The following is a 57,671-nucleotide window of genomic DNA, read 5'->3' as shown; positions in this document are numbered from 1 at the left end:
CGCCGGTGCGGGTGGAGCCGTTCGGCGTGGCCTGGCATGGCTTCATCCTGAGCCGCACGGAACTGAACCTGGAACGTGTGGCGCACTGGACCCGCGTGCGCGGCAGCGGCTTCCTGCGCTATGAGCTGGGCGGCCGCGAGCCGGTATCGCCCGCGGTGGCGCGCGCACTGCTCGGGGCGGATGAAGACGCCGACTGGATCGAGTACGAGGACAAGTCGGAAGGCATGCTGCGGGCGGCGCTCGTGGTCGATGGACGCCTGGAAGCCTGCCTGTTCGCGGCGCGCCGGCCCGATCTGCCGGCGCGTGCCTGGCTTGGCGGATTGTTCGCACAGGCCGAGCTGAGTGCACGCGAACGCGCGACCCTGCTGGCCGGCCGCGCGCCGACGCTGGGGCCGGATCCGGGACCCACCGTCTGCTCCTGCTTCGGCGTCGGCCGCAATACGATCTGCGCGGCGATCGAGAAACAGGACCTGAAGACGCCGGCCGAGGTAACCGCCTGCCTGCGGGCAGGCGGCAACTGCGGGTCGTGCCTGCCCGAGATCAGGTCGCTGTTGCAAGAAGCGCGAGCAGCAGTCGCGTAACCGGATCACGACGCCCCGTCACGGCACTCCGGATGCAAACCGCGCGAGCGCACCACCGGCGCCTCGTTGCCGAACAGCGGCAGCTCGATATACGGCCGCTCGGTGGCCGACACCGCCAGCACATAGGCCTGGCGCTCGAGCCGGTGCTGCAGCACGACCTGCGCCACGTAGGCCGGGGCCAGCACGCGCTGGGCCTTGCGCTTGCCCAGGTCGAGATAGCCGAAGCCCATCGTGGCCGACTGCACGGCGTCGCTTGGCAGCCGATCCTTGGACTTGCCCAGCACGCTGGCCAGGCGCTCGGCCAGCTGGCGCGCCGCCAGTTCGGCCTCGATGACGGGCGCGGTGTCGAGCACCTCGGCATCGCTGTGGCGGATGTTCAGCGCGAGCGCGTCGACCGTGCCGTCGCCGGCCAGGCGCAGCGCCACCGAGGCGGCGCCCAGCACCGGGATCTCGCCCACCGCATGGCGCCAGGCGCCGGTGGCGCGCACCAGCAGCGTGTCCGACAGCTTCTGCTCGCGATCGCTGCCGCGCGCCTTGGTCTGCCACAGGCGCTCGAAGGCCAGGCTGCCGCGCTCACCAACCCAGGCGCCGATGTCGATGCGCTGCGCCGCTTGCTCCAGCTGGCGCACCAGCACCGGCGTTTCTTCCAGCCGCGGCCAGGGCGCCTGGAACGGCGCCAGGCCGGACACGTACTGCAGCGCACCCGAGGCGTGGTAGACCACGGCGCGCGCGCCATCGGGCAGGTGCACCACGCTGCGTTCGCCGCGGTCGGCCAGGTTGGCGCGATCGTGGCGACAGATGTCGGCTTCGTGCAGCGCGGTCAGGAAGCGGTTCATATTGGCGCGCGCATCGTCGCGGGTGAGCGGGGTGAGCGCGATCACGTCGGCGCGGCCCGGGACCGCATGCGCGCCGGTCTTCATCAGGGTATCGATCAGGGTTTGCTGGTTCATGGTTCAGCCCTCCGTCCACTTCCACAAGAGACATGCCTGCTGCGCCGGCGCCAGGTCGGGACTCACGCTGCCGTGGCCCCACAGGTGGTCGCGATTCAGGGCGGACAGGTCCCAGCGGATGGCGCCGCCATTCCAGGTGGCGGCGTCGCCCACGCAAACGGTAACCGGGTGGTTGTCGACCCACCAGTCGGACACGCCGTCGTGCCAGGCGCTGGAGACGGTGTCGCCGTCGACCAGGTTGTCGGCCACGTCCTCGCCGCATTCGTCGGTGGTGATGCCGTCATACATATCGCCCCAGGCGCCGCAATAGATGTGCAGGCGCGCGAAGATGTTCCACAGGCCGGTGACGGCGGCCAGGTTGACCGTGTGGCAGGAATAGGCCATCACCCATTCGCTGTTCCAGTCCTCGCCCAGCTGCCACTGATCGGACCAGGTGCGCCATTCGCTGTGCGCGGTGTCGTACAGCATGCGCGCCCGGCCATCGGCCTCGGAATTGCCGTGCGTCTCGATCCAGAACAGGTCGACATCGTCGACCCAGTTGCGGTCGCTGCCGCCCTGGTCGACGTCGCGGATGTCGGTCTCCCAGACGTCGGTATTGGCCCAGTAGAAGGCGCGCGTGTGGCCGGCCGAGCGCAGCTTGCTGTCGAACCCATTGCTTCTGTTAAAGGTGTACGTCAGGTCTCCCGCCGTGCTCACGCCGGCGGCGCGTGCATGGTTGAAATACCGGATTGCTTCGACTCCGAACCTCGCCATGAGATTCTCCTTTCGTATCGGAAAGCCATGCGCCGCACCCTGATGGGCATGGCGGAGTGGCTCGGGATACAGTAATCGGAGCAGGCGCGGCGGCTCTGCCGAAGATCAGGCTTCGCGAGTGTTGCGTATCCGGGTGGATAGAAGCGCGGTGGGGGCTTGCGTGGCGTCGTGTCGTGGGATGCGAGGGAGAGTGCGCCTGCCGGCGGGATGCCGGCAGGCAGTGGCGCTTAGGCTCTTAGCGCAGGGTGCGGGCGAAGAACTCGTCGGTGCGGCTGTTGGCCAGCGTCGCATCGTCATGGTCGTAGTGGCTGCCGCCCGGGCGGGCGAAGGCGTGGTCGCGGCCCGGATAGACGTGGACCTCGGCATCGGCCTTGCCTTCCAGCGCGGCCTTGATCTGCTCCTGCGCTTCCGGTCCGATGTATTCGTCGGCGCCGGCCAGGTGGTAGAGCAGGGGAGCGCCGATGTGCTTGGCCTCGTGCAGGTACTGGTCGGTGCCGCCGCCGTAATAGACGGCGAAGGCGTCGCCATCGGTGCGGGCCGCGGCCAGGTAGGTCATCAGGCCGCCCAGGCAATAGCCGGTAACGCCGACCTTGCCGGTGCTGCCTTCCATCGTGCGCGCGGCGCTGATGGTGGCGGCAATGTCCTGCACGCCGTGGTCGAAGTCATAGGCCTGGTACATCGAGAAGGCCTTGGCGACGTCGGCTTCATTTGCCTCCGACAGCTGGATGCCTGGGTCGGTGCGCCAGAACAGGTCGGGGGCGACGGCGATATAGCCCTTGGCGGCGTAGTTGTCCGCGATGCTGCGGATGCCGCCGTTCACGCCGAAGATTTCCTGGAGCACGACGATGACGGGGTAGGTACCCACGACATTGGGACGCGCGACGTAGCAGTCGAAGCTGCGGTCGGCGGTGGTGACGGTGAGGGTTTCAGCCATGATTTTCCTTTTGATTGGAGGTTGGGGCGCCAGCCGGTGACGGCAATGACCGGCCTGCGACGCATATCATAAAACGGATGGCGGAATTGGAACAAACGCCGGCCATTCCAGGCGCATCATGGACCGGCCGGGCGGTCGCGCCGGCTGTACTCCCGGGCCGGGACATGATGGATCGACATCGAAGGACGCGCAACCAGCAAAAAAGCCAGATCGTTTTATCGAATCTGGCTTTTCCTGCCCGCGAAGGCTAAGAACGAGGACAGTCAGTGCTGATGACCATAAAGATCCGTGTTTCAGGCATCATCGTTCGGGTTGCCTCGGTTGCTCGCCCGGATCGTCCGACGACACCGTGGCCGAGATTTGGGACGATCCCACCATTTGCGCCCCGTCAGCGGTAATGATCTCCGCACGCCGGTTTTCCTTGCGCCCAATCCTGCTGGCGTTGTTGGACGCCGGTTTCTCTTCGCCGTATGACCGGAGGGCGATACGGCTGGAGTCGATTCCACGGCGCACCAGGGCGACACGTACCGCTTCCGCCCGTTTCATGGCCAAGGCCTGGTTATATCGGGGGTTGCCGACATTGTCCGTATGCCCTTCGATCACGACCTCGCGTCCGGGATTGCTTTTCAATGTGGTGGCCAACTCGTTAATCGCCGGTACAGCGCTGGCCGGGAGCTGCGAAGCTCCAGTGGAAAAACCGATCAAGCCCTTTTGCGCGAGGTCCGGTATTGCGCTCGGTTTGCTGGGTCGTGCTGTAGCCGCAACCGACATTGTCTGGTTCAGCTCCGCCGCCGCAACCTTCACTGTCTCTTGTGCAGCACGCTCGTTGGCAAATTCTTGCGCAGTGGCTGCGCGCTGCTGTGCAAGATAGGCGAGATGCCTGGTGGCCGTCAGGTCGTGCTTGTCATTCCACGCTGTTTTTGCCTTTTGCAGTGAAGCCGTTGCGCGTTCCAGTTCGCTGGGAGCGTATTTGGCCACCTGGGGATCGGCTGACGCGTGGTCGACAGCCTGCCCGGCATTGTCGATAGCCGCACGTGCGGCAGCTACCTCGGACGCCGGCGGGGATGTCGCGCATCCCGTTGCGATGATACCGGCCACAACCGCGCCGGTGGCGGATCGGAGGATGTTGTTCATCTCTCACCTCTACTCATTCTGGTTTGCGCGGTTGATTGCCTCGCGCAAGGTCTGGTTAGTCTTGGTCAGTTCGGCAGCCGCGATCCTGGCCTGGGTCGATTCGCTCTTGACGCGCGCCAGATTGGCGTCGACCTGCGCTTGCTGGGCCAGGCGCATCGCGTCGTGCTTCTGATGGCCGGTGGCAGCGGCGTTGGCTCGCGTCAGCTTATCGGCCGCCACGCCGAAATCAGCAGGAGCGTTTTCCTCCGCACCCGCCATCTGCGCTTGATCGACCGCCTCCCGACTGGTGGCAAGCTGATGGTTCAACTCTGAACTGGAACACGCGGACAGGGCAAGAAGACAGCATCCCGCCAACACGCGTGAGGGACGGTAAAAAAGTCTAACGTGGATCATGACGCCTCCCGGGATATCTGGATTATTAGAATTTCATCTTAAATGAGCGATGTTTGTTCTTCAATCAGACCAAAGGACAATCATCCAGGGTTCTCAGGCATGAGCGTGCCGTACTTATCTTCGCAACCATACTGGAGAGGAAATTCGGGTCAGGTGTCTGCGTTTCGTGTCGAAACAGGTCAGTGAGTCGAAGCCATGCCGCAGGCAGATGAGACGGCGCTCGGCAAGAAACTGCGGGGTCGGGCATCATGGCGCATTATTCACTCACATCGAAGGAATTCTGCATGTCTGATCTCCTGCAAACCTTGCAGTGGCGTTATGCCACCAAAAAAATGGATCCTGCCAAAAAGGTCGCCAAAGAGAAGATCGACCGCATTCTCGAGGCAGTGCGCTTGACGGCCAGTTCCAGTGGCTTGCAGCAGTACGCGTTGTTCGTGGTGACGAACGATGCTCTGCGTGAACAGATCAGGGCGCATGCCTGGAACCAGGCCCAGGTGACGGAAGCCTCGCACCTGCTCGTGTTTGCCGCGTGGGATAACTATACGGCTGAGCGCATCAATGAGATGTTCGATCTGGTGAACGCCGAGCGTGGCTTCAGGAACGAAGGTTGGGAAGCCTACCGCCAGCACCTGCTGTCGACGTATCCGCAACGCGACGCCCAGACCAATTTCGAACACGCCGCGCGCCAGGCTTACATCGGCCTCGGTAGTGCGCTGATTGCCGCGGCCGAGGAAAAGGTGGACGCCACGCCGATGGAAGGGTTCGATCCTGCCAAGGTCGATGAGATCCTGAAGCTGCGCGAGCGGGGATTGCGTTCGGTGATCCTCTTGCCTGTTGGCTACCGTGCGGATGAAGGAGACTGGCTCGTCGACCTGAAGAAAGTGCGTCGCCCGTTTTCGCAGTTCGTCACCGAATTGGCGTAGGCAGCCTGACATCCTGGCGAATCCACTGGCGTTCGATGCGCAGCAAAGATCGGCCGCGGGGGCCAAGCCAGGCATGCAACAATAAAAAAGCCAGACCGCTGATACTTGGTCTGGCTTGAGCTGCGGACCAGATGCGATGCAATACGGCTCGGTCAAATCAAGGCCGGGTCTGACATCGCGACCAGGGTGCAGCCGCGTCCCTGCGCCTTGGCCCGGTACAGGGCGACGTCGGCACGTTGCAGCAGGGTGTCGATGCTGTCGCTGTCATGGATGGGCATGTCGACACCGGCACTGTACGACAGCGCGAATCCCAGCGCCGGCTGCGAGTGCTGCGCCAGCCACTCGCGCAGGCGTGCGTCGTACGCCATGATCGCAGCGCAGTCGGCGCCGTTGAGCAGTACGCAGAACTCTTCTCCGCCGTAACGGCAGCAGGTGTCGCCAGCACGGCTGACGGCGCGCAAGCCCGCCGCGAACAATTGCAGCGCGCGGTCGCCCAAGGCATGGCCGTGCAGATCGTTGATCTGCTTGAAATGGTCGAGGTCAAGAAGCAGCACGCCGATCGGCTGCCGGTAGCGTACGCTGTTGGCCAAGTCGGCGCTGGCCTGTTTCAGCCAGGCCCGGCGGTTCAGGACGCCGGTCAGACCGTCGATCGTGGCCAGCCTTTCGAGGTCGCGGGCAGCCTCGTCGCGGTGCGCCAGCAGGATGGCGGCCATCGACAGCACCAGCATCGAGTTCGATGACAGGGCGAATATCTGGTTGACCAGGTAAGGCCCGAAGAAGTTCGGAAACTCGTCGGTGTAGAACGCACCCAGCACGGCGCGGCAGGCCAGTACCGCCATCTGGACCGACAGGCAGATGACCAGCAGCCAGCGCCAGCGTCCGACCGCCAACTGCGGCGGCCGGCACAGTGTGACCACGACCGTGGCGATCTGCAGGGCCAGCAGGCCGTTGGCCCAGCCCACCCGGAACGCGTAGTCGGAAAAGCCGATGCCATAGCCGGCAGTCATCACGACAGCGATGGCGGCGGGCAGGCGCACGCCGGCATCGCGCCCGCACCAGAGCTGGAAGGCCATCGCATTGAACACCATGCCGCTCGACACGCAGGCCATCGCCAGCGTCGACAGCAGGTGGTCGGCCCAGCCTCCCCGTGGGAAAGCGCTCGAGGCGATCAGGCTCAACCAGCCGGCGGTCTGCAGGATGATCCCGGCCTGTGCGCAGCGCGCCGCACGGTTTACCCGGCCCATGAAGTAGGGCAGCGTCACCGACATGATCGCCAGATTGAGTGTCATGGCGATGAACAGGGAGGGGACGTCAATTTTCAGCAATGGCTCTACTCTCGAAAAAAGCCGTGAAGCGCAGCACCGCCGCTCTCTGCCCCAACTGGTCCTCGTGTCGGGGCGGGTAGGGCGCGGTGCGGGAACGGATGGGATGCCGGTGCGGCCGATCGTCACATGGCCAATGCCGCCAATGCGAGGTCTGGAAACAAAAACAGCGGAATTATATCCGCTGTTTTAAAGAAATTTTGTGGTCGGGGTGAGAGGATTCGAACCTCCGGCCTCTACGTCCCGAACGTAGCGCTCTACCGGGCTAAGCTACACCCCGACGGTTTGGGGTGTACGTACAATGCCCCGGGAAGGCATTACTATAAAATCGCTTAATGGTTCCTGTCAACAGCGAAACGGCTGAGCTGGAGCAGGCTATCTTTGAAGATATTGTCAGGCAAATCCGCGATCGCATTCGACGCGCGGCGGGCCGCTTCTTCGGCCTGTTTGCGGGTGTAATCCAGCGCCCCGCTCGACGTCACCGCCGCCAGCACGGCATCGAATTGCTGCTCATCACCCTGCTCGATGCAATTGCGCACCAGCTCGCGCTGCTCTGGCGTGCCATGTTCCATCAGCCAGATCAGCGGCAGGGTCGGCTTGCCTTCGCGCAGGTCGTCGCCCAGGTTCTTGCCGATCTCGGCGGCGTCGCCCGCGTAGTCGAGCACGTCGTCGATCAGCTGGAAGGCCGTGCCCAACGAGCGGCCATACTCGCCGGCCGCGGCGATCTGGTCGTCGTCGGCGCCGGCTACCAATGCACCCAGCTCGGCCGCCGCTTCGAACAGCTTGGCGGTCTTCGAGCGGATCACCAGCAGGTAGGCCGCTTCGGTCACGTCCGGGTCGTGCATGTTCAGCAATTGCAGCACTTCGCCTTCGGCGATCACATTGGTGGCGTCGGACAGGATCTGCATCACGCGCATATTGTCCAGGCCAACCATCATCTGGAACGAGCGCGAGTACAGGAAGTCGCCCACCAGCACCGAGGCGGCATTGCCGAACAGGGCGTTGGCGGTCTGGCGGCCGCGGCGCATCGAGGATTCGTCGACCACGTCGTCGTGCAGCAGGGTCGCGGTGTGGATGAACTCGACCACGGCGGCCAGTTCATGGTGGGCCGTGCCGCGGTAGCCGTAGGCATTGGCCAGCAGCAGCACCAGTACTGGACGGATGCGCTTGCCGCCCGCGCTGATGATGTACTCGGCGATCTGGTTCACCAGGGTGACGTCGGAATGCAGCCGCTGGCGGATCACCGTGTTGACGGCCTCCATGTCTGGGGCGATCGACTGGACGATGGAGTTCTGTTGGGCGTGTTGAGTGGCGGCTGACAAGGCTGACCTGCGAAGACGTGGGTTAACTATAAGAGTGCCGCGATTATACGGTATGCAAGGGGTATCCGTCCTGCCAGCAGGGTAGAGCCCTCCTTACGGAAGCCCCCCGAACGCCTGCGCGGCGTTGGCGGCTTGCCACGTACTGAAGAGATCGTCAGTCGCTTTTGACGCATCACGGCAATTTATGTATAATCCCCTGTTCCCCGGCTTACGAACAGTCCAGCGCACTTGCGCGGGGCTCTGTTGCTGGCGGATTCTTTTAACATTTGATGAGGTTTCAAATCATGTACGCGGTCATAAAAACCGGTGGCAAGCAATACAAAGTTGTCGCTGGTGAAAAACTTAAAGTAGAACAGATACCGGCAGACATTGGTTCCGAACTCACGATCGATCAGGTCCTCGCCCTCGGCGAAGGCGAAAGCATCAAGTTTGGTGCTCCTCTGGTCGAAGGTGCAACGGTGCTGGTGAAAGTGGTTTCGCAGGGTCGCCACGACAAAGTGCGTATCTTCAAGATGCGTCGTCGTAAGCACTACCAGAAGCGTCAAGGCCATCGCCAGAACTTCACCGAAATCCAGATCGTTTCGATCAACGGCTAATTGCCGTTCCGGTTCCCAGCATAGTCATCAAGGAGTAATTAAATGGCACACAAAAAAGGCGGCGGTACTACCCGCAACGGCCGTGACTCAGAAAGCAAACGCCTTGGCGTGAAAGTCTACGGCGGCCAGGCGATCAACGCCGGCGGCATCATCATTCGTCAACGCGGCACCCCAGTGCGCGCTGGCACCAACGTCGGCACCGGCAAGGATCACACCCTGTTCGCGCTGGTCGACGGTACCGTCAAGTTCGTCAAGCAAGGCGTGGGCTCGAAGCAGTTCGTGACCGTTGTTGCTAACGAAGCAGTCGCAGCGTAATTTACTACGCACTCGCGCCGCATCAGCGGCGCTTCTTTGCAAGGCGCAAGCCTTCCATCGAAAGGCTCTGCCCACGGTAGGGCCTTTTTAGTTTTTAAGCGGTCACAATCATGAAGTTTATTGACGAAGCAAGAATTGAAGTCATCGCTGGCGACGGCGGCAACGGGTGCGCCTCGTTCCGTCGCGAGAAGTTCCGCCCATTCGGCGGTCCGGACGGCGGCGACGGCGGCAAGGGCAGCTCGATCTACGTGGTTGCCGACCGCAATGTGAATACCCTGGTCGACTTCCGTTACTCGAAAGTCCACACCGGCAAGCATGGCGAACCGGGCCGCGGCTCCGATTGCTATGGCAAGGGCGCCGAAGACATCACCATCCGTATGCCGGTCGGCACGCTGATTGTCGATGACCTCAATGGCGAGATCGTCGCCGACCTGACCGAGCACGGCCAGTCCGAACTGCTGGCCAAGGGCGGCGAGGGCGGTTGGGGCAATATCCATTTCAAGACCTCGACCAACCGCGCACCGCGCCAAAAGACCGAGGGCAAGGAAGGCGAACGTCGTACCCTGCGCCTCGAACTGAAAGTGCTGGCCGACGTGGGCCTCTTGGGCATGCCGAATGCCGGCAAGTCCACCTTCATCACGGCCGTGTCGAACGCCAAGCCGAAGATCGCCGATTATCCGTTCACCACCCTGCACCCGAACCTGGGCGTGGTGCGCGTGTCGCACGAAAAGAGCTTCGTGATCGCCGATATTCCGGGCCTGATCGAAGGCGCGTCCGAAGGCGCCGGCCTGGGTCACCAGTTCCTGCGTCACCTGCAGCGTACCGGTTTGCTGCTGCACATCGTCGACCTGTCCTCGTTCGACGAGAAGGTCGATGCGGTCAAGGAAGCCAAGGCCCTGATCAAGGAACTCGAAAAGTACGACGAAGAGCTGCTCAACAAGCCGCGCTGGCTGGTGCTGAACAAGCTCGACGTGCTCGACGATGCCGAGCGCAAGAAGCGCGTCAAGGACATGATCAAGCGCCTGGCCTGGAAAGGCCCCGTGTTCGAGATCTCGGCCCTGAACCGCGAAGGCTGCCAGGACCTGATCAATGCGATCTACCTGCACCTCGAAGAAAAGCGTCATTCCGAGCAGCGCGCCGAAGAAACCTCGATGACCGAGGAAGCGCGTGGCATCTCGTCGATCGATCCGGACGATCCACGCTTCAAGATCATCGAAGACTGAACTTGAGCGCGAGCGCTACTCAGACCACCATCTGGTCGCGCGCCTGGCTGCGCGGCCAGCTGCTGCAATTGGTCGCCACCGCAAGCTCACTGGCCGCGCTCGCGGCCATGCTCGATCCCGACCGCATTGCGGCCGTGATGGGCCTGTTTCTCGTCGGCGTGAACGGCTACAGCCAGTTCTACGCCATCTACGTCGGCATCCGCCTCGCTACCGCGGGGTTGGCGCTGTTGGCGGCCAGGCAGGGCGACCTGCCCATCCTCGGCGACCTTACTGCCCTGTTCCTCCTGGCCCAGCCGGCCGGCCGCCTCGTCGCGGCGTTCGCGATCGGCTTGCCCACGGGGTTATTATTAGTCGTCTGCGCGGTTGAACTGCTGGCAGGACTTTCCCTGCTCGCGTTGCGACCGCGGGTAGCTAACAGTTAGCTGGAACTCGTTTAGATTCGTGTGGTCACACATTGCGGCGGTGAGTTCCACCGTGACTGCCTGTGGAGGGGAAGGCGCTGGCCTGCCAAGCAGGATGAAACCGGCCCCGACGAAGCAGGAATCTAACAGTGAAGCTAACGTAAGTTAGTTTTATGTAAGTTTAGAAGAACGGAAGATCCTGTCGCCATGAATAGCGTACTCCAGAACGCTTCGCGCATCATCGTCAAGGTCGGCTCCTCCCTCGTCACCGACGAGGGAAGGGGCCTCGACCATACCGCCATCGCCCGCTGGGCCTCCCAGATCGCTGCATTGCGCGCGCTCGGCAAGGACGTCGTCCTGGTCAGCTCGGGCGCCATCGCCGAGGGCATGCTGCGCCTGGGTTTCAGCAAGCGCCCGACCGACATCCATGAATTGCAGGCCTGCGCCGCCTGCGGCCAGATGGGCCTGGCCCAGATCTATGAGACCAGCTTCAGCGCCCACGGCGTCAAGACCGCGCAGGTGCTGCTGACCCACGCCGACCTGGCCGACCGCGAACGCTACCTCAATGCGCGCTCGACGCTGACCACCTTGCTGCGCCTGAACGTGGTCCCGATCATCAACGAGAACGACACCGTCGTCACCGACGAGATCAAGTTCGGCGACAACGACACGCTCGGCGCCCTGGTCGCCAACCTGATCGAGGCCGACGCGCTGGTCATCCTGACCGACCAGCCGGGGCTGTACTCGAGCGACCCGCGCAAGGATCCGAATGCGCAGCTGATCGGGCAGGCCCAGGCCGGCGACGTGGCCCTGGAGGCGATGGCCGGCGGCGCCGGCAGCAGCATCGGGCGCGGCGGCATGCTGACCAAGGTGCTGGCCGCCAAGCGCGCGGCGCGCTCCGGCGCCCATACCGTGATCGCCTGGGGCCGCGAGCCGGACGTGCTCACGCGCCTGGCCGGCGGCGAATCGATCGGCACCCAGTTGCTGGCCGCCACCGGCCGCCTGACGGCGCGCCGCCAGTGGATGGTCGACCACCTGCACACCACGGGAGAGGTCGTGATCGACGCCGGCGCGGCGCTCAAGCTGACCAAAGAGGGCAAGTCGCTGCTGCCGATCGGCGTGCTGGCCGTGAACGGCGAGTTCGGCCGCGGCCAGGTGATCACCTGCGTCGACGAAGCCGGCAAACCGTTGGCGCGTGGGCTGACCAACTATGCCAGCAGCGAGGTGCGGCGCATCATGCGCCATTCCTCGACCGAGATCGAGCGCATCCTGGGCTTTGTCGAAGGTCCGGAGCTGGTGCATCGCGATAATATGGTGCTTCTGTAATCAGTAAGCGCTTGCTTACTTCGGGTATGTGTTGCGCCGACGGGACGTAAGCGCTGTTTCACATTGCTTTCCGTCTGGAAAGCACAGTTGGCGGTCGCAAACCGCCTGCCTGCCTATACACTGCGCATAGCGGCCACTCGTGCCGCATTCCCTGTATTTCAGGCGTCGCCGGCGTCATCGTCGCGCGGTTCCCACGCATCCGAGGATCACCCCATGAAACTAAGCCGCAAACTCCCCCTGGGTTTTGCAGCCGTCACGCTGCTCGTCGCCTGCGCCGGCTTCTTTGGCATGAACCAGATGAACCGTTCCGTCGACACCTACCGTCAGGCCGTCGTCATGGAGGGGCAATCGACGCAGGTCGAGGCCATGCTGGCCCACTTCCGCAAGCAGCTGCAGGAGTGGAAGAACACACTCCTGCGCGGCAAGGACGACGGCGAACGCGACAAGTACTGGGCCGCGTTCCAGAAGAACGAAACCGAGGTGGCCGCCCAGGTCGCGGCGCTGCTGGCCAGCCTGCCCGAGGGCGAAGTGCGCGCGCTGGTGGCGCAGTTCGGCGCCGCGCACACGCAGATGGGCGCCGATTACCGGCGCGGCTACCAGGACTTCGTCGCGGCCGGCTTCGATCCCGCGGCCGGCGACGTGGCGGTCAAGGGCAAGGACCGGGCGCCGGCCGAACTGCTGGTGCAGGCGGAGGAAAAGATGTCCGCGCTCAGCGCCGCCAGCGTGCGCCAGGCCGACGCCGTCAGCGCCCGCGCGACCAAGCTCAGCTACAGCCTGATGCTCCTCGGCGCGCTGGCGGCGGTGGCGGCCGGCGTACTGGTATCGCGTTCGATCACCCGCCCGCTCGACGCGGCGGTGGAGGCGGCGCGCAGCGTGGCCGCCGGCGACCTGCGCACCGCGATCACGGTCAGGAGCGACGACGAGACCGGCCAGCTGCTGCTCGCCCTGAAGGAGATGTCGGCCAGCCTGCAGCGCATCGTGCTGCAGGTGCGCGGCGGCGCGGAGACCATCGCTGTGGCCTCGCATGAGATCGCGCAGGGCAATCTGGACCTCTCCGCGCGTACCGAGCGCCAGGCCGGCGCGCTCGAGGAAACGGCGTCGTCCATGGAAGAACTGACCTCGACCGTGCGCCAGAACGCCGACAATGCGCGCCAGGCCAGCCAGCTGGCGGTATCGGCTTGCGACGTGGCGGCCAAGGGCGGCAAGGTGGTCGAACAGGTGGTGGGCACGATGGCGTCGATCAGCACCTCGTCGCGCCGGATCACCGACATCATCGGCGTCATCGACGGCATCGCGTTCCAGACCAATATCCTGGCGCTTAACGCCGCGGTCGAAGCGGCGCGTGCGGGCGAGCAGGGCCGTGGCTTCGCGGTCGTCGCCGGCGAGGTGCGGACCCTGGCCCAGCGCTCGGCTGTCGCGGCGAAGGAGATCAAGGAATTGATTGCCGAATCGGCCGCCCGCGTCGACGACGGCAATCGCCTGGTCGGCGAGGCCGGGGCCACGATGGGCGAGATCGTCGCCAGCGTGCGTCAGGTGATGGACATCATCGGCGAGATCAGCGCCGCCAGCAGCGAACAGAGCCAGGGTATCGCCCAGGTCAACGAGGCGGTGACGGAGATGGACAGCGCGACCCAGCAGAACGCGGCCCTGGTCGAAGAAGCCGCCGCCGCCGCGCAGTCGCTGCGCGACCAGACCGTGGCCCTGACCGGGGTGGTGAGCGTGTTCAAGGTCGAAGAGCAGTCGCAGGCGGTACGGGCCGCAGCGCGGCACAAGGCGCTCGCCGCGGCCTGAGGCCAGCCGCAAGCTTGTCCGGATAGGCATATTTCGCGGAAGAACAGGCAGCGTGACGGCGTTGAATGCCTGCATAATGGAGAGTATTGACGACGGGATAAGGGGGCGGGAATGCAGGAAACAGCGAACGGCAGCCAATGGCTGCCGAAGGAATCGGCTCCATCAGGCAATCCCCATATGAGCGACCGGTTCGCCCAAGTCTACGAGCTGACCGCGCACCGGATCACCGCTCCGGTGGCCGTCCAGGCCTTGCGGCTGGCCGGGCCCATCGACGCGCACACGCGTATTCTCGATATCGCCGCCGGCGCCGGCGCCTTGAGCATCCCCGCCGCGTTCAGCGGCGCCACCGTCATGGCGGTCGACATCGCGCCAGGCATGGTGAACCTTCTCTCGGAGCGCCTCAAACCCTTCCCGAATGCGCAAGCGTCGGTGATGGATGGGCAGGCCCTGGCGATCGATGACGATCGCTTCGACCTTGCCTTCTCGATCTTTGGCGTCAGCCTGTTCAACGATTGGAGGACGGGACTGGCGGAGCAGGTCCGTGTGCTCCGTTCGGGCGGTAAAGCCTGTATCGCGACCTGGAAAACTCCTCCCGGAGGCGGTCCCTTCCTCGTCATGGCGCAAGCCATCCGTGCGGTATTCCCGCAAAGCGCGCCGCCTGCGCCGCCGGGTGGTTTTATCGCACTGGCGGATCCAGCGCGGATCGTCACCGAACTGGAGGAGGCTGGATTGGTCGATGTCCATGTCGTCGAGGTGCAAGCCGTGTGGCAGGGGGCGACCGGTCAAGCCTACCTTGACGAACTGCACGATCTGCACCGCTTCATGCCGCCGTACGCCGCGCTCGATGAGCAGGGCCGGCGCGAGGTCGATCAGGCCATTCTGCGGACGCTCGATGCGTACACCGTGGGCGAGCGGACGCATATGGTGTCGCCGGTCCTCATTGCGACCGGCACCAAGGCCTGATCTTCAGGGTAAGATGAGCCCGCGCCCGCGTGCCTGGATCGGCCATGCAAGCGGCGGCGCGCAACCGCTTTGATCTACATGACGCCACCTTCTCCTCTCGCCGTGGTCCAGGCCCAGCTCGACGCCTATAACGCCAAGGATCTCAATGCCCTGATGGCCACCTATGCGCCGGATGCGCAACAATTCGCCTTGCACGGCGACTTGCTGGCCCGCGGACACGACCAGATCCGTCCGCGCTACGAAATGCGCTTTGCCGAACCCGACCTGCACGCGCGCCTGCTGTCACGCACGGTGCTCGGGAACTTCGTCACCGACCTGGAAATCGTCACCCGCAACTTCCCCGAAGGGAAGGGCACGATCGAGATGCTGTGCGTGTACGAGGTGGTCGAGGGGCGCATCGTGCGCGCCTCGTTCGCTGCCGGCGAAACGCGGCTCTAAGCGGATCTAAGCAGACCTAAGTCGCCGCGTTGGCGGCGGCCACGGCCGGATCGAGCACGCCGGCCGGCGCCGGCGTCTTGTCCCTGAACTCGCACAGGTCGGCGATCAGGCAGTTCCAGCACTTGGGCTTGCGCGCCACGCAGGTGTAGCGGCCGTGCAGGATCAGCCAGTGGTGGGCGTCGTGCAAAAAGTCCTTGGGCACGAATTTCAACAGCTTCTGTTCGACGATGTCGACGTTCTTGCCCGGCGCAATCTTGGTCCGGTTCGACACGCGGAAGATGTGGGTGTCGACCGCCATGGTCGGCTCGCCGAAGGCGGTATTGAGCACCACATTGGCGGTCTTGCGGCCGACACCGGGCAATGCTTCCAGCGCTTCGCGCACGGGCGGCACTTCGCCGCCGTGCTGCTCGACCAGAATCTGGCAGGTCGCCATCACATTCTTTGCCTTGGTGTTGTACAGGCCGATGGTCGAGATATAGGTCTTGAGCTCGTCGATGCCGAGGTCGAGGATGGCCTGCGGCGTGTTCGCCACCGGGAACAGGCGGCGCATGGCCTTGTTGACGCCGACGTCGGTCGACTGGGCCGACAGCAGCACCGCGATCAGCAGTTCGAACGGCGTCGTGAATTCGAGTTCGGTGGTCGGTTTCGGATTGGCGGCGCGAAAGCGGGTGAAGATTTCCAGGCGTTTGGCGGGATTCATCTGGGTCAGTTCTGTTCCTGGTTGCCGGCCGCCTTCAGGCGGGCGCGTTCCATGGCGGCGGCGATGATGGCGCGCTTGCGCTCTTTCTCGGCCAGTTCTTCCGGGGTGTTCGTCACTTCGGCGGTGACTGCGCGCATCTTCTCGACGGCCTTGGCGGCCAGGCGGGCATCGTTTTCCTCGCGCTCGCGGCGCAGGCGCGCGGTGCGAAAATCGTGGCGGTCGCGCGCAGCGTCGGCGTCCGGCTGGGTCCAGGCGTCCCAGCCGGTGCGCTCGCCGGTGACGGGGATCATCGCGATGCAGTCGACCGGGCAGGGCGCCACGCACAGGTCGCAGCCGGTGCACAGGCTCGGCAGGATGGTGTGCATCTGCTTGGCCGCGCCCAGGATCGCATCGACCGGGCAGGCCTGGATACACAGCGTGCAGCCGATACACAGCGCCTCGTCGATAAAGGCGACCGGGCGCGGACGCTCGACGCCGTTGGCCGGATTGATCGGGATGACCTTGCGTCCGGTCGCGGCGGCCAGGCGGCGCACGCCTTCCATGCCGCCCGGCGGGCACTGGTTGATCTCGGCCTCGCCGCTCGCCATCGCCTCGGCATACGGGCGGCAGGCGGGATAGCCGCATTTGGTGCACTGGGTCTGCGGCAGCAGGTCTTCGAGCTGGTCGGCGAGGGATGTGGTCACGAAAGGGCGCTGCTTGAATCTGATCAAGCCGACATTATCCGCCAAAACGGGCGTGGAGGCGATCACGGCGGCCTTCAGGCGGGCCCAGCAGTACTCATCCATTCTCGTCCCTACGTGGGCAAGCGAACAGACGGCCTGCGTACCGCCCTGTTGTACTATCGGCTGACGCTGACCCCGGGGACTGACATGAACGAGTTGATTGCGCCGTTACTCTTTGCCGCCATCTTTTCGGCAGGGGACGGCTTGCAGCAGCCGGGCCCAGGCAAGGCCGATGGCAGGCCGGGCGCCGCGCAGGTGCAGCCGGCGCGCTACCGCAGCGTGGACGCGAATGGAGAGCTGCGGCGCGGCGAACGCCTGCCGGCGCGCTACCAGGCGCACCAGCACGTGGTCGAGGACTGGCGAGCATTGCGCCTGTCCAAGCCGCCGCGCGGGCACCAGTGGGTCGATGCGGGCGGGCGCTATGCGCTGGTGGCGATCGCAACTGGGCGGGTAGCGCAGGTGGTGGCGGTGCGCTGAGCTAACGGTCAAATACGTCGTCCCCGCGAAGGCGGGGACCCAAGTACTGCCAGCGCTATCGAAACGCCAGCAAGCTTGGGTCCCCGCCTTCGCGGGGACGACGTTTTTATGCTAACTCAAGAAGGCTTTGCCTCAACTTAACGGCTTACCCGTTCGCGCGGATGAACTCGGTAATCTTCGGACACACGATCTCGCGCCAGCGGCGGCCCGAGAAGATGCCGTAGTGGCCGGCTTTCTCGACCACGAAGTCGTGCTTCTTGTCTTTCGGGATGCCGGCGCACAGCGTCAGCGCGGCGCTGGTCTGGCCCAGGCCCGAGATGTCGTCCAGCTCGCCTTCGACGGTGAGCAGGGCGACCGACTCGATGTCTTGCGGACGCACCAGCTGGCCGCCGACCTTCCACGTGCCCTTCGGCAGGCTGTAGTCCTGGAACACGGTCTTGATGGTATCGAGGTAGTACTCGGCCGGCATGTCGAGCACGGCGTTGTATTCGTCGTAGAACTTGCGGTGCGCCTCGGCCGAGTCATCGTCGCCGCGCACCAGGTGCTGGTAGAACTCGCGGTGGCTCTGGGCGTGGCGGCCCGGGTTCATCGCGATGAACCCGGCGTGCTGCAGGAAGCCCGGATAGACCTTGCGGCCAAAGCCCGGGTAATTGCCCGGCACCGCATAGATCACGGTGTTCTCGAACCACGAGTAGGGCTTTTCGATGGCCAGGTCGTTGACCGCGGTCGGCGATTTGCGCGGGTCGATCGGGCCGCCCATCATGGTCATCGACTTCGGCAGCTTCGGATCCTTGTTGCTCGCCATCAGCGAGATCGCGGCCAGCACCGGCACCGTCGGCTGGCACACCGAGATCACGTGCACGTCCGGGCCCAGGTGGCGGATGAAGTCCTGGACGTAGAAGACGTAGTCGTCCAGGCGGAACGGGCCGTCGGACAGCGGCACCATGCGGGCGTCGGTCCAGTCGGTGATGTAGACGTCGTGCTCGACCAGCAGGGCTTTCACGGTGTCGCGCAGCAGCGTCGCGTGGTGGCCAGACAATGGCGCCACGACCAGTACCGAAGGCTGCTTCAGCGCGGCAAAGGCGGCGTCGTCCATGTCTTTCTTGAAGTGCAGCAGCTCGCAGAAGGGCTTGTCGACCACGATGCGCTCGACGATGCCGACCTCTTCACCGTTGATGGTGGTGGTCTTCAGGCCGAAGGCCGGTTTTTCGTATTCCTTGCCGAGACGGTACATCAGCTCGTAGCCGGCGGCGATACGTTGGGAAAATGGGGTGTGCGCAAACGGCGACACGGGATTGGAGAACAGTTTCGATGACGCATCGGCCCACTGCATCAGCGGGGTCAGGAAGGAGCGTTGCATCTCGTGCAGTTGATAAAGCATAAAGTAATCCTTCGTATTGACACTGCGCTAATATCGCCCGCGCATAAGCTTCATCCGATTATAGGGGATTTGCGTTGGCGGGTGGCAACGAGGGCCACCGCTATCTCCTATGCATGGTGCACTTGTAGCATATTTACCCGGACCCGCTCCGTTGGGCGGCCCACATAAAGCAAAACGCCCCGCAGGGCGGGGCGCTTCAGGGGACTGTGTCGCCGCGAAGTAACTGAACGCGGCCACACCTTGCTTAGTCGAACACCGGGGTTTCGACGCCCAGGATCTTGTGCAGCTTCGGCGAGGTCGTCGTGTACTGCATGTGGATCTTCTTGTCCGGGAAGATGTACGGCGCGGCGCCGAAGGCGGCCAGCGCGGCTTCGTGGAAGCCCGACAGGATCAGCTTCTTCTTGCCCGGATAGGTGTTGATGTCGCCCACGGCGAAGATGCCCGGGACGTTGGTCTCGAACTTCTCGGTGTCCACCACCTTGAGCTGCTTGCGCTCGATGTCCAGGCCCCATTCGGCGATCGGGCCCAGCTTTGGCGACAGGCCGAAGAACACCAGCAGCATGTCCAGCGGCACGCGGCGGGTGACGCCGTCGGCGCCGGTGACCTTCACTTCGGTCAGCTGGCCGTCTTTTTCGTCGAAACCGGTCACCTGGCCGGTAATCAGTTGCATCTCGTACTCGTCGCACAGGGCCTTCATCTTGGCGACCGAGGCCGGGGCGGCGCGGAAGTCGTCGCGGCGGTGCACCAGCACGACCGATTCGGCCTTGCCGACGAAGTTCAGGGCCCAGTCCAGCGCGGAGTCGCCGCCGCCGCAGATGACGATGTTCTTGCCTTCGAAGCGTGCCGGATCCTTGACACGGTAGAACAGCTGCTCGTTCTCGAACTTGTCGATGCCGTCGACCTTGATCGTGCGCGCCTGGAACGAACCGACGCCGGCTGCGATGAAGATGGTCTTGGTGATGAAGCGGGTACCGGTGGTGGTCTCGACGTTGAAGCGCTGGTCTTCGCGGCGCTGCACGGTCGTGACTTCCTGGCCCAGGTGGAAGGTCGGCTCGAACGGTTCGATCTGCTTGAGCAGGTTGTCGGTCAGTTCCTGGCCGGTGCACACCGGGACGGCAGGGATGTCATAGATCGGCTTGTCCGGATACAGTTCCACGCACTGGCCGCCGACTGCCGGCAGCGAATCGATGACGTGGGCCTTGATTTCGAGCAGGCCGAGTTCGAACACCTGGAACAGGCCGACCGGGCCGGCGCCGATGATCACGGCATCCGCTTCGATGGCGCCGGCGAAGGAACTGTTGGGAGCGATGCTGCCCGCTTCGTGGGTGGCACTGATAGTCATGCGCTTACTTCCTGTGATTTTTGATTGGTGAGGCGATGGCAGCCAGCACTGCCATGCAGAACGACCCCGGGCCGGCGCCGAACGGGCGGCGCAGCGGCGGTATTAGCGGGCCAGTTGGTCGAGTTTGTCCTTGACGTCTTTCCACTCTTCCGCGTCTGGCAGGGCCGGCTTCGTCTTGGTGATCGAAGGCCAGAAGCGCGCGAGATCGGCATTGAGCTTGATGAAGTGCTGTTGGTCGCCAGGCGTGTCTTCTTCGGCATAGATCGCATTCACCGGGCACTCGGCGACGCAGACGGCGCAGTCGATGCACTCGTCAGGATCGATGGCGAGGAAATTCGGGCCTTCCCGGAAACAATCTACCGGGCATACATCGACGCAGTCGGTGTAACGACAACGGATGCACGATTCGGTGACAACGTGGGTCATAACAGTCCTATCAATTGGTGGGATGTCGCGTCGCCGGGCGCAAGAACAATGGACATGAACAGGCCGGCCGGACAGAGCAAAGCACTGTATTTTAGGGCAATTCGGCTTTTCTCACAAATTCGCCTATATACACAATCTACATAAGCAAATGAAGCAAGAATCCGCACGAGCGTGCGGTTTTTGGGCTGTCAAGGCGCGATACACTGGCCGTTGACCGGGATTAAGAAGCTCCCCGGCAGGCGGGCGCCGCGACCGGCCGAGACCCGAAAACCCGGTTCAGCCGGCCTGCCGCAAATAGTCGAGCAAATGTTGCCACTGGCCGCCGCTGCCGTCCTCGCGCAGGAACACGGTGTGGCAGCGCGGCCCGTCCTCGACCGTGATTTCCCAGCGCGGCAGGTCGGCGCCGACCGCGCAGGCGGGCGCGGCGCCGAAGAAGTCGAGGCGGCGCAGCAGCGTCTCGAGGGCCGGCCCGTCGTCCAGACGAGCGGTATCCAGTTCGTAGGATTCGGCCAGTCCGGCAAAGCCGCCGCAGGCGCGGGCGCTGATCTTCATGCCAGCATCGACGGCTCGGCCGGCGCCCCGGCGGCCGGCGCTCCGGCGGCCGGCGGGGCGGACAGCCCCGGCCCGTGGCGGCCATGGTCGGCGCACCAGCGCGCCAGCAGGCGCGCCTCGCCGGCCAGCACGCGCTCGGCACAATCGTATTCGGCCAGCTGCATGGTGCCGCAACAGGAACGCCGGTCTTGCCGGGCGCCGGGCGCGTCGCCTACCCGCGCCGCCAGGGGCAGGCCGGGGACGAAGGCGGCCACCGCGTCGGGGCCGCCATGGCCGGCATCCACCACTTCGCGCCGGCTGAACTGGAAGCGGATGGCGTCGGCATAGGCGGCCGGCTTGCCGTCGCCCGTCACGGCCTGGAGCATGGCGTTGACCACGTCGGCATAGGTGGCGGCGGCGTCGGGCGCGGCGATCAGGGCGCGCAGCAGCACCCCGCTCAGGTAGTTGGCGACCCGGTGCAGGACGGCGGCGCAGTCTTCGCGCCCGGGATCGCGTTCATGGGCGAACAGGTCGGCCAGCACATCGTAGACGGCGCCGGTGAACACCTGCGAGATGGCGTGCACCTGGGTGCCGGCCTCGCTCAGCTTGAGGTCGTTGTCGGCATTGCGCAGGCCGGTGCTGTTGCCGAGCGCCAGCCCGAACTGCTCGGCGATGTCGGTCAGGAAGGATTTATCGTGCAGGTCGGCCTTGGTCTGGGCGATCACGGCTTCGCACTGGTCGAGCTGGGACAGGGCCAGGAAGATTGCGGTGAGGTCGCCGAAGGCTTCGTGCAGGCCGCCGGTCTGGGGCGGGGCGTCGGCCTGCAGCCAGAGCGGCTTGATGCCGTCGAGCACCGCGTGGGCGGTCTCGTGCGACACGATGTCGAACGAGCGGCAGGTGAAGACCCGCTCGGTGGCGCCGTTGGGAATGAAGTCGCCGAACTTGAGGCAGGCCTGGCTGCGGCTGTAGAAGGCGTTCATGACGTTCGGCAGGCCGTGCGGGAAGACCAGCAGCGGCCGCGTGTCGGTGCTGCTATTCCATTGCCAGGGCAGCGGCATCGTGTGGGCCTCGCCGGCGGCGGCCAGGGCGCGCCCGTACATGGTCAAGGTCTGGCGCACCACGACGAAGGTGTGGACGGCGTCGAACTGCGGGGTGTCGGGCTGGGTGACGAAGTCGCCGAAGGCGTTCGGCTCGACTGCGGCGATGCCCGGCTCGCCGGGGGCGATGCGGGCGTCGCGCGGGCCGGCCAGCACCACACCGGGCAGGAAGGCCTTGCGGGTGCCGATTTCGCTAACGGAAGGATCTTGCTTCCACATGAGGACGCGGGCGCCGAAGGCGTGCGGCGGCGGCTCGGCGGCCGGCGGCGCGGCGGGGTCGGGGACGTCGGGTTCTTCGAGCAGGCGCGCGGCGCGGTGCTGCTGGCGGTAGGGCGCGCTCGGGGTGGGGACGAAGCGCACCGGAGGCTGCGTGGCCTGCGGCGCCTCTGCGCTGGGTAACAGGCGGTTTGGCTGCTCGACGGGGGTTTCCATATCGACTCCTCGCGTAATGACGGGCTTGCGCCTTCATCCTCGCGCTCCCTGCCGGGCACGCTTTGATAATCGTCAATTGAGGCTGAGCCAACCCTGTCTGTTGTAGCGGGCTCTGGCATAGCCCGGCCGCAACTGGCATCATGGCGGATTGTTTGCAATCGATTCAGGAAGGATCAGTCAGATGGCGGAAATCAGCATCGTCCAGCAGCACAGCCTGAGCCCGGACGCGGCGCGTTCGGCAGCCGAGCAGGTAGCGCAGCGTATCGCGGCCGAATACGGGCTGGAATGCAGGTGGGACGGCGATGTGCTGCGCTTCGAGCGCAGCGGCGTGGAGGGCATGTTGACCCTGGAAGACCAGCGCGCCGCGATGCGCATCCGCCTGGGCTTCTTCATGGGCGCGTTCGCGCCGGCCATCGAGGCCAAGGTGGCGGAAAAGATGCGCAAGACCTTCACCGCCGCGGCGTAACGACCGCAACGCGGTCGCAAGGTAGGGTGGACCCGTGGACGGCGAAGCCGTCCACCCCACGATGTGATGCGAGGGCGATCAGCCCTTCAACTCTTCGATCAGGTCGACATACTGCTGCTGGGCTTCCTCTTGCGAGGTGCCTGCGAGGCCGGCCCAGGCGTCGTACTTGGCGCGCGCCACGAAATCGGTCATGCCCGGACGCTCGCCCGTCGCGTCGCCGGTCGAGCCCTGCTTGAACAGCGCGTAAATCTTCAGCAAGGTCATATTGTCGGGACGCTCCGACAGGTTTTTCGAATCGGCCTGGGCCTGGGTGAACTGTTCCTGCAAGCTCATGGAAACTCCTGTGATGGTTGATTGCGGTATTGTCGCTTGGACAACGCGGCAGGCATCTTAGCCCAGGAGACAGGCGGGCACGGGAAATCCGGCCGCATTTTAGAAGAGATGTTCAAATGCCGCCCCCAGGGCGGCCGAGCCATGCGCCATCGCAGGACGGCGCATGGCGATCGTGCTTAGACGGCCAGCAGGTCGACGTCGAAAATCAGGGTGGCGTTCGGCGGGATCACGCCGCCGGCGCCGCGTGCGCCGTAGCCCAGGCTGGCCGGGATGGTCAGGCGGCGCGAACCGCCGACCTTCATGCCCTGCACGCCTTCGTCCCAGCCGCGGATCACGTGGCCGGCGCCGAGCGCGAACTCGAACGGGTCGTTGCGGTCCTTGCTCGAATCGAACTTGGCGCCCAGGCTGCCGTCGTCGTTGCGCAGCCAGCCGGTGTAGTGCACGGTGACGTGCTGGCCGGCCTTGGCCTCGGCGCCTTCGCCGGTGACGAGCTCTTCGTATTGCAGGCCGGATTCGGTGGTGATGGTGGACATGGTCTTCCTTGTTGTTCAGATTGAACGACGATTGTAGTCGATGGGTCCATCCGGTGTCATCCCGTAGAATGACGGCATTGAACTGCCATCAGGAGACACCATGCCGCGAAAGAATGCCCCATGAACGGTGTACTGACCGCCTGCCGGCGCGCCCTGGGCGCGCAGTTCAGCGGCCGCATGCTGCTGCTGTCGCTGGCGCCCCTGCTGCTGGCGCTGGCCCTGTGGGGCGTGGCAATGTGGCTGGGCCTGCAGCCGCTGCTGGACTGGCTGCACGGCATGTTCGCCGACTACGGCGGCTTCGAGACCAGCGGCAGCATGCTCGAGATGGTCGGCCTGGGCATGCTCAAGGTGATGGTGGTGCCGCTGGTGGCGATCGTGCTGCTGCTGCCGCTCATGATCGGCTCGGCCTTGCTGTTCGTGGGCGTGGCGGCGATGCCGGCCATCGAAGCCCATGTTGGCAAGCGCCAGTTTCCCGGGCTCGCGAAAAAGGAGGGCGGTTCCTTCTTCGGCAGCGTGGCGATCAACCTGGGCAGCACCGCCGTGTTCGCCCTGCTGTGGCTGTTCACCCTGCCGTTGTACGCGGTGCCGCCGCTGGCCTGGCTGGTGCAGGCCAGCCTGTGGGCTTGGGTGACGTCGCGCGTGATGAGCTACGACGCGCTGGCCGCCCATGCCAGCGAGGCGGAGCGCCTGGACCTGATGCGCCGCCGCCGGCCGGCACTGCTCGCCATCGGCTTCACCTCCGGCCTGGCCGGCGCGCTGCCCGGCATCGTCTGGATGGGCGGCGCCGTGCTGTCGATCGTATTGTTCCCGATCCTGGCCCTGGTGTCGCTGTGGCTCTACGTCATGATTTTTCTGTTCGCCGGACTATGGTTCCAGTATTACTGCTTGCAGGCACTGGAAGAGCTGCGCGCGGAAGCGGTGACCCAGCCCGCGTGATCTGCCTTTCGACATGGATCAAACGCAGCTGTGCACCAAAAGCATTTCCAGCGCGTTAAATATTGGTGGCTAAAACTAGCGGCGATATTGCCTGAATTACACACGGTAATATCACTCAGCCAAGACCTCGTTGTTTTTTTGCGAAAATATTCCAAGCACAGCAAATTTGTTAAACGGCGCCTCGCGTGAGACGTATTGATGTGGTGGAATATTGCCTACGTACGGTGCGATCTGGAGTGGGATCGCACCATCAGCGTGCGAACTAACACACACCACGATCACTCGAACGGACCAGCAGCACCACAGATGGCGAGCAGGTTGGCGGGGATTGCTAGCGTTTTGATTCAGACCGGTTAAGCCATCATGGAAAGTATTCGCCGTCAAGGACGGTCAAGTAATGTGTCCGGCAAGCGTGCCGCCAACGAGCGCAGTGAGCCGACCTTTGAGCCGACCTTCGAGCCGACGTTTGGCGACGCGGTCGCGACATCGGCCGCGCCGGCCAGTGCCAGTGCCGCGGCGGCGGCCGTGGAGAGCACCCCTGCGCTCGCGGCCGGCGGCAACGACGTTCCCCTGTATGAAGCCTTCCCGCACCTGGCGGGCAATGGCGGCATCCCCGGCGGCCCGTCGGGCGAGCCCGGCGACGACGAGCCGGCCCCGCGCAAGCGGCGCTGGAAGCTGTGGCTGGTGCTCGGCCTGCTGCTATTGATCGCCTTGCTGGCGGCCTGGGCGGTGCTGGAGACGCGCACTTCGCGCTTGCAGGCGAAAATCTTCGCCGACATGGCCAGCGAGCTCACCTATCGCATGGAAAACGGTCCCAGCGATGCGATCCGTTTCCCGGCCGCCAGTCCGTATGACACCCGGCTCGGCTATGCCGGCCTGCCGGGCTACCTCGAGCGCCTGCGGACGCGCGACTATGCGATCGCGGCCCAGGCGCGCATCTCGCCGCAGATGGTCAAGATGGCCGACATGGGCCTGTACGCGACCTATCACGAAAAGACCAAGGTCGGCCTCGAGATCCTCGATTGCCGCTCGCAGCCGATCTTCACCTCGCGCTTCCCCGAGCGCTTCTACCACGAGTTCAACGCGGCGCCGCCGTTGCTGGTGCAGAGCCTGCTGTTCATCGAGAACCGCGAACTGCTCGACGCCAGCTATCCGCGCCGCAATCCGGCGGTCGAATGGGACCGCTTCTCGAAGGCCGTGTTCGACAAGTCCCTGTCCAGCATCGGCCTGGGTGGTGGCGGGCGCGTGGCCGGCGGCAGCACGCTGGCGACCCAGATCGAAAAATACCGGCATTCGCCCGAAGGCCGCACCAGCTCGACCACCGACAAGATCATCCAGATGGCCTCGGCCACCTTGCGCGCCTACCAGGACGGCGAAGACACCACCGGTTCGCGCCGCCAGATCGTGCTCGACTACCTGAACACGGTGCCGCTGTCGGCCAAGTCCGGCTACGGCGAAGTGAACGGCATCGGCGACGGCCTGTGGGTCTGGTATGGCCGCGACTTCGACAAGGTCAACGGGATGCTGAAGGGCCCGATGACGAGCCCCGACGCCGTGCTGGCCTACAAGGAAGCGCTGTCCCTGATGATCGCCCAGCGCCGCCCGGCCTATTACCTGGGCGCAGGCGAACCCGACCTCGAAATCCTGACCGACAGCCACCTGCGCGTGCTGGCCCAGGCCGGCGTGATCTCGCCCCAGTTGCGCGACGCCGCACTGAGCGTAAAACTGCAGCCGGCGCTGCACAGCGGCGTGGCGCCGCCGCCGGCCGACGCCTTCGTGTCGCGCAAGGCGGCCAATGCGGTGCGCAACCACCTCGGCTTCCTGATCGGCGACACCCGCCTGTACAACGTCGACCGCCTCGACCTGTCGGTGGTCTCGACCCTGGACGGCACTGCCCAGCAGGCGGTGACGGCGGCCCTGCGCCAGCTGTCCGACGCCGAACACGCCAAGGCGGCCGGCCTGACCGGCAAGGGCCTGCTCGGCAACGGCGACCCGGCCCAGGTGGTGTACAGCTTCACCCTGATGGAGCGGGGCGAGCACGTCAACTACCTGCGGGTCCAGACCGACAACTACGACCAGCCGCTCGACATCAACGAGGGCGCCAAGCTCGACCTCGGTTCGACCGCCAAGCTGCGCACGCTGGTGACCTATCTCGACATCTTCGACCAGCTGCACAAGCGTTTCGAGCCGCTGGACAAGATCGGCCTGCACGGCGTGGAGATCGATCCGAAGGACCGCATGTCGCAATGGGCGCTGGAATATTTCCAGACCCTGCCGGACGGTGCCGATCGCGGCCTGAAACCGATGCTCGACGCCGCCATGGCGCGCCGTTACTCGGCCAGCCCGGGCGAGCGCTTCATGACCGGTGGCGGCCTGCACACCTTCGGCAACTTCAGCAAGCTCGACGACAGCAAGATCATGGACGTGCACCAGGCCCTGCGCCAGTCGACCAACCTGGTGTTCGTGCGCATGATGCGCGACGTGGTGCGCTTCTACATGTTCCAGCTGCCGGGTTCTTCGGCCCAGCTGCTGGCCGACGCCAACGATCCGCGCCGCGCGTCCTACCTGGCGCGCTTTGCCGACAACGAAGGCAAGGACTTCCTGGCCAAGTTCTGGAACAAATACAAGGGCAAGACCCCGGCCCAGATCGAGGCGCTGCTGTTCTCCGGCGTGCGTCCGCTGGCCTCGAAGCTGGCCGCGGCCCACCGCACGGTGGCGCCGAACGCCACCTTGGAGCAGTTCGGCGCCTTCATCGATGCGAGCCTGCCATCGGCCAACGAGATCGATCCGGAACGCATCCCGAAGATGTACGAGATGTACGATCCGCGCAATATGTCGCTGGCCGACCGCGGCTACGTGGCCTCGGTGCACCCGCTCGAACTGTGGCTGGTGAGCTATCTGCGCACGCACCCCAAGGCCACCTGGTCCGAGGTGACGGCCGCCAGCGTCAAGGAGCGCCAGGAAGTCTACCAGTGGCTGTTCAAGACCAGCCGCAAGAACGCCCAGGACAAGCGCATCGCCGGCCTGCTCGAGGTCGAGGCCTTCCTCAAGATCCACGCCCAGTGGAAGAAGATGGGCTACCCGTTCGACTCGCTGGTGCCGTCGTATGCGACGACGCTGGGCGCCTCGGCCGACCGTCCGGCCTCGCTGGCCGAGCTGATGGGCATCATCGTCAACGGCGGCGTGCGTAAACCCACCGAGCGCATCGACTCGCTGCACTTCGCCAAGGACACGCCGTACGAGACCCTGGTCAAGCGCAACAAGGGCGGCGGCAAGGAACAGGTGCTGGCGCCGGAAGTCGCGCGCACCGTGGCCGACGCCATCCAGGGCGTGGTCTCGGACGGCACCGCCAAGCGCGTCAAGACCGCCTTCGTGCAGGCCGACGGCAGCGTGATTGCGCTGGGCGGCAAAACCGGCACCGGCGACCAGCGCTTCGACGTCTATGCGCGCGGCGGCCGCCTGGTCGAATCGCGCTACGTGAACCGCTCGGCGACCTTCGTGTTCAATATCGGTGAGCGTTTCTACGGCAGCATGACGGCCTATGTGCACGGCCCGCAGTCGGAACACTATGACTTCACCAGCGCGCTGCCGGTGCAACTGCTGGTAACGCTGGCGCCGAGCCTGATGCCGATGATCGAGCCGGCGCCGCAAGCGCCCGTGCCCGGTGCTACACCCGCGGCGGCGGCCCAGCGCCAGTGCGTGCGTTGAAGCCGACGGGCGAGGGCAGCGGCGCGCCGGGCAAGGGCTTGCGCGCGCGGCTGCAGAATTTTTCCATTGTCTCGCTGCGCGACCTGGTGGTGGCCTCCGGCCCCACCATCCTGATGGTGGCGGCGGCGCTGCTGCTGGCCTACTGGTGGGTCGACCCGGCGCCGCCGCGCAGCCTGCGCCTGGCCACCGGCCAGGAGAATTCCGCCTACGAGACCTTCGGCAAGCAGTACGCCAGCCTGCTCGCGCGCGACGACATCAAGGTGACCTTGCAGCCGACCCTCGGCTCGCGCGACAACCTGCAACGCCTGCTGGCGGGCGAGGCCGACGTCGCCTTCGTGCAGAGCGGCTCGACCGACGGCGACACCATGAATGCGGCCGATGGCGACGCCGCCGAACGCCAGGAACTGGTGTCGCTGGGCAGCCTGTTCACCGAACCGGTGTGGCTGTTCCTGCGCGACGAGGCCAGGGTCACGAAGCTGACCGACCTGCGCGGCAAGCGCATCAACCTGGGGCCGGAGGGCACCGGCGTGCCGCGCCTGCTGCGCCAGGTGCTCGACGCCAACGGCATCGCGCCGACCGAGCTGCAGATCGGCGACCTGGCCAATACGCCGGCCACGGTGGAGCTGCTGGCCGGCCGCATCGACGGCCTGGTGTTTTCCTCGGCGCCCGAAGCGCCGCTGATCCAGATGCTGCTGCAGACGCCCGGCATCCGGCTGTTCGACTTCGCCCAGGCCGAGGCGTATACGCGGCGCCTGCCTTTCCTGACCCACGTGGTGCTGCCGCGCGGGATTGTCGACCTGGGCCGCAATATCCCGGCCCAGGATTACCACCTGATCGCGCCCACCGCGACCCTGGTGGCGCGCGAGGAAATCCATCCGGCCCTGGTGGGGCTCCTGGTCAAGGCCGCGACCAACATCCACGGCGGGGCCGGCTGGTTCCAGCAACAGGGCCAGTTCCCGTCGCCGAAGTACACCGAGATTCCGGTGGCGCCGGAAGCCGCGCGCTACTACCGCGACGGGCCGCCCTTCATGCAGCGCTATATGAGCTTCTGGCTGGCCAACCTGGCCGAACGCCTGTGGGTGGTGGTGGTGGCGCTCACCGCCTTGCTGATTCCGCTGTCGAAGATCGTGCCGCCGATTTACGTGTGGCGCGTGCGCTCGCGCGTCTACCGCTGGTATGGCGAACTGCGCGCGATCGAACAGGCGTTCGAGGACAGCGGCGTGGCACCGGACGAAAAGGTGCGCAAGGACTTGCAACGGCGCCTGGACAGCCTCGAAGACCGCGTCAACCACATCTCGGTGCCGCTGGCCTATGCGGACGAGCTGTACCGGCTGCGCAGTCACATCCACCTGGTACGTGAGCGCGTGCGCGGCTGGCAGCAGGATGGCGCGGCTGGCGACGCGGGCCATGATGCGCCGCCGGGAACGCCGGTGCGCGGCAGCGTCTGATCCGGTTCCGATCCCATGCCCGATTCCGACCAACCTGCGATCGATCGCCTGGACCGCCTGCGCAAGCCCTTGGTGACGCGCTCGGTCTTCCTGATCGTCAGCGTCTGCCTGCTGCTGGTGGGCCTGCATGCGTGGAGCCTGCTGGCGTCGCGCCAGGCCGAGATCGACAATACGGGCACCAGTACCGCCAACATGGCGCGTGCGCTCGCCTCGCATGCCGAGCGCACGATCGACCTGGGCGATGCGATCCTGGACGAGATGACGGCGCGCGCCGAGGCTGGCACGACTGTGAGCGACGAGGATTCCGTGCTGCATGCGCGGCTGGCTCATATCGCCTCCGTCAGGCCCGGATCCAGGAACTGTTCATCTATGACGTCAATGGCGAACGGGTGGCCACCTCGCTGCCCACCAGGCTTCCGGGCAGCGTGGCGGACCGCGAGTACTTCCGCTACCACCGGGAGCACGCGGACCGCGGCACCCGGATCGGTAAGCCGATCCGCAGTCGTTCGACTGGCGTCCTGAGCATTCCGCTGACGCGCCGCATCGACCGGCCCGACGGCAGCTTCGGCGGCGTGGCGATGGCGTCCCTCAGGCTGAGCTTCTTCGGCGACTTCTACGACAGTTTCGACGTCGGCCGCACCGGCACCCTGATCCTGGCGATCGACGACGGCACGTTGCTGTACCGGCGGCCGTTCAGTGAGGCCATGGTCGGCTCCGACATCGGCGGCGGCCCGATCTTCCAGCTCTACCGCAGGACGGGCCCGGTCGGCACCGCGATGCTGACCTCGAAGATCGACCGGATCGAGCGCCTGTACAGCTACCGCCACGTGGAACGCTTCCCGCTGCTGGTCGCCATCGCCAAGTCGAAGGAGGAAGTGCTGTACGGATGGTGGGTGGTGGTGGTCAAGATGAGCGGCGTGGTCCTGTTCGCGGTGGCGCTGCTGGCCTGGGGCACCCACCGCATGATCGGCCAGTTGCGGGTGCGCGACGCGCTCGAAGGCCAGTTGCGCGGGGCGCGCCTGAAACTCAAGGAGCAGAACGCGTCGCTGAAGGCGCTGGCCGACAGCGACGGACTGACGGGCCTGGCGAACCGGCGCGGCTTCGAGCAGACGCTGGCAGCGGAGCACGAGCGGGCGCGCCGCAATGGCCAGCCCTCTGCGCTGATCCTGGCCGACGTCGATCACTTCAAGAAGTACAACGACCGCTATGGCCACGTCGCGGGCGACGATTGCCTGCGGCTGGTGGCCGGCGCGATCCGCGCTGGCACGCGCCGTCCGACCGACCTGGCGGCGCGCTATGGCGGCGAGGAATTCGCAGTGATCCTGCCGGACACCGACCTCGACGGCGCACGTTCGGTCGCCGAGAACATCCGCGCCGCGGTGGCGGAGCTCGGGATCGCGCATGCCGACAGTCCTCACGGACGCGTCTCGCTCAGCATCGGCGTGGTGGCCGCCCATCCTGCCGTCGACGATGGGCGCGCCCTGGCATGGGTCGAAGCCGCCGACGCCCTGCTGTACCAGGCCAAGGCGCAGGGCCGCGACCGCGTGGTCGCTTGCGAGCTGCGGCAGCCGGCCAGGAACTTGTCGGCATAGCCACGCCCGGGGCAAACGAATTACACTGGCGGCCCCTTGTACTGTCCCGAAGGAAGCCATGATCCGCTATTCGTTCTCCGCTCTCGTCCTGGGTTGCCTGCTGGCCTGGCCGACCGCTTCGCCCGTCCTTGCGGCCGGCATGGATACCGCGCCGTCCGCGAGCAAGCGGCCGGTGCGCGAAGCCTATACCAAGTACGAATACCGGATTCCGATGCGCGACGGCGCGCGCCTGTTCACGACCGTGTACGTGCCGAAGGACGCTTCCCGGTCCTATCCCTTCCTGATGCAGCGCACGCCCTACAGCGCCGGCGTTCGCGTCGAGGGAGAGCTGCGCTACGGCGTGGACTGGATGCCCGAATCGCTCGGGCCCTCGCGCGAATTCGAGGACGCCGGCTATATCTTCGTGGTCCAGGACGTGCGCGGCCGCCATATGTCCGAGGGCGTATGGCAGGAGATGACGCCGCACGCCAAGCCGGCGCTGGGCAAGGGGGAGGGCGTCGAAGCCCAGGACATGCACGATACCGTGGCCTGGCTGCTGAAGAACGTCCCGAACAATAACGGCAAGGTCGGCATCTGGGGCATCAGCTATCCCGGCTTCTACGCCGCCGCCAGCGTGATCGATTCGCATCCGGCGATCAAGGCCGCTTCTCCGCAGGCGCCGATCGCCGACCTGTACCTGGGCGACGATTCCTACCACGGCGGCGCGTTCAAGCTGGCCGCCAACTTCGACTTCTATTCATCCTTCGTGGCGGCGCCGAATCCATCGCCCAAGTCGGCCTCGGGCGGCGGCTTCGACTACGACGAGGCCGATGGCTACGATTTCTTCCTGAAGCACCTGACTCTGGGCGCGATCGCGGGCACGATGAGCGAGCGCCAGCGCGAGCTGTTCATGCCGAACATCGAGCACGACACCTATGACGACTTCTGGCAGTCGCGCGCCATCGGCCCGCACATGAAGAACGTCAAGGCGGCGATGCTGACCGTGGGCGGCTGGTTCGATGCCGAGGATTTCCAGGGCCCGTTCACCGTTCACGACGCAGTCAGGCGCCACAATCCGGCCGCGGTGAACAAGCTGGTGGTGGGCCCATGGGTGCATGGCGGCTGGATGCGCGGCGACGGCGCGCGCCTGGGCCACGTGCGCTTCGACGCCAACACCAGCGATTACTTCAGGCGCAACATCCAGTTTCCGTTCTTCGAGCAGCACCTGAAAGGCATCAAGCCGGCCACGGAGCTGGCGCCGGTCACCATGTTCGAGACTGGCACCAATGTCTGGCGCAGCTACGATGCCTGGCCGCCGAAACCGGCCCGGGCCCGCACCCTGTATTTCAACGCCAACGGCAGCCTGACCTGGCAGCAGCCGGCCGCGGGCGGCGGCACAGGCTATGACGAATACGTGGCCGATCCGAAGCGTCCAGTGCCCTATATCGGCTACCCGGCGCAGGGCGTGCCGCGCGAATACATGGTGTCCGACCAGCGCTTCGCCGCGACCCGGCCCGACGTGCTTGTGTACCAGAGCGAGGTGCTGGAAGAGGACGTGACGGTTGCCGGCCCGGTACTGCCGAAGCTGTTCGTCTCGACCACCGGCACCGACGCCGACTGGGTAGTGAAGCTGATCGACGTCTACCCAAGCGACTATCCGACGCCGGCGGCCCCGCGCGCGGGCAATGACGTCGGACCGCCGGCCCTGAAACTGGGCGGCTTCCAGCAGCTGGTGCGCGGCAATCCGCTGCGCGGCAAGTTCCGCAACAGCTACGAGAAGCCGGAGCCCTTCGTGCCCGGCAAGGTGGAAGCGATCAGCTATGAGCTGGGGGCGGTGAACCACACCTTCCGCCGCGGCCACCGCATCATGGTGCAGGTGCAGAGTTCGTGGTTCCCGCTGATCGACCTGAATCCGCAGACCTTCATGCGCATTCCCGATGCGAAGCCGGAAGATTTCAAGAAGGCGACCCAGCGCGTCTATCGCGCGCCGGGCACGGCCTCGGGACTCCAGCTGATGGTGATGCCGTAAACTTCGGGGTCAGGTCTGACAATCGGACACGGGCTCTGCAGTCCTTAACCACAGCGTGATTTTCTCGAGCCTTCCAAGCCGTAATAATCTGCTTTAAGGCTGAGAACGTGTCCGAATGTCAGACCTGACCCCGGTTTTGCGTCCACCGGGCCGCCGGGGCCGACGCTACCCGTTGCGACGGCGCGGGATGCCGCGCTCGTACCATGCGGGTGCGCCGGGAACGAGGGCGGCGCGCACCTCGCGGCGCAGGGTGGTGGCGGGAATCGCGTCGGCCGCCAGCTGGCGCAGGCGATTCACGTCGGCGTGCCGGCCGCGCGCCGCCAGCACGTCCAGGATGGCGTTTACGTCCTGTACATAGTTGTGGATCTCGGCCGGGATGCTGGGCGCGGCGGTGAAACGCTTGCGGCGCTCGCGGAAGGCATCCATCAGGTAGTCGGCATGCTGGCGGATGTTTTCTTCCGGGTTCGGCATCAGGCGTTCGGCCAGTTCGGCGTCGCCGGCGGCGATCACCTGCGGCAGCACGACCCGGATGCAGGACGCGGCCAGCGCCGGCGCCACGTCTTCCAGTTGCAGGAACAGGTCGCGCGTGCGCACCGGCTGGTCGCGCGCATGGTCGATCGAGACCACGTCGAGCAGGTGGTCGCGGTTGCCCTGGCCGGCCAGCAGCAGGGCGGTGCTGCGTTCGCGTACCGCCTCGAGCGCCGCTTCCGCCGGTGGATAGGCCTCGGCCAGCACGGCCCAATCGGCCAGCGCATACGAACGGCGTACGCCGGCCAGCGATGGATCCTGTTCCAGTGCATGCTCGTGGAACCAGGTCAGCTCTTGCAGCGCGGCCTCGTACTGGCCCTGGTCGGCCAGTTCGCGCGCCGCCACCAGGCGTTCAATGGGGTTACTTACCTCGTCGCTCATGCACCCACCCATGGCAATCCCGCCTTGCACCAGCCGCCAAGCGTCTTGCGATGGCCTTCGCCGTCCTTGTCGCCCTCGAAACCCTCGAGGATGTCGAAGGCATTCGCATAACCGAGTTCGGTCGCCACGCGGGCGCTGTGGCGCGAGCGCACGCCCGAGCGGCACAGGAACAGCAGGATGTCATCCTGGCTCGCGACTTTTTCAAGCTGGGCGCCGAAGTCCGGATTCGGCACGCCGCCCGGATAGGTCGCCCACTGCACAGCCGCATGCTGGGCATCGGGGATGGCGACCCGGCCCACCCAGTCGCGTTCGGCATTGGTGCGCACGTCCACCAGCTTGACCTTCGGGCTGCTCCTGAGCAGCTCGAACGCCTCTTGCGGCGTCACCGCACCGGCATAGGGCTGGCCTGCGCCACGCTGGCGCGCAGCCTCGAGAATGTTTTCTGTCGTCATAATGTTCGGTCCGTTTTTGGGCATCCAAAGGCGCTGCACCATCGTGGATCAGTGTATCCTGCTCTTACATGGTGCGTCGGCATATGATTGCACTTGATTGGTGCATTCGGCATGCACTGTAAATCTTTCGACAAGCCTGCCGATCGACGCGATTTTATGGGTAAACTGGCCCGTCCCCCAAGAACGATTTGTGCATGTCCTCATGCAATTAACTTGGCACGTGGGGTGTCACCAAGTTGGCATGCTTCGTGCTTCAACATGATGCAAGTTGTCGGTTCTCATGACCCGACTTCCTTTTTTCAATTAGGAGATTCCGAATGGCAAAGTCCGCCGCAGATGTAATGCAACTGGTCAAGGACAACGAAGTCAAATTCGTTGATTTACGCTTCGCCGATACCCGCGGCAAGGAACAGCACGTCACGGTCCCGGTGTCGCACTTCGACCTGGACAAATTCGAATCCGGCCACGCCTTCGACGGTTCGTCGATCGCCGGCTGGAAAGGTATCGAAGCCTCGGACATGCTCCTGCTGCCAGACCCGAACACCGCCAACCTCGACCCGTTCATGGAAGAGACCACGCTGTTCATGCAGTGCGACGTCATCGAACCGTCGGACGGCAAGGGCTACGACCGCGACCCGCGCTCGATCGCCAAGCGCGCCGAAGCCTACCTGAAATCGTCGGGCATCGGCGACACCGCCTACTTCGGCCCGGAACCTGAATTCTTCATCTTCGACTCGGTCCGCTGGAGGCTGGACATGTCGGGTTGCTTCGTCAAGATCGACTCGGAAGAAGCATCGTGGTCGACCGACAAGGAATTCGAAGGCGGCAACAGCGGCCACCGTCCGACCGTCAAGGGCGGCTACTTCCCGGTCCCACCGGTCGATTCGTTCCAGGACATGCGTTCGGAAATGTCGCTGATCCTCGAATCGATGGGCATCCCGGTCGAAGTGCACCACCACGAAGTGGCCGGCGCCGGCCAGAATGAGCTGGGCACCAAGTTCTCGACCCTGGTCGAGCGCGCCGACTGGACCCAGAACCTGAAATACGTCATCTGGAACGTCGCCCACAGCTACGGCAAGACCGCGACCTTCATGCCGAAGCCGATCAACGGCGACAACGGCTCGGGCATGCACGTGCACCAGTCGATCTGGAAAGACGGCAAGAACCTGTTCGCAGGCGACGGCTATGCCGGACTGTCGGAAACCGCGCTGTTCTACATCGGCGGCATCATCAAGCACGCCCGCGCGCTGAACGCGATCACCAACCCGGGCACCAACTCGTACAAGCGCCTGGTGCCTGGCTACGAAGCCCCGGTCAAGCTGGCCTATTCGGCCCGTAACCGTTCGGCCTCGATCCGCATCCCGCACGTGGCGAACCCGAAAGGCCGCCGCATCGAGACCCGCTTCCCGGATCCACTGGCCAACGTCTACCTGTGCTTCGCTGCGCTGCTGATGGCCGGCCTGGACGGCATCCAGAACAAGATCCACCCGGGCGAAGCCGCGACCAAGGACCTGTACCACCTGCCGCCGGAAGAAGACAAGCTGATCCCGACCGTGTGCGCCTCGCTCGAAGAAGCGCTGGAAGCCCTGGACAAGGACCGCGAGTTCCTGACCCGCGGCGGCGTGTTCAGCGACAGCATGATCGATGCCTACATCGAGCTGAAGATGAACGAAGTGCAGCGCCTGCGCATGACCCCGCACCCAGCCGAATTCGACATGTACTATTCGTCGTAATCACTTGGCAAGCTGTTGTGCCTGTGCATCGCCAAGCTTGACGGCGATGCCATGAAACGCGGGGAAAGCGATGGCTTTCCCCGCGTTTTTTGTTGCTTCGGGTATAGTCGGGCGCGACTACAATGCATCTTCCCGCCGATGCAAGCTACCGAGTGATAGGAATGACAAACATCGTTTTTCACGGCGCCGTGGCCATGTTCGCCCTGCTGTTGTGCGCCTCGGCCCAGGCCCAGATCTACCGCTGTACGGATGCTAACGGCCGCCCGCTGTACACCGACGTCAAGGTCGGCAAGTGCCAGCTGATCGATACCGGCTACAGCTCGCCGCCGGCGGCGTCGGCGCCGATCCCGGCCCCCCGTTCGTCGGGCGGATCGGGTGCGGCCAGCACGCCTGCCCCCGCCGCCGCCAGCACCCCGTCCAGTTTCCCGCGCGTGGACAATGTGGTGCAGCGCGCGCGCGACGACGAGCGGCGCGAGATCCTGGGCGACGAATTGCGCATCGAGGAACGCAAGCTGCTGGACCTGAAAAAAGTGTTCAACAACGGCGAGCCCGAGCGCCAGGGCAACGAGCGTAATTACGCCAAGTACCAGGAGCGGGTGGCCTCGATGCGCGACGAGATCAGCCGTACCGAACGCAATATCGAGGCGCTGCGGCGCGAGATCGGCAATATCAGATGACCCTGCCACCCATGAACGACGTTCCCGCCTTCGACGCGGGCGATCCGGCGCGCTACGCCGGCCTCGACCTGCTGGCCTCGGCCGTGCTGCTGACCGGCGCCGACGGCGAAGTGCTGTATGCGAACGCCGCCGCCGAGAACCTGATGGAGCTGTCGTTCAAGTCGCTGCAGCGCCATCGCCTGCCCGAGCTGTTCCAGAACGGCGCCGAGCTGGCCGCCCTGATCGGCCAGGCGCTGGCCCACCAGTATGCCGACCTGCGCCAGGACCTGACCCTGCAGCGCAACAACCGCGAGCCGCTGCACGTGAACAGCATCGTCAGCGCGCTGGGCGACGGCACCCTGCTGATCGAGCTGCGCGAGAACGTGCAGCAGCTGAAGCTCGACCGCGAGGAGCGCATCCTCGACCAGAGCCAGGCCAACAAGGAACTCATCCGCAACCTGGCGCACGAGATCAAGAACCCGCTGGGCGGCATCCGCGGCGCTGCCCAGCTGCTGGAACTCGAGCTGCCGCCGCACCACCTGCTCGAGCTGCAGGAATACACGCAGGTGATCATCAAGGAAGCCGACCGCCTGCAGACCCTGGTCGACCGCCTGCTGGCGCCACACCGCAAGCCCCACATCGTTGGGGACGTCAATATCCATGAAGTGTGCGAGCGGGTGCGCAGCCTGATCCTGGCCGAATTCCCGCAAGGCCTGTCGATCAAGCGCGACTACGACGCCTCGATTCCGGAATTCCGCGGCGATTTCGAGCAGCTGATCCAGGTGGTGCTGAACATCGCCCACAACGCCGCCCAGGCCCTGTCCAGCCGCATGGCGCGGGGCGACGCCGAGATTGTTTTACGCACCCGCGTGGCGCGCCAGGTCACTTTGGCGAAGGTCCGTTACGGGCTGGCATTAGACTTGCATATCATCGACAATGGACCGGGCATCGCGCCCGATATCCGCGACCGCATTTTCTATCCGCTCGTATCCGGGCGTGACGGCGGGAGCGGCCTCGGGCTGACGCTGGCGCAAACCTTCGTGCAGCAGCACCTGGGGGTGATCGAGTGCGAAAGCCGGCCTGGACTGACGGATTTCCGTATCCTGCTGCCCCTGCCATAAGCGCGGGCGAGCAGGGCGCCGACCAGTCCTTTATTGAATCCATGTTGCGGGAAGCACGAATACATGAAACCAATCTGGATTGTCGACGACGACGCATCGATTCGCTGGGTACTCGAAAAAGCCCTGGCGCGCGAAAGCCTGGAGACCCGCAGCTTCGCCAACGCGCGCGAGGCCCTGACCGCCTTTGAAACCGATACCCCGCAGGTGCTGGTATCGGACATCCGCATGCCGGGCGAATCCGGCATCGACCTGCTGCAGGCCGTCAAGGCCCGCCATCCCGGCCTGCCGGTCATCATCATCACTGCCTTCTCGGACCTCGATTCGGCGGTGTCCTCGTTCCAGGGCGGCGCCTTCGACTACCTGGCCAAGCCGTTCGACATCGACAAGGCGGTGGCGCTGATCCGGCGTGCGCTGGAGGAGAGCCTGCGCGAAGCCAGCGTCGAGGCGCTGCCGGCCGAGACGCCCGAGATCCTGGGCCATGCGCCGGCGATGCAGGAGGTGTTTCGGGCCATCGGCCGCCTGTCGCAATCGAATGTGACGGTGTTGATCACGGGCGAGTCGGGCACCGGCAAGGAGCTCGTGGCGCGCGCGCTGCACAAGCACAGCCCGCGCGCGCAACAACCGTTCATCGCCCTGAACACCGCTGCGATCCCGAAGGACTTGCTGGAATCGGAACTGTTCGGCCACGAGCGCGGCGCCTTCACCGGCGCCCAGGCCATGCGGCGCGGCCGCTTCGAGCAGGCCGAGGACGGCACGCTGTTCCTGGATGAAATCGGGGACATGCCGTTCGATCTGCAGACGCGGCTCCTGCGCGTGCTGTCCGACGGCCACTTCTATCGCGTCGGCGGCCACCAGCCGGTGAAAGCCAATGTGCGCGTGATCGCCGCCACCCACCAGAACCTCGAGCAACGCGTGCGCGACGGCCTGTTCCGCGAAGATTTATATCACCGCCTGAACGTGATCCGCCTGCGGCTGCCGTCCTTGCGCGAGCGCAGCGACGACATTCCGATCCTCACGCGCCACTTCCTGGTGCAGAGCGCACACCAATTGGGCGTCGAACCGAAGCGCATGAGCGAGCAGGCGATGCGTTTCCTGTCCGGTCTCGAACTGCCTGGCAATGTGCGCCAGCTGGAAAACCTGTGCAACTGGATCACCGTGATGGCGCCCGGCCAGACGGTCGAGATCAAGGACTTGCCGCGCGACCTGACCCAGGGCCAGGCCGGGGCCGGCGCCAATCCGGTGCCGCTGTCCGACGGCATGGTGGGGGCGGGCGCACTGCCGGTGGCCGGCGCCGGCGGCATCGTCATGCAGGTTGCGGCGCAGGCGCCGCAAACGCCGGACGGCTGGATCGACCTGCTCGAGCTGCAGGCGGCCGGCATGCTCAGTGCGGGGCAGATGGACGTGATGGACATCCTGGGGCGCCAGTTCGAATCGGCCCTGATCAGGACGGCCCTCAAGCATACGCACGGGCGCAAGAACGACGCCGCGATGCGGCTCGGGATCGGGCGCAACACCATCACGCGCAAGATCGTGGAACTGGGGATCGACGGCGCGCGCGAGGAATAACGCCGTCGTAAAGACTGATGGTGAAAAGGACGGCCGGTGGTGTAAGCTCCTGCATCGCCCGCTCTACCTTTTCACTTCATGCTGATCAACTGCGTCGCCTACCAGGAAGGCAAGAAACTGTGTGATATCCCGGTCGAGGATATCAGCGAATACCTGAAACAGGACGACACCTTCGTCTGGGTCGCCCTGCGCGACCCTGCGCCCACCGACATCACCCTGATGCAGGAAGAATTCGGCCTGCACGAACTGGCGGTCGAAGACGCGCTGCGCGGCCACCAGCGGCCCAAGCTCGAGGAATATGGCGACTCGCTGTTCGTCGTGGTCCAGATCGTGGAGCTGGCCGGGGACGAATTGAACGTCGGCCAGCTGGCCGTGTTCGCCGGCGAGAACTACGTGCTGTCGGTGCGGCGCGACGCCAACCAGGGTTTCCTGGGCGTGCGCGCGCGCGCCGAGCGCGAGCCACATCAACTCAAGAAGGGCGCCGGCTTCGTGCTGTATGCGCTGGTCGACGCCGTGGTCGACCGCTACTTCCCGGTGGTCGACATGCTCGAATCCGAGCTCGAGTCGATCGAGGACCATATCTTCGGCATGCAGGGCAAGCAGCGCGCCAATGTCGAGCGCCTGTATGAGCTCAAGCGCAAGGCGCAGACCCTGCGCCACGCCGTGGTGCCGCTGATGGACGCCGTCGGCCGCCTGTACGGCGGCCGGGTGCCGGGCGTGGTGGTCGAGACCCAGGATTACTTCCGCGACGTGCACGACCACCTGTACCGCATCGCCGGCCGCCTGGACGCGGTGCGTGACACGATCAACACCGCGATCCAGGTGACGCTGTCGATGGTGGCGATCGAGGAGAACGAAGTCAGTAAAAAGCTGGCCTCGTACGCCGCGATCTTCGCCGTGTTCACGGCCTTCGCCGGGGTGTGGGGCATGAACTTCGAGTTCATGCCGGAGCTGAAGTGGAAGTGGGGCTATCCGCTGGCGCTCTTGACCATGGTGGGCGTGTGCGCCTACCTGTACCGGCGGTTCAAGAAGGCCGGCTGGTTGTAATCACCGTCGATCGGCGGTTGCCGCCGCGCCGGCGCAGGCCAGCGTCACCAGGCCGATCGCCAGCCACTGCACGGTCGTGAGCCGTTCGCCCAGCAGCAAGAAGCCCGCCAGCGCCGCCACCGCGGGACCGGCGCTGACCAGGATGCCGAACACGCGCTGCGGCAGGCGCTTGAGCGCCGTCATCTCGAGCGTATAGGGCAGGGCCGACGACAGCAGCGCCACCGCCAGGCCGCCGCCCAGCACCGCGGGCGCCAGCAAATCCCCGCCGGCGTGCGTCACGCCGAACGGCACCACGAACACGCAGGCCGCCAGCAGCCCCCAGGACACGGCCTGGCCGCCATTGAGCATTGATACCCGCTTGCCGAACACGATGTACATCGCCCAGCAGAACGCCGCCGCCAGCGCATAGGCGATGCCGACCGGGTCCAGCGCGGCGCTGCTGGCCGCCGTCGGCAGCAGCAGCCACAATCCCGCGCCGGCGAGGATCACCCACACGAAGTCGCGCGCGTGGCGCGAGGACAGGATCACCACCGCCAGCGGCCCGGTGACTTCGATCGCGACCGCGATCCCCAGCGGGATGCGTTCGAAGGAGCGGTAGATGAACAGGTTCATCGCCCCCAGCATCACGCCATAGATGACGATGTTCGGGATGTCGGCGCGGCGCAGCGTGAAACGCCAGGGCCGCACCAGCACCAGCAGGATCAGGGCCGACAGCCCGACCCGCAGCGCCACCACGCCGGCGCTGCCGACCGCCGGGAACAGGCCCTTGGCCCAGGCGGCGCCGGCATTGACCGACACCAGCGAACCCAGGATCGCCAGCGCGGGCGCAGCGACGCCGTGGGGCGTGACGTCGGCCCGGCCTGTCACTTGGCCGCCATCGCTATGGCCACCGCTTCGGCCACGCGGATGCCGTCCACCGCGGCCGACATGATGCCGCCCGCGTAGCCGGCGCCTTCGCCGGCCGGGAACAGGCCGCGCGTGTTCAGGCTTTGCAGGTCGTCGTTATTGCGCCTGATGCGGATCGGCGACGAGGTGCGGGTCTCGACGCCGGTGAGCACCGCGTCTTCCTTGTAATAGCCCTTGATCTGCTTGTCGAAGGCGACGAAGGCTTCGCGCATCGCCACGATCGCGTAGTCCGGCAGCGAGGTCGCCAGGTCGGTCAGGTGGACCGCCGGACGGAACGACGGGGTGACCGAACCGAATTCGGTCGACGGCCGGCCCTTGACGAAGTCGCCCATCAGCTGGCCCGGCGCGTCATAGGTGCCGCCGCCCAGCACGAAGGCGCGCGATTCGAGCTCGCGCTGGAAGTCGATCCCGGCCAGCGGGTGGCCGGGATAGTCGTCGGGCGTGATGCCGACCACGATCGCGCTGTTGGCGTTGCGCTCGGCGCGCGAATACTGGCTCATGCCGTTGGTGACGACGCGGCCTTCCTCGCTCGATGCGGCGACCACGGTGCCGCCCGGGCACATGCAGAAGCTGTAGACCGAGCGCCCATTGGATGCGTGGTGCACGATCTTGTAGTCGGCCGCGCCGAGGATCTTGTTGCCGGCGTTGGGGCCGAAGCGGCAGACGTCGATCAGCGACTGCGGGTGCTCGACCCGGAAGCCGATCGAGAACGGCTTGGCTTCGATGTACACGCCGCGGTCGTACAGCATCTGGAAGGTGTCGCGCGCGCTGTGGCCGATCGCCATCGCCAGGTGGCGGGTGGCGATCTCTTCGCCATTGGCCAGGCGCACGCCGACCACCTGGCGCACGCCGCCGGTCTCCTCGATCAGCACGTCGTCGACGCGCGTCCCGAAACGGATCTCGCCGCCGAGCCGGATGATCTCGGCCCGCATCTGCTCGACCATCTTGACCAGGCGGAAGGTGCCGATGTGCGGCTTGCTGACGTACATGATCTCTTCAGGAGCGCCGAAGCGCACGAACTCGGTCAGCACCTTGCGGCCGTGGTGGTTGCTGTCCTTGATCTGGCTGTACAGCTTGCCGTCCGAGAAGGTGCCGGCGCCGCCTTCGCCGAACTGCACGTTGGACTCGGTATTGAGCTTGCGCTTGCGCCAGAAGCCGAAGGTGTCGACGGTGCGCTCGCGCACGATCTTGCCGCGCTCGAGGATGATCGGGTTCAGGCCCATTTGCGCCAGGATCAGCGCCACGAACAGGCCGCAGGGGCCGGTGCCGACCACCACCGGACGCGGGGTGCCCGGCGCCGGCTTGTTGACCTGCACGAACTTGTAGTCGACATCGGGCGAGGGCATCACGTGCTGGTCGCTCTTGAGGCGCGCCAGCACCGCCGCTTCGCCGCGCACTTCGGCGTCGATCGAATAGATCAGCACGATGGCCGCCTTCTTGCGCGCATCGTAGCTGCGCTTGTAGACGCTGAAGTCGACCAGGTCGGCGTCCGGCACGCCGAGACGGGCCAGGATGGCCTCGCGCAGGGCTGGTTCGGGGTGGTTCAGGGGGAGTTTGAGTTCGTTAATACGCAGCATGGGAGGGTGGTTGCTGGTGAGGCAACAAAATGGAGGCGGGCAAACCGCTATTTTACCTCGGCGGCAGGCTTCGGACGGGATGGCTTTAGTGCCTCTGCTGGCCGGAGCGCATCCCGGCTTGCGGCCTCAGTGTCCTGCTGCGATATCCGGGAAGGGCGCCTGGATGTTCAGTTTTGTTGAGTGATAGTGATCGGAGGCGACATTCTGTATGTTTTACGCAACCACACCAAAGCATTCTACAAATTCTCTACAACTTGGTTTGAATGCATACGGTGTAAATAATGTTTGGAGCGCAATTGGGGAAAAGTGTGTGCGGAATGCATTGGCTCATGTATGCATTGCGTATGAAACTATCGTCAATACAATGATTTAGCGCGATTTTGCGACGGCGTTGCCGATTTCATCGTGCATATCTGTCCTGGCGTCGTATCACGAACCGACTGTGCTTATTAAAATTTCACTCCGGAAATCTGTTGTATTTAACACTCTGCACACCCTGTGTCTCATTGACACTTTTCCGTGCCCTATGTTTTTATATGTTCACTTAAATAACGTTTGATTTAATAACAAACGCTAATTGAGGCTGTTCGTCCTTAATATCTGGAATGCATATAACGCATCGCCGTGAATGCGGAAATATGCAGACATCGTATTCAGACGCACGAAAGTCCATCCTCTTCCTGGCCGCGCGCGCTGGGGCGTGGTTTCGTCGAGGAGCCATGCCGGCTGCCGGCGGAGAGGACGCCGCACATTGTCGGTACCAATGTTGCGGCAGGCACCCACTCACAAGAAAAGCACAAGGAGAAGTACACATGATGTTGAAACTCAAGTCGATGCCCTTTGCGATCGCCTGCGCGATCGCCAGTGGCGCCCTGATCGGCGCAGCGCCGGCCATGGCTCAGTCCCAGCAGGGCAACGCCGAGGCAAGCCCGCAGCGTGTGGTGGTGACCGGCTCGCTGATCAGCCGCACCAATACCGAAACGCCGACCCCGATCCAGGTGCTGACCGCGGCCGATATCCAGAAGAGCGGCAAGACCTCGGTCGCCGAACTGCTGACCGACCTGGCCGCCAACGGCGCCGGCACCCTGGGCACCGGCTTTGCCGGCGCCTTCGCCAACGGCGCATCGGGCATCTCGCTGCGCGGCCTGACCGTCGGCGCCACCCTGGTGCTGATCGACGGCCACCGCATGGCCCCGTATCCGCTGTCGGACGACGCCCAGCGCTCCTTCGTCGACGTGTCGGCGATCCCGTTCGATGCCATCGAGAGCATCGAAGTGCTGAAAAGCGGCGCTTCCTCGCTGTACGGCTCCGACGCGATCGCGGGCGTGATCAACATCAAGCTCAAGAAAAACCTGAACGGCACCCGCCTGTCGGCCGAAGTGGGCGACACCCAGCACGGCGGCGGCAAGACCAAGCGCGCCTCGATCAGCACCGGCATCGGCGACCTGGGCGCCGACGGCTACAACGCCTTCATCACCGCCGAGTACCGCAAGCAGGATCCGATCTACGTGGCCGACCGCGAAAACTTCGGCTACGCCAACCGCGACTGGCGCGCACGCGGCGGCAACGACCTGACCCTGGGCGTGCCGACCAACATCAACAACTTCCTGACCGCGTCGAGCAGCCCCTTCCTGTACAACCCGGCCAATCCGAACAACCCGGCGGGCGTGACGAACGTCAACAACCCGGCCAACTATCAGTTCCTGGATCCGAACTGTAACTTCACCAAGTATCGCGCCGGTGGTTGCTCGGTGCGCGATACCGAATCGTTCATCCAGCCGCCGACCGAGAACGTCAACGTCCTGGTCGGCATGACCAAGAAGCTGAGCGAAGACTGGGAAGTGCAATTCAAGGGTTCGCTGTTCCGCCGCGAAAGCACCAATAACCGCAACGGCGCAGGCACCTCGCCGCTGGCCTTCAATCCGACCGCCTTCAACGGCACCACCACCCTGGTCAACGGCGTGCTGACCCCGCGCGTCGGCGCTGTGCCGGACACGACCTTCGCACCGGGCGCCCAGGTCGGCGCCAACGTCACCAACCCGTTCGGCCAGAACGCCCGCCTGTACGGTTACATCCCGGATGTCGGCGCCGCCCTGACCACCAAGAACGAGTCGACCGCGACCCGCTTCTCGGCCGACCTGATCGGCAGCGCCTATGGTTGGGACGTGACCGCCTCGGTCGGCGCCACCAAGGTCAAGAACGACCTCGACTATAGCGGCTACGTCAACCGCAACGCGCTCTACGCCGCACTGCGTAACGGCACCTTCAATGTGCTGGGCAACAACTCGCCGGCCGTCATGAGCCAGGTGTCGCCGCGCTTCAGCAACAAGATCGAGTCGACCCTGAATTACGCCGACCTGATCGGTTCGCGCGAGCTGCTGTCGAGCTTTGGCGCCGGTCCGCTCAACTTCGCGGCCGGCCTGCACTGGCACAAGCGCGAGCAGGATGCGCCACCGTCGAGCCTGACGCTCAACGGCGCCGTGGCCAACACCTCGGCCTTCGCGATCGGCGAGGAAACCAACAAGGCGGCCTTCGCCGAGCTGCAGGCGACCCCGATCAAGAACGTCGAAGTCGGCCTGGCCGGCCGTTATGACCACTACGACACCTACGGCCGTTCGTTCACGCCGTCGGCCAACTTCAAGTGGACGCCGAGCCAGCAGATCGGCCTGCGCGGCACCTTCGCGCGCGGCTTCCGCGCCCCGGCCCCGGCCGAGGTCGGCAATGCGGGCTCCTTCTTCACCTTCAACGCGATCAGCGACCCGATCCTGTGCGCCAACGGCAGCCAGACCACGGCCGGCAACGTGCCGTCGGCCTGCTCGTTCAGCCCGCCGTACGTCCAGACCACCAATCCTGACCTGCAGCCCGAGAAGTCGAAGTCGTACACCTTCGGCATCATCCTCGAGCCGATGCGCGGCCTGAACATGACCCTGGACTACTACAAGATCCAGATCAAGAACCTGATCGTGACCCAGGCCGGCAACGATCCGAGCTTCACCCCGACCTGGGTGCGCGGCCCGGCGGCGCCGATCGACATCGCGACCGGCTCCGGCAACACCACCGCGGTGGGCGTGCCTGCCGCCGGTCCGATCCTGTACGGCCTGTCGCCGTATATCAATGCCGGCAGCACCGAGACCCACGGCATCGAAGCGGATGTGCGCTATCGCTGGCGCCTGGGCGATATGGGCACCATCACGGCCAACCTGAGCGCGGCTCACGTGTTCGGCTATGAGACCGAAGTGGCGGGCGCCAGCTACCAGCTGGCAGGCACCCAGGGTCCATCGTCGGTCGGCGGCGCCACCGGCAACCCGAAAGACCGTGCCCAGTTCACCCTCGGCTATGCCCGCGGCCCGCTGGACGTGACCGCCACCGTGAACTACACGAGCGGCTTCTCGACCTTCGACCCGGCCCTGGGCGAGACCGATTGCGCCTCGACCGGTACCAACGTCGGCGGCCGTCCTTACTTCCAGGGCCTGGTCCAGCCGGCATGGTACTGCGACGTGTCGTCGTTCACCTCGACCAACCTGAACGTGAGCTACAAGGTCACCGAGAACCTGACCATCCGTGGCGCGATCCTGAACCTGTTCGACAAGGAAGCCCCGTATGACGTCGCCACCTACGGCAACGCGGGCAACCAGACCTCGTACAACGCCTCGCTGCACCAGCCTGGCGCGGTGGGCCGCTTCTTCAGCCTGGGCGCGAACTATACGTTCTAAGTCTTAGGCCAGCTGCCTCAGCACGTCGTTCCCGCGTAGGCGGGAACCTAAGGTTGCAAGCGTTTCGACACGCAAGCAGTACTTGGGTTCCCGCCTTCGCGGGAACGACGTTTTTTTACGTTAACAATAGAATGTATTTGGCGGACCGCTCAGATCCCGCCCCAGGCCCCGGCCAGCACCGCCAGCGCCGCCAGGCCGGCGGTCTCGGTACGCAGCACGCGCGGACCCATCGACAGGAACAGGGCGCCGGCGGCAACGGCCGCGGCTTCTTCTTGCGGCGTGAGGCCGCCTTCGGGGCCGATCAGGAAAGTTACCGGCTGCGGCGCAGTGGCGCGCGCCCAGCCGGCCAGCGATTCGGTCGCGCGCGGGCTGAGCAGGATGCGCACGCCCCCGGCCGGCGCCGCCAGCCACGGCTGTACGTCGGCCAGCGGATGCAGCTGCGCCAGCCGGTTGCGGCCGCACTGCTCGGAGGCGGCCACGATCACGCCCTGCCAGTGGGCCTGCCGTTTCTCGGCGCGCTCGCCGGTCAGGCGCACCACGCTGCGCTGGGCCGCCAGCGGCTGGATCGCGGCCGCGCCCAGCTCGACCGCCTTTTCCACGATCCAGTCCATCTTCGAGCCTTCCGGCAAGCCCTGGGCCAGGGTGACGGAGTAGGGCGCCTCGGCCTCGACATCCTCGAAGGCGTCGACCGTCGCGGTCGCGCGGCGCTTGCCGGTTTCCAGCAGGGTGGCGCGGTACTGGCCGCCTTCGCCATTGAACAGGGTGAGCGGCGCGCCCGGCTGCAGGCGCACCACGTGCAGATGGTGGGCGACGGCTTCCGGCAGGTCGACGCTCGCGCCGATGGCGAGCGGCTGGGGACAGTAAAAACGGGGCATTCTGTGGGTTCGCAGCGCGGGCTTGCGTTAAAGGAATAAACCTGCATTTTAAATCGGCCGCACCCCGGTCTGGTAGAATAACGGGCTACGGCCTCGCGGGCCATCGCTTTCCTATCCCTGATCCACGATCTCCATGAAATCTACGCAAACCACCACCCTGATGGCCAACGCGATCCGCGCGCTGGCGATGGACGCCGTCCAGAAAGCCAACTCGGGCCACCCGGGCATGCCGATGGGCATGGCCGAGATTGCCGTCGCACTGTGGGACAAGCACTACCGCCACAATCCGGCCAATCCGGGCTGGTCGAACCGCGACCGCTTCCTGCTGTCGAACGGCCACGGCTCGATGCTGCACTATGCGCTGCTGCACCTGGCCGGCTACGACCTGACGATGGACGACCTGCGCGACTTCCGCCAGATGCACTCGAAGACCCCGGGCCACCCGGAAGTCGGCATCACCCCGGGCGTGGAGACCACCACCGGTCCGCTGGGCCAGGGCATCGCCAACTCGGTCGGCATGGCGCTGGCCGAATGGCTGCTGGGTAGCGAGTTCAACCGTCCAGGCTATGACGTGGTGGATCACTACACCTACGCCTTCCTGGGCGACGGCTGCCTGATGGAAGGCATCTCGCACGAAGTGGCGTCGCTGGCCGGCACCCTGCGCCTTAACAAGCTGATCTGGCTGTACGACGACAACGGCATCTCGATCGACGGCCGCGTGGAAGGCTGGTTCACGGACGACACCCAGAAGCGTTTTGAAGCGTATGGCTGGAACGTGATTCCGAAGGTCGACGGCCACAGCGTGAAAGACATCGACGCGGCCATCGAGCAGGCCAAGCAATCGGATCGTCCGACCCTGATCTGCTGCAAGACCATCATCGGCAAGGGCGCCCCGAACCTGGAAGGCGGCGACAAGGTCCACGGCGCGCCGCTGGGCGACGCCGAGATCGCCGCCGTGCGCAAGCACCTGATCTGGGATCCGATCCCGTTCGACATCCCGGCCGAGCTGTACGAAGCATGGGACGCAAAAGACCGCGGCGCGCAAGCCGAAGGCGAGTGGAATACGCTGTTCGCGGCCTACCGCGGCGCCCACCCCGAGCTGGCCGCCGAATTCGAGCGCCGCATGAAGGGCGACCTGCCGGCCGATTTCAGCAAGACCCTGGACGCGGCGATCGCCGCCTGCATCGACAAGGCCGAGACCATCGCCACCCGCAAGGCCTCGCAGAATGCGATCCAGGCCCTGGCCCCGGTGCTGCCTGAATTCCTGGGCGGCTCGGCCGACCTGACCGGCTCGAACCTGACCAACTGGAAGGAATCGGTGCCTGTGCGTTCGGGCATCGCCGGCAACCACATCAACTACGGCGTGCGCGAATTCGGCATGTCGGCGATCCAGAACGGCGTGGCCCTGCACGGTGGCTTCATCCCGTTCGGCGCGACCTTCCTGACCTTCTCGGACTACAGCCGCAATGCCCTGCGCATGGCTTCGCTGATGAAGATCCGTTCGATCTCGGTGTTCACCCACGATTCGATCGGCCTGGGCGAAGACGGTCCAACCCACCAGTCGATCGAGCACGTCTCGTCGCTGCGCCTGATTCCTGGCCTGGACAACTGGCGTCCATGCGACACCGTCGAGTCGGCGGTGGCATGGGGCGCGGCGGTGCAGCGCAAGGATGGTCCATCGACCCTGATCTTCTCGCGCCAGAACCTGCCGTTCATGGCGCGTGAAGCGGCGCAGGTGAGCGACATCGCCAAGGGCGGTTATGTGCTGCGCGACAGCGCCGACGCGAAAGTCATCCTGATCGCCACCGGTTCCGAAGTCGAACTGGCAGTGAAAGCCTTTGATGCACTGGCCGCCGAAGGCATCGCCGCACGCGTGGTCTCGATGCCGTCGACCGACGTGTTCGACCGCCAGGACGCCGCCTACAAGGCAAGCGTGCTGACCAAAGGCGTGCCGCGCGTTGCCATCGAAGCCGGCGTGACCGCCTTCTGGTACAAGTACGTGGGCCTGGAAGGCGCCGTGGTCGGCATCGACACCTTCGGCGAATCGGCGCCGGCGCCGGTGCTGTTCAAGCACTTCGGCTTCACCGTCGAGAACGTCGTCGCGAAAGCGAAAGAAGTTATCGCAGCATAAGCATTCGCTGCATGCGGGCTGCTCCTGAAGGGGCGGCCCGTTTTACTATGTTCGTTACGAAAAAAGTTTTTTTCTAATCAGGAGCACAGCATGACGATCAAAGTTGCAATCAATGGTTATGGCCGTATCGGCCGCAACGTCCTGCGCGCCTTCTATGAAGGCGGCAAGAAACAAGACATCCAGATCGTGGCGATCAACGACCTCGGCAACGCCGAATCGAACGCCCACCTGACCCGCTATGACACCGCCCACGGCAAGTTCCCGGGCACCGTCACGGTCGAGGGCGATAACATGATCGTCAATGGCGACAAGATCCGCGTGTTCGCGCAGCGTAACCCGGCCGAGATCCCATGGGGCGAGTTGAAAGTGGACGTCGTCCTGGAATGCACCGGCTTCTTCACCACCAAAGAGAAAGCCTCGGCCCACCTGAAGGGCGGCGCCAAGAAGGTCATCATCTCGGCACCGGGTGGCAAGGACGTCGACGCGACCGTCGTATTCGGCGTGAACCAGGACGTGCTGAAATCGACCGACACCGTGATTTCGAACGCCTCCTGCACCACCAACTGCCTGGCCCCGCTGGTCAAGCCGCTGCATGACGCCATCGGCCTGGAAACCGGCCTGATGACCACCGTGCACGCCTACACCAACGACCAGGTGCTGACCGACGTGATGCACGAAGACCTGCGCCGCGCCCGTTCGGCCACCCAGTCGATGATCCCGACCAAGACCGGCGCCGCCGCCGCGGTCGGCCTGGTGCTGCCGGAACTGAACGGCAAGCTGGACGGCTTCGCGATCCGCGTGCCGACCATCAATGTGTCGATCGTCGACCTGTCGTTCATCGCCAAGCGCGACACCACGGTCGAAGAGATCAACGAGATCATGAAGAAGGCCGCAGCCGAAGGCCCGCTGAAGGATATCCTGACCTACAACACCGATCCGCTGGTCTCGGTCGACTTCAACCACAACCCGGCATCGTCGAACTTCGACGCCACGCTGACCAAGGTCTCGGGCCGCCTGGTGAAAGTGACCTCGTGGTACGACAACGAGTGGGGCTTCTCGAACCGTATGCTCGACACCACCGTCGCGCTGATGAACGCGAAGTAATCCTTCCCGCATACAGTCACCCCGGATGTGCGCGCGCATCCGGGGTTTTTTTGCGTCTGTACAATACCCCGAAAGCATTAAATCATGGATAAATCCATGCAACAATCATAATCCATTGACAACGCCATGTGCATATATGTATCGTGGATTCGTCCCTTTGACCGGAACGATCCATGCCTGCAAAACGCGTCAAGACCATCCTGTCGTATGTGCTCATCCTTGCTGCAGGTCTCGGTATAGGATCCAGCGTCCCCTACGTCGTCAACCTGGTGAAGCCCGCTTATGCCACGGGCGACTACAGCGCCTACTATCCCGATGAACAAAGCAATGTGGTTCTCTATGGAACGAACTCATGCCCTTATTGCATTCAGGCGCGGGCCTACCTACGGGAACACAATATCGCATTCATCGATCGTAATATTTCGGATTCGGATCAAAGCCACCGCGAGCTCGCGCAGTTAGGCGGGAAGGCGGTCCCGGTGATTCTGGTCGGCGAACGGATGCTTACCGGATTCAACCAGGACCACCTGGACGCCGCTCTTGCCGCGGCAGGCCGCATCGCGCGGCCCTGACCGCTGGCCTATTTGCCGATTTCCCGTGTCGGGATCGGCGCGACCTGCGGCGCGGCTCCCGAGCTATGTCGCCGCCTTCATCATCTAGGAGAAATGTATGAGCAAGAAGCTTGCAGTGCTGTTGTTCGCAATCGGGGTCGGTAGCGCAGCCTCGGTATCGGCCTTCCAGCAAGACATGGGTCAGTGCGCATGGCAATGCCTTAGGGGATATCAGGCATGCGTAGCCAATGGCTACGATGAAGCCCAGTGCAACATGGACCGTACGGATTGCTACGCTCGTTGCGGCATCTAGGCTGAATCGAGCAGCATGCCGCACCGTGATCGGCGCGGCATGTACCGACCCGGCGTTTTCAGGTGATTATTTCGCGTCCGGCCACGGCGTCAGGATCTCGAAGCCGTTCTTCGTCACCACGATCATGTGTTCCCACTGCGCCGACAGCGAACCGTCGCGCGTCATCACGGTCCAGCCGTCATCGAGCTGGATCACGTCTTCTTCGCCAATATTGATCATCGGCTCGACCGTGAAGGTCATGCCTTCCTTGAGCAGCAGGCCGGTGTTCGGGCGGCCGTAGTGCAGCACCTGCGGCTCTTCGTGGTAGACGCGGCCAATGCCGTGGCCGCAGTAGTCGCGCACCACCGAGTAGCCGGCGCCTTCGGCCAGCTTCTGGATCGCGTGGCCGACGTCGCCCAGGCGCGCGCCCGGACGCACGGCGCGGATCCCGGCCATCATCGCTTCATAGGTCGTGTCGACCAGCTTCTTCGCTTCAGGACTTGGCGTGCCGGCGAAGTACATGCGGCTGGTGTCGCCGTGCCAGCCGTCCTTGATCACGGTGACGTCGATGTTGACGATGTCGCCGTCCTGCAGCACGTCCTTCTCGCTCGGGATGCCGTGGCAGACCACGCCGTTGATCGAGGTGCACAGGGTCTTGGGAAAGCCGTGGTAGCCGACGTTGGCCGGCGTGGCCTTCTGCACCTTGCGGATGTAGTCGTGGCAGCGGCGATCGAGTTCTTCCGTGGAGACGCCGGGCACGACGTATTCCTTGATCATTTCCAGGACTTCGGCGGCCAGGCGGCCGGCAATGCGCATCTTGGCGATGTCTTTATCGTTCTTGAGTTTGATGGTCATACAGTGAGGGATGGGGCGGCGCGTGGTGCGGGCAAACCGCCATGATACCGCGTCAGCGGCGGTAGGGTCGGCCTCCCAAGTAAAAAATGCCCGCCCGGCAAGGCCGGACGGGCATTCACTGAACTTGTCAGGAAGGGGTCTTGCGACCCCGTTCCATTAGAAGTTCTGGGTGTAGCGGACGTAGAAGAAGCGGTCCAGCGACATGTCTGCATCCACCATCGAGGCCGAAGCCTGGGTGCTGTAGACGATGCGTGGCGACTTGTCGAACACGTTGTTGATACCGAACAGGATGCGGGCATCCCAGTTGGTCTTGTAGCCAACGCTCACGTCGTGGATCGTGACCGAACCCAGCTTGTTGGCGCCGGTACCGAACGATGCTTCGTAGTCAGGCATGTTGCACTCGAGGTCGTCGTAGCAAATGTCCTTGACCGGGCTGTAGTAACGGAAGCCCCAGGTGGCGCTCCAGTTGCCCAGCGACCAGTCGAAGTTGGTGTTCGACTTCACGCGGTTGTAGAAGTACTCGCCGGCGTAGTTGTTCCACTCCGAATCGGCACCGCTGCGGGTACGGAACTTGTCGACATACGAGGTTTCGTTACGCACGCCGAACTGGCCGTACGCGGTACGTGGCAGGCGATACGAGATCGACATGTCCAGGCCCTCGGTTTCCATGTTACCGAGGTTAGCGTTGCCGCGCTGCAGGTTGATGATCTGGCCGGTGACTGGGTCACGACGGATCACCGAGCAGAAGTTCGCGCTGTTGTTGATGAAGCACTCGTTGGCGACGTAGGTCGCGCTGATCGCGGTGATGCGGTTCTCGATCTGGATGTTGTACCAGTCGAGGCCGAAGCTCAGGCCAGGCACGAACGATGGGCTGTACACGAAGCCGACGGTACGGGTCTTGGCGGTTTCAGGCTGCAGGAACTGGTTACCAGCGCCTGCGTTGAACGCCACGGTCGACTGGGTGCCAGCGGCGCCGCCGATGGCCGCGCCAGCCTGGTTCACCTGACGGTAGCCGGCGAAGGTGCCCGATGCAGCGCAACGTGCCTGGACAGCCGGATCGCGCGAGGCTTCACCGAACACGGTGTCGCATGGGTCCAGGAAGTTGTCGAAGGTCTGGGTGCCGCCGCCGAAGGTGTCGCCCAGGGTCGGAGCACGGAAGCCCTCAGCCCAGGTACCACGCACCAGCAGGTCGTTGACCGGCTTGTACATGAAGCTGAACTTACTGTTGTTGGCCACGCCGAAGTTGCTGTAGTCCGAGTAGCGGTGCGCGAGGTTGAAGCTCAGCAGGTCTGCGAACGGCATGTCCTTGAGCACTGGCACGTTCAGCTCGGCGTACGCTTCGCGCACGGTGTAGCGGCCGTAGGTCGGCGCGCCTGCCAATTCGGTCGAGTAGCCCGATTGCTCGAACTGGCCCGGCACTTCCTGGCCCTTCACTTCGCGGTGTTCGATACCGACTGCCAGGCCCACGGCGCCGGCTGGCAGCTGGAACAGTTCGCCAGCCAGGTCGGCGGTGGCGCTGTTCACGGTCGAGCCGTAGCTCTTCTGCGAGGTCGAGTTGATGTAGGACAGCGCTTCCGGGGTCGAAGCCGATGGGCCGCCCAGGATATTGAACGGGGTGCAGCTCGACAGGCCGATCGGTGCGTCAGGGGTACCGCACTGCACGACGCCGCTGGCGTTCATGAACGATGGGCCCAGGGCGCGCTTCAGGTTCAGCAGGTTGATGTTGCCAACGCCGAATTGCGAACCGGAAACCTTGCTGTGGTTGTAGCCAGCGCTCCAGTTCCACGCCAGGTCCTTGATCATGAATTCACCCTCGAGGGTGGCATCGATGTGCAGGGTGCGGTTTTCGGTTTCGGTATTACGGGTCAGCTCGATGGTGCGGCGGGCGAAGAACAGGTCCTGGCCCAGGCCGGCGCCGGCAACCTGATTGCCGTATGGGTTGTAATAGCTGTCCTTGTCGACGTAGACCGGATAGTTTGCCTGCGAGGTCGAGGTCAGCGGGTAGCCGGCGATCTGCTGGTTCGACTTGCGCTGCGAGTACATCGCGGTGGTCTTGAAGCGCATATCTTTCGGCAGCGCGACTTCGCCCTTGACGAACAGGGTGTCCAGCTTGCTCGGGATGAGCAGGTCCATGTCTTGCGACGAATTGTACTTGTCTTCTTGAATATTGTTCGAGAAGTTGTGGTAGTTCGCCGGGTTGCGCGAATCCGCGCCGACGCCCACGCCGTCATAGGTGCCGGTATGGTTCAGGACGCGGTTGAAGCCGTTCGGACCGGTGGTCAGCGTGCCGCCATTGGCCGGGTTGACCGCGGTGATACGGCCCCATGGGCCAGCGCCCAAGCCGTCGAATGCGTGCTGCGGACCACGGCCGAACGCGGTGATCGCGCGGGCCTGGGTGTCCACACGGCCCGATTCGGTGTGCGACAGGCCGAACATCAGCGAAGCTTTTTCATCGCCGGCGCCGTAGCTCAGCGAGAAGTCCTTGTTCTTGCCGTCGTTCTTTTCGTTCTGGCCGGTGTACAGGGACAGCTGGCCGCCCTGCATGTTCTTCTTCAGGATGATGTTAACCACGCCTGCGATCGCGTCCGAGCCGTAGATCGACGAAGCGCCATCCTTCAGGATTTCCATGCGCTCGATCATTGCCGACGGGATGGTCGACAGGTCGGTGAAGCCGTCGACCGACTGGGTCCAGCGCTTGCCGTCCACCAGGACCAGCAGGCGGTTCGAGCCCAGGTTACGCAGGCTGACGTACTGGCCGCCGATTTCGCTGTTCGAAGTCAGCGAGCCCGAGCGGGAGAAGTCAGGTGCGCCTGCCGACGACAGGTTGTTCAGGATGTCGCCGACGGTGACCAGACCGGTGCGCTGAATCTGCTCCTGGTTCATGATCTGAATTGGCTGTGCGGTTTCCAGGTCGACTTGGCGGATACGGGAACCGGTCACTTCGACGCGCTGCAGGTTTTGCTGCTGCGAAGTTTCCTGTGCGACCGCTGCGGTCATGCCGAGGGTCATGCCGCCGAGGCAGATCGCGCGGACCGACCGGGACAAGAGTGTTTCCATCATGTTGCAAACTCCTAGGGGTGAAAACGCGGCGGCACCATGGGAAGGGCACTGCCACCGAAAATGTCGCGAAGCGACTACCTGAAAAACGCCAACTTATTGGTTTAACGAGTTTTCAAGTCAGCAATAAAAACATTCGCGGCGCATCACTGTCAATGCATATACGCATGTATGACAAATGTGTTGCAGAAATGTGTATTTACCCGTTGGCAATGTTGCAAGTAATTGACTATGCAGTCAATAATTGATCTAAATTTGGCAATGCGAAAAAAAACCCGCCCGGCTTGCGCCGGACGGGTTTTTTGCGCAATTAAATTGCTTGAAACTTGAAGCTTAGAACGCCTGGTTGTAGCGCACGTAGAAGAAGCGGTCGATCGGCAGTTCAGGCGACACCGACGACGACGACGAGTTGCCGCCAGTTGCCGAACCTGCGCTGTAGTTGATTTCAGGCTTCTTGTCGAAGACATTGTTCGCGCCGAACAGGAGCTTCGCGTTCCACGGCAGCGCATAGCCGACCGACATGTCGCCGTACCACATCTCGCCATGACGGTTGTAGCCGGTGCCCCAGCTGGCCGACGCGGTTGGATCCGAGCAGTAGATGGCCTGGGTCGCCGAGTAGCAGCGGTTCTTCTGGCTGCTGTAGAAGCGGGCGGTGAAGGTGGCGCTCCAGTTGCCCATGCTCCAGTCCAGCGAAGTGTTCGACTTCACGCGGAAGATGTCGTACTCGCCGGCGTATTCGACCCATTCGGTGTCCAGGGTCGACTGCTGCTTGTACGAATCGGTGTACGTCGATTCGCTGCGGATGCTGAACTGGCCGAAGCGGGTGCGTGGCAGGCGGTAGTTGATCGCCACGTCGACGCCTTCGGTCTCGACCTTGCCGCGGTTGGTGTTACCGATTTGCAGGTCGACCACCTGGCCGGTCGTGTCACGCTTGATCAGCGAGCAGAAGTTCGACACGTTGTTGACGTAGCACTCTTCCAGGGTGTTGGTCGCCGACACGCCGGTGATCAGGTTCTCGATGCGGATGTTGAACCAGTCCACGGACATCGACAGGCCAGGCACGGCCGACGGGCTGATGACCAGGCCCAGGGTACGGGTCTTGGCCGATTCCGGCTCCAGGAAGGCATTGCCGGCGCCGGTGGTGAACGGGAACGGCGTCTGGGCGCCGGTTGCGCCGACGTCGGCGCCGGTCTGGTTCTTCTGGCGGAAGCCGGCCGGCACGCCGGCGGCCGCGCAGCGGGACGCGACGGTCGGGTTGCGCGCCGCTTCGCCGTGCAGGCTGTCGCACACGTCCAGGTAGCTGGCGAAGGTCTGCGAGCCGCCGCCGAAGGTGTCGCCCAGGGTCGGCGAGCGGAAGCCTTCGGCATAGGTACCGCGGGTCAGCACGTCGCGCACCGGTTTCCACATGAAGCTGAACTTGCTGTTGGTGGTCGAGCCGAAGTTCGAGTAGTCCGAGTAGCGGGTCGCCGCATTCAGGCTCAGCAGTTCAGCGAACGGCACGCCTTTCAGCAGCGGCACGTTGGCTTCCAGATAGGCTTCGCGCACGGTGTAGCGGCCGTAGGTCGCGTTGCCGGCCAGGCTGGACGAGTAGCCGGACTGCTCGAACTGGCCTGGAACGTCCTGGCCGCG

General features: G+C 64.6%; 50 protein-coding genes and 1 tRNA gene (2 of these 51 cut by a window edge). 26 read left to right on the top strand and 25 right to left on the bottom strand.

Going from position 1 to position 57,671, the window contains the following annotated elements; all coding sequences use genetic code 11:
* Positions 1-581, top strand: the 3' portion of a protein-coding gene (locus tag SOM28_RS11635; protein WP_320468198.1) for a molybdopterin-dependent oxidoreductase. Its footprint begins 2,110 nt before the window's first position; only the last 581 of its 2,691 coding nucleotides appear in the window; the start codon falls outside the window, past its left edge; it ends in the stop codon at positions 579-581.
* Positions 582-586: 5 nt separating this feature from the next.
* Here SOM28_RS11635 and SOM28_RS11630 read toward each other — a convergent pair whose 3' ends face one another.
* From SOM28_RS11630 to SOM28_RS11610, 5 genes are all read right to left on the bottom strand, one after another.
* A complete protein-coding gene (locus SOM28_RS11630; RefSeq protein ID WP_123071668.1) occupies positions 587-1,531 on the bottom strand; it encodes a hypothetical protein in 945 nt (314 codons plus the stop codon).
* A 3-nt stretch (positions 1,532-1,534) separates the two neighbouring features.
* Entirely contained in the window at positions 1,535-2,284 is a 750-nt protein-coding gene (locus tag SOM28_RS11625) for a DUF6345 domain-containing protein (RefSeq protein ID WP_147933834.1), read from the bottom strand.
* Positions 2,285-2,519: 235 nt separating this feature from the next.
* Entirely contained in the window at positions 2,520-3,218 is a 699-nt protein-coding gene (locus SOM28_RS11620; protein WP_320468197.1) for a dienelactone hydrolase family protein, read from the bottom strand.
* A 300-nt stretch (positions 3,219-3,518) separates the two neighbouring features.
* On the bottom strand, positions 3,519-4,352 hold the full coding sequence (locus SOM28_RS11615; protein WP_320468196.1) for an OmpA family protein: 834 nt from the start codon (positions 4,350-4,352) through the stop codon (positions 3,519-3,521).
* A gap of 9 nt (positions 4,353-4,361) precedes the next feature.
* Positions 4,362-4,658, bottom strand: coding sequence for a DUF4398 domain-containing protein (locus SOM28_RS11610; protein ID WP_320468195.1), 297 nt, complete (start codon positions 4,656-4,658; stop codon positions 4,362-4,364).
* 371 nt (positions 4,659-5,029) lie between these two features.
* Here SOM28_RS11610 and SOM28_RS11605 point away from each other — a divergent pair, with 371 nt between their 5' ends.
* A complete protein-coding gene (locus tag SOM28_RS11605) occupies positions 5,030-5,668 on the top strand; it encodes an NAD(P)H-dependent oxidoreductase (protein ID WP_320468194.1) in 639 nt (212 codons plus the stop codon).
* 152 nt (positions 5,669-5,820) lie between these two features.
* Here the strand turns inward: SOM28_RS11605 and SOM28_RS11600 are convergent, their stop codons facing one another.
* From SOM28_RS11600 to ispB, 3 genes are all read right to left on the bottom strand, one after another.
* A complete protein-coding gene (locus SOM28_RS11600) occupies positions 5,821-6,993 on the bottom strand; it encodes a GGDEF domain-containing protein (protein ID WP_320468193.1) in 1,173 nt (390 codons plus the stop codon).
* Between the two features lie 200 nt (positions 6,994-7,193).
* Positions 7,194-7,270: transfer RNA gene (locus SOM28_RS11595), tRNA-Pro, on the bottom strand.
* A gap of 52 nt (positions 7,271-7,322) precedes the next feature.
* Entirely contained in the window at positions 7,323-8,312 is a 990-nt protein-coding gene (ispB, locus tag SOM28_RS11590; RefSeq protein WP_123069529.1) for an octaprenyl diphosphate synthase, read from the bottom strand.
* Positions 8,313-8,596: 284 nt separating this feature from the next.
* On the opposite strand from ispB, the gene rplU reads away from it, so the two are divergent.
* The 8 genes from rplU (at position 8,597) to SOM28_RS11550 (ending at position 15,365) form a co-directional block, all read left to right on the top strand.
* A complete protein-coding gene (gene rplU / locus SOM28_RS11585; RefSeq protein WP_123069546.1) occupies positions 8,597-8,908 on the top strand; it encodes a 50S ribosomal protein L21 in 312 nt (103 codons plus the stop codon).
* 42 nt (positions 8,909-8,950) lie between these two features.
* On the top strand, positions 8,951-9,223 hold the full coding sequence (gene rpmA, locus SOM28_RS11580) for a 50S ribosomal protein L27 (protein WP_027865916.1): 273 nt from the start codon (positions 8,951-8,953) through the stop codon (positions 9,221-9,223).
* A 110-nt stretch (positions 9,224-9,333) separates the two neighbouring features.
* Positions 9,334-10,446, top strand: coding sequence for an Obg family GTPase CgtA (gene cgtA, locus SOM28_RS11575; RefSeq protein WP_320468192.1), 1,113 nt, complete (start codon positions 9,334-9,336; stop codon positions 10,444-10,446).
* Positions 10,447-10,448: 2 nt separating this feature from the next.
* Positions 10,449-10,868 carry a hypothetical protein gene (locus SOM28_RS11570; protein WP_320468191.1) on the top strand — a complete coding sequence of 140 codons (420 nt, stop codon included), beginning with the start codon at positions 10,449-10,451 and terminating at the stop codon, positions 10,866-10,868.
* A 186-nt stretch (positions 10,869-11,054) separates the two neighbouring features.
* Complete coding sequence (gene proB / locus SOM28_RS11565; protein WP_320468190.1) at positions 11,055-12,173, top strand: glutamate 5-kinase; 1,119 nt, start codon at positions 11,055-11,057, stop codon at positions 12,171-12,173.
* Between the two features lie 213 nt (positions 12,174-12,386).
* Positions 12,387-13,964, top strand: coding sequence for a methyl-accepting chemotaxis protein (locus tag SOM28_RS11560; RefSeq protein WP_320468189.1), 1,578 nt, complete (start codon positions 12,387-12,389; stop codon positions 13,962-13,964).
* Between the two features lie 111 nt (positions 13,965-14,075).
* Positions 14,076-14,927 carry a class I SAM-dependent methyltransferase gene (locus SOM28_RS11555; protein WP_320468188.1) on the top strand — a complete coding sequence of 284 codons (852 nt, stop codon included), beginning with the start codon at positions 14,076-14,078 and terminating at the stop codon, positions 14,925-14,927.
* A gap of 78 nt (positions 14,928-15,005) precedes the next feature.
* Positions 15,006-15,365 carry a nuclear transport factor 2 family protein gene (locus tag SOM28_RS11550; RefSeq protein WP_320468187.1) on the top strand — a complete coding sequence of 120 codons (360 nt, stop codon included), beginning with the start codon at positions 15,006-15,008 and terminating at the stop codon, positions 15,363-15,365.
* A gap of 16 nt (positions 15,366-15,381) precedes the next feature.
* Here the strand turns inward: SOM28_RS11550 and nth are convergent, their stop codons facing one another.
* Together nth and rsxB are read right to left on the bottom strand one after the other, a co-directional pair.
* The gene (gene nth, locus SOM28_RS11545) at positions 15,382-16,065 is read right to left on the bottom strand and encodes an endonuclease III (protein WP_320468186.1); all 684 of its coding nucleotides are present in this window, start codon (positions 16,063-16,065) and stop codon (positions 15,382-15,384) included.
* Positions 16,066-16,070: 5 nt separating this feature from the next.
* Positions 16,071-16,748, bottom strand: a complete 678-nt coding sequence (gene rsxB, locus SOM28_RS11540) for an electron transport complex subunit RsxB (RefSeq protein WP_123068497.1) — start codon at positions 16,746-16,748, stop codon at positions 16,071-16,073.
* A gap of 186 nt (positions 16,749-16,934) precedes the next feature.
* Here rsxB and SOM28_RS11535 point away from each other — a divergent pair, with 186 nt between their 5' ends.
* Positions 16,935-17,264: an RcnB family protein gene (locus SOM28_RS11535; protein ID WP_320468185.1), complete on the top strand. Its 330-nt coding sequence runs from the start codon at positions 16,935-16,937 to the stop codon at positions 17,262-17,264.
* A 145-nt stretch (positions 17,265-17,409) separates the two neighbouring features.
* Here SOM28_RS11535 and SOM28_RS11530 read toward each other — a convergent pair whose 3' ends face one another.
* The 5 genes from SOM28_RS11530 to SOM28_RS11510 form a co-directional block, all read right to left on the bottom strand.
* Positions 17,410-18,645 (bottom strand): polyhydroxyalkanoate depolymerase, encoded by a 1,236-nt coding sequence (locus SOM28_RS11530; RefSeq protein ID WP_320468184.1) that lies wholly within the window; start codon positions 18,643-18,645, stop codon positions 17,410-17,412.
* A 244-nt stretch (positions 18,646-18,889) separates the two neighbouring features.
* Positions 18,890-19,987 carry an NAD(P)/FAD-dependent oxidoreductase gene (locus SOM28_RS11525; RefSeq protein WP_229493841.1) on the bottom strand — a complete coding sequence of 366 codons (1,098 nt, stop codon included), beginning with the start codon at positions 19,985-19,987 and terminating at the stop codon, positions 18,890-18,892.
* A gap of 102 nt (positions 19,988-20,089) precedes the next feature.
* Complete coding sequence (fdxA, locus tag SOM28_RS11520) at positions 20,090-20,413, bottom strand: ferredoxin FdxA (protein ID WP_123068491.1); 324 nt, start codon at positions 20,411-20,413, stop codon at positions 20,090-20,092.
* 276 nt (positions 20,414-20,689) lie between these two features.
* Positions 20,690-20,965 carry a protealysin inhibitor emfourin gene (locus SOM28_RS11515; RefSeq protein WP_123068490.1) on the bottom strand — a complete coding sequence of 92 codons (276 nt, stop codon included), beginning with the start codon at positions 20,963-20,965 and terminating at the stop codon, positions 20,690-20,692.
* Complete coding sequence (locus SOM28_RS11510) at positions 20,962-22,473, bottom strand: gluzincin family metallopeptidase (protein ID WP_320468183.1); 1,512 nt, start codon at positions 22,471-22,473, stop codon at positions 20,962-20,964. The genes SOM28_RS11515 and SOM28_RS11510 overlap by 4 nt, the downstream gene beginning before the upstream one ends.
* Positions 22,474-22,654: 181 nt before the next feature.
* Here SOM28_RS11510 and SOM28_RS11505 point away from each other — a divergent pair, with 181 nt between their 5' ends.
* The gene (locus SOM28_RS11505) at positions 22,655-22,939 is read left to right on the top strand and encodes a polyhydroxyalkanoic acid system family protein (RefSeq protein ID WP_320468182.1); all 285 of its coding nucleotides are present in this window, start codon (positions 22,655-22,657) and stop codon (positions 22,937-22,939) included.
* A gap of 78 nt (positions 22,940-23,017) precedes the next feature.
* On the opposite strand, the gene SOM28_RS11500 is transcribed toward SOM28_RS11505, so the two are convergent.
* On the bottom strand, positions 23,018-23,272 hold the full coding sequence (locus tag SOM28_RS11500) for an acyl-CoA-binding protein (protein ID WP_320468181.1): 255 nt from the start codon (positions 23,270-23,272) through the stop codon (positions 23,018-23,020).
* 176 nt (positions 23,273-23,448) lie between these two features.
* On the bottom strand, positions 23,449-23,805 hold the full coding sequence (locus SOM28_RS11495) for an FKBP-type peptidyl-prolyl cis-trans isomerase (RefSeq protein ID WP_123068487.1): 357 nt from the start codon (positions 23,803-23,805) through the stop codon (positions 23,449-23,451).
* A gap of 120 nt (positions 23,806-23,925) precedes the next feature.
* Between SOM28_RS11495 and SOM28_RS11490 the strand changes: the two genes are divergently transcribed.
* From SOM28_RS11490 to SOM28_RS11465, 5 genes are all read left to right on the top strand, one after another.
* A complete protein-coding gene (locus tag SOM28_RS11490; protein WP_123068486.1) occupies positions 23,926-24,741 on the top strand; it encodes an EI24 domain-containing protein in 816 nt (271 codons plus the stop codon).
* Positions 24,742-25,104: 363 nt separating this feature from the next.
* Positions 25,105-28,449: a transglycosylase domain-containing protein gene (locus SOM28_RS11485; protein ID WP_320468180.1), complete on the top strand. Its 3,345-nt coding sequence runs from the start codon at positions 25,105-25,107 to the stop codon at positions 28,447-28,449.
* Positions 28,437-29,897, top strand: a complete 1,461-nt coding sequence (locus tag SOM28_RS11480) for a TAXI family TRAP transporter solute-binding subunit (RefSeq protein ID WP_370663526.1) — start codon at positions 28,437-28,439, stop codon at positions 29,895-29,897. Before SOM28_RS11485 ends, SOM28_RS11480 begins: the two co-directional genes overlap by 13 nt.
* A gap of 389 nt (positions 29,898-30,286) precedes the next feature.
* Entirely contained in the window at positions 30,287-31,489 is a 1,203-nt protein-coding gene (locus SOM28_RS11470; protein WP_491715950.1) for a GGDEF domain-containing protein, read from the top strand.
* 58 nt (positions 31,490-31,547) lie between these two features.
* A complete protein-coding gene (locus tag SOM28_RS11465) occupies positions 31,548-33,497 on the top strand; it encodes a CocE/NonD family hydrolase (protein ID WP_320468178.1) in 1,950 nt (649 codons plus the stop codon).
* A gap of 165 nt (positions 33,498-33,662) precedes the next feature.
* On the opposite strand, the gene SOM28_RS11460 is transcribed toward SOM28_RS11465, so the two are convergent.
* Complete coding sequence (locus SOM28_RS11460) at positions 33,663-34,406, bottom strand: hypothetical protein (RefSeq protein ID WP_320468177.1); 744 nt, start codon at positions 34,404-34,406, stop codon at positions 33,663-33,665.
* Positions 34,403-34,858, bottom strand: coding sequence for a rhodanese-like domain-containing protein (locus tag SOM28_RS11455; RefSeq protein WP_123069509.1), 456 nt, complete (start codon positions 34,856-34,858; stop codon positions 34,403-34,405). The genes SOM28_RS11460 and SOM28_RS11455 overlap by 4 nt, the downstream gene beginning before the upstream one ends.
* A 317-nt stretch (positions 34,859-35,175) precedes the next feature.
* Between SOM28_RS11455 and glnA the strand changes: the two genes are divergently transcribed.
* From glnA to corA, 5 genes are all read left to right on the top strand, one after another.
* Complete coding sequence (glnA, locus tag SOM28_RS11450; protein ID WP_123069505.1) at positions 35,176-36,591, top strand: type I glutamate--ammonia ligase; 1,416 nt, start codon at positions 35,176-35,178, stop codon at positions 36,589-36,591.
* A 161-nt stretch (positions 36,592-36,752) separates the two neighbouring features.
* Positions 36,753-37,268: a DUF4124 domain-containing protein gene (locus SOM28_RS11445; RefSeq protein ID WP_320468176.1), complete on the top strand. Its 516-nt coding sequence runs from the start codon at positions 36,753-36,755 to the stop codon at positions 37,266-37,268.
* 11 nt (positions 37,269-37,279) lie between these two features.
* Positions 37,280-38,368, top strand: a complete 1,089-nt coding sequence (gene glnL / locus SOM28_RS11440; protein WP_123069508.1) for a nitrogen regulation protein NR(II) — start codon at positions 37,280-37,282, stop codon at positions 38,366-38,368.
* Between the two features lie 63 nt (positions 38,369-38,431).
* Positions 38,432-39,934, top strand: coding sequence for a nitrogen regulation protein NR(I) (gene ntrC, locus SOM28_RS11435; RefSeq protein WP_123069503.1), 1,503 nt, complete (start codon positions 38,432-38,434; stop codon positions 39,932-39,934).
* A gap of 78 nt (positions 39,935-40,012) precedes the next feature.
* Positions 40,013-40,981, top strand: coding sequence for a magnesium/cobalt transporter CorA (corA, locus tag SOM28_RS11430; protein ID WP_123069502.1), 969 nt, complete (start codon positions 40,013-40,015; stop codon positions 40,979-40,981).
* Here the strand turns inward: corA and SOM28_RS11425 are convergent, their stop codons facing one another.
* Both SOM28_RS11425 and SOM28_RS11420 read right to left on the bottom strand, forming a co-directional pair.
* The gene (locus SOM28_RS11425) at positions 40,982-41,848 is read right to left on the bottom strand and encodes an EamA family transporter (RefSeq protein WP_320468175.1); all 867 of its coding nucleotides are present in this window, start codon (positions 41,846-41,848) and stop codon (positions 40,982-40,984) included.
* Positions 41,845-43,464: an NAD(P)/FAD-dependent oxidoreductase gene (locus tag SOM28_RS11420; RefSeq protein ID WP_320468174.1), complete on the bottom strand. Its 1,620-nt coding sequence runs from the start codon at positions 43,462-43,464 to the stop codon at positions 41,845-41,847. Before SOM28_RS11420 ends, SOM28_RS11425 begins: the two co-directional genes overlap by 4 nt.
* Before the next feature lie 812 nt (positions 43,465-44,276).
* Here SOM28_RS11420 and SOM28_RS11415 point away from each other — a divergent pair.
* Positions 44,277-47,177: a TonB-dependent receptor gene (locus SOM28_RS11415; RefSeq protein ID WP_320468173.1), complete on the top strand. Its 2,901-nt coding sequence runs from the start codon at positions 44,277-44,279 to the stop codon at positions 47,175-47,177.
* A gap of 149 nt (positions 47,178-47,326) precedes the next feature.
* Here the strand turns inward: SOM28_RS11415 and SOM28_RS11410 are convergent, their stop codons facing one another.
* Positions 47,327-48,052 (bottom strand): 16S rRNA (uracil(1498)-N(3))-methyltransferase, encoded by a 726-nt coding sequence (locus tag SOM28_RS11410; protein ID WP_320468172.1) that lies wholly within the window; start codon positions 48,050-48,052, stop codon positions 47,327-47,329.
* Between the two features lie 133 nt (positions 48,053-48,185).
* Between SOM28_RS11410 and tkt the strand changes: the two genes are divergently transcribed.
* The 3 genes from tkt (at position 48,186) to SOM28_RS11395 (ending at position 51,859) form a co-directional block, all read left to right on the top strand.
* Entirely contained in the window at positions 48,186-50,183 is a 1,998-nt protein-coding gene (gene tkt, locus SOM28_RS11405; RefSeq protein ID WP_320468171.1) for a transketolase, read from the top strand.
* Positions 50,184-50,273: 90 nt separating this feature from the next.
* Positions 50,274-51,287 (top strand): type I glyceraldehyde-3-phosphate dehydrogenase, encoded by a 1,014-nt coding sequence (gene gap, locus SOM28_RS11400; protein WP_320468170.1) that lies wholly within the window; start codon positions 50,274-50,276, stop codon positions 51,285-51,287.
* A gap of 173 nt (positions 51,288-51,460) precedes the next feature.
* Entirely contained in the window at positions 51,461-51,859 is a 399-nt protein-coding gene (locus SOM28_RS11395) for a glutaredoxin family protein (protein ID WP_320468169.1), read from the top strand.
* A 358-nt stretch (positions 51,860-52,217) separates the two neighbouring features.
* Here the strand turns inward: SOM28_RS11395 and map are convergent, their stop codons facing one another.
* The 3 genes from map to SOM28_RS11380 form a co-directional block, all read right to left on the bottom strand.
* Positions 52,218-52,985, bottom strand: a complete 768-nt coding sequence (gene map / locus SOM28_RS11390) for a type I methionyl aminopeptidase (RefSeq protein WP_123069496.1) — start codon at positions 52,983-52,985, stop codon at positions 52,218-52,220.
* Positions 52,986-53,141: 156 nt separating this feature from the next.
* Positions 53,142-56,045, bottom strand: coding sequence for a TonB-dependent receptor domain-containing protein (locus SOM28_RS11385; RefSeq protein WP_320468168.1), 2,904 nt, complete (start codon positions 56,043-56,045; stop codon positions 53,142-53,144).
* Positions 56,046-56,375: 330 nt separating this feature from the next.
* Positions 56,376-57,671, bottom strand: partial view of a TonB-dependent receptor plug domain-containing protein gene (locus SOM28_RS11380; protein ID WP_123069494.1) — the end only. The gene runs 1,578 nt beyond the window's last position; the window shows 1,296 of its 2,874 coding nt (coding positions 1,579-2,874); its start codon lies off the right edge, out of view; it ends in the stop codon at positions 56,376-56,378.

The organism is Massilia sp. CFBP9026 (assembly GCF_034045165.1).
In the GTDB taxonomy this organism is placed as follows: Bacteria; Pseudomonadota; Gammaproteobacteria; order Burkholderiales; family Burkholderiaceae_D; genus Telluria; species Telluria arenae.
Note: the sequence above shows the minus strand (reverse complement) of the source record. Positions and strands in the feature narration are given on the sequence as shown.

What these genes read in the sequence shown, in the direction of transcription:
- SOM28_RS11630 (WP_123071668.1), bottom strand. Translation starts at nt 1,531, where the DNA reads ATGAACCAGCAAACCCTGATCGATACCCTGATGAAGACCGGCGCGCAT.
- SOM28_RS11625 (WP_147933834.1), bottom strand. Translation starts at nt 2,284, where the DNA reads ATGGCGAGGTTCGGAGTCGAAGCAATCCGGTATTTCAACCATGCACGC.
- SOM28_RS11620 (WP_320468197.1), bottom strand. Translation starts at nt 3,218, where the DNA reads ATGGCTGAAACCCTCACCGTCACCACCGCCGACCGCAGCTTCGACTGC.
- SOM28_RS11615 (WP_320468196.1), bottom strand. Translation starts at nt 4,352, where the DNA reads ATGAACAACATCCTCCGATCCGCCACCGGCGCGGTTGTGGCCGGTATC.
- SOM28_RS11605 (WP_320468194.1), top strand. Translation starts at nt 5,030, where the DNA reads ATGTCTGATCTCCTGCAAACCTTGCAGTGGCGTTATGCCACCAAAAAA.
- rplU (WP_123069546.1), top strand. Translation starts at nt 8,597, where the DNA reads ATGTACGCGGTCATAAAAACCGGTGGCAAGCAATACAAAGTTGTCGCT.
- rpmA (WP_027865916.1), top strand. Translation starts at nt 8,951, where the DNA reads ATGGCACACAAAAAAGGCGGCGGTACTACCCGCAACGGCCGTGACTCA.
- cgtA (WP_320468192.1), top strand. Translation starts at nt 9,334, where the DNA reads ATGAAGTTTATTGACGAAGCAAGAATTGAAGTCATCGCTGGCGACGGC.
- proB (WP_320468190.1), top strand. Translation starts at nt 11,055, where the DNA reads ATGAATAGCGTACTCCAGAACGCTTCGCGCATCATCGTCAAGGTCGGC.
- SOM28_RS11560 (WP_320468189.1), top strand. Translation starts at nt 12,387, where the DNA reads ATGAAACTAAGCCGCAAACTCCCCCTGGGTTTTGCAGCCGTCACGCTG.
- SOM28_RS11555 (WP_320468188.1), top strand. Translation starts at nt 14,076, where the DNA reads ATGCAGGAAACAGCGAACGGCAGCCAATGGCTGCCGAAGGAATCGGCT.
- SOM28_RS11550 (WP_320468187.1), top strand. Translation starts at nt 15,006, where the DNA reads ATGACGCCACCTTCTCCTCTCGCCGTGGTCCAGGCCCAGCTCGACGCC.
- nth (WP_320468186.1), bottom strand. Translation starts at nt 16,065, where the DNA reads ATGAATCCCGCCAAACGCCTGGAAATCTTCACCCGCTTTCGCGCCGCC.
- SOM28_RS11535 (WP_320468185.1), top strand. Translation starts at nt 16,935, where the DNA reads ATGAACGAGTTGATTGCGCCGTTACTCTTTGCCGCCATCTTTTCGGCA.
- SOM28_RS11530 (WP_320468184.1), bottom strand. Translation starts at nt 18,645, where the DNA reads ATGCTTTATCAACTGCACGAGATGCAACGCTCCTTCCTGACCCCGCTG.
- SOM28_RS11525 (WP_229493841.1), bottom strand. Translation starts at nt 19,987, where the DNA reads ATGACTATCAGTGCCACCCACGAAGCGGGCAGCATCGCTCCCAACAGT.
- fdxA (WP_123068491.1), bottom strand. Translation starts at nt 20,413, where the DNA reads ATGACCCACGTTGTCACCGAATCGTGCATCCGTTGTCGTTACACCGAC.
- SOM28_RS11515 (WP_123068490.1), bottom strand. Translation starts at nt 20,965, where the DNA reads ATGAAGATCAGCGCCCGCGCCTGCGGCGGCTTTGCCGGACTGGCCGAA.
- SOM28_RS11510 (WP_320468183.1), bottom strand. Translation starts at nt 22,473, where the DNA reads ATGGAAACCCCCGTCGAGCAGCCAAACCGCCTGTTACCCAGCGCAGAG.
- SOM28_RS11505 (WP_320468182.1), top strand. Translation starts at nt 22,655, where the DNA reads ATGGCGGAAATCAGCATCGTCCAGCAGCACAGCCTGAGCCCGGACGCG.
- SOM28_RS11500 (WP_320468181.1), bottom strand. Translation starts at nt 23,272, where the DNA reads ATGAGCTTGCAGGAACAGTTCACCCAGGCCCAGGCCGATTCGAAAAAC.
- SOM28_RS11495 (WP_123068487.1), bottom strand. Translation starts at nt 23,805, where the DNA reads ATGTCCACCATCACCACCGAATCCGGCCTGCAATACGAAGAGCTCGTC.
- SOM28_RS11490 (WP_123068486.1), top strand. Translation starts at nt 23,926, where the DNA reads ATGAACGGTGTACTGACCGCCTGCCGGCGCGCCCTGGGCGCGCAGTTC.
- SOM28_RS11485 (WP_320468180.1), top strand. Translation starts at nt 25,105, where the DNA reads ATGGAAAGTATTCGCCGTCAAGGACGGTCAAGTAATGTGTCCGGCAAG.
- SOM28_RS11465 (WP_320468178.1), top strand. Translation starts at nt 31,548, where the DNA reads ATGATCCGCTATTCGTTCTCCGCTCTCGTCCTGGGTTGCCTGCTGGCC.
- SOM28_RS11460 (WP_320468177.1), bottom strand. Translation starts at nt 34,406, where the DNA reads ATGAGCGACGAGGTAAGTAACCCCATTGAACGCCTGGTGGCGGCGCGC.
- SOM28_RS11455 (WP_123069509.1), bottom strand. Translation starts at nt 34,858, where the DNA reads ATGACGACAGAAAACATTCTCGAGGCTGCGCGCCAGCGTGGCGCAGGC.
- glnA (WP_123069505.1), top strand. Translation starts at nt 35,176, where the DNA reads ATGGCAAAGTCCGCCGCAGATGTAATGCAACTGGTCAAGGACAACGAA.
- SOM28_RS11445 (WP_320468176.1), top strand. Translation starts at nt 36,753, where the DNA reads ATGACAAACATCGTTTTTCACGGCGCCGTGGCCATGTTCGCCCTGCTG.
- glnL (WP_123069508.1), top strand. Translation starts at nt 37,280, where the DNA reads ATGAACGACGTTCCCGCCTTCGACGCGGGCGATCCGGCGCGCTACGCC.
- ntrC (WP_123069503.1), top strand. Translation starts at nt 38,432, where the DNA reads ATGAAACCAATCTGGATTGTCGACGACGACGCATCGATTCGCTGGGTA.
- corA (WP_123069502.1), top strand. Translation starts at nt 40,013, where the DNA reads ATGCTGATCAACTGCGTCGCCTACCAGGAAGGCAAGAAACTGTGTGAT.
- SOM28_RS11420 (WP_320468174.1), bottom strand. Translation starts at nt 43,464, where the DNA reads ATGCTGCGTATTAACGAACTCAAACTCCCCCTGAACCACCCCGAACCA.
- SOM28_RS11415 (WP_320468173.1), top strand. Translation starts at nt 44,277, where the DNA reads ATGATGTTGAAACTCAAGTCGATGCCCTTTGCGATCGCCTGCGCGATC.
- SOM28_RS11410 (WP_320468172.1), bottom strand. Translation starts at nt 48,052, where the DNA reads ATGCCCCGTTTTTACTGTCCCCAGCCGCTCGCCATCGGCGCGAGCGTC.
- tkt (WP_320468171.1), top strand. Translation starts at nt 48,186, where the DNA reads ATGAAATCTACGCAAACCACCACCCTGATGGCCAACGCGATCCGCGCG.
- gap (WP_320468170.1), top strand. Translation starts at nt 50,274, where the DNA reads ATGACGATCAAAGTTGCAATCAATGGTTATGGCCGTATCGGCCGCAAC.
- SOM28_RS11395 (WP_320468169.1), top strand. Translation starts at nt 51,461, where the DNA reads ATGCCTGCAAAACGCGTCAAGACCATCCTGTCGTATGTGCTCATCCTT.
- map (WP_123069496.1), bottom strand. Translation starts at nt 52,985, where the DNA reads ATGACCATCAAACTCAAGAACGATAAAGACATCGCCAAGATGCGCATT.
- SOM28_RS11385 (WP_320468168.1), bottom strand. Translation starts at nt 56,045, where the DNA reads ATGATGGAAACACTCTTGTCCCGGTCGGTCCGCGCGATCTGCCTCGGC.